Source organism: Mesorhizobium liriopis, assembly GCF_024053505.1.
Classification (GTDB): Bacteria; Pseudomonadota; Alphaproteobacteria; order Rhizobiales; family Rhizobiaceae; genus Mesorhizobium_B; species Mesorhizobium_B liriopis.
Map to the genome: position 1 here is coordinate 171,254 of NZ_JAMXQS010000010.1, position 43,568 is coordinate 214,821.

Here is a 43,568-nt window from a genome sequence, read left to right on the forward strand (position 1 = left end):
CGGCTCTGGCGCGACGTTCCCTTCGCCATTGTGGATGATGGCACGATCTACGGTCGCGAACTCGCGGAAAGTGTGCGTGCCGCCGCAGAGCAACGCGCGCTCCGTCCTGTCTTTGTGGATACCTACCGCCCGCAATTGGACAACCAGATCGGCTTGGTGGGTCGTTTGCGCCGCTCGGGCGCCTCGGCGGTATTCGTTGGCGGCGATGTCGAGGATGTCGCCATCATGGCGCGTGATGCCGCGCAGATCGGCGCGGACTTGATCTTCGGCGGTAGCGAAACGCTACGCCAGCCCTCTGAAGCTGCACCGCTGCTGGCCGGCACCATCATGATCGGCTTGCCTGATCCGGTCTCGCTCGCCCCACAAGCCACGCTCGACGCCCTGCGCGACAAGGGTGTGATCCCGGACGGCTACGTGCTGCCCGCCTATGCCGCGATGGAGATCGCGCTTCAGTCGCAGGGCGTGGTGGCCGCGATTGCCAATGGCCGCTTCGACACCGCGCAAGGCTCGATTGCGTTTGACCCCAAAGGCGATCTTGCCACATCGCCGTACCGGCTCTTTCGTTTCGACGGCACGAAGTTCGAAGAGATCGCGCTGCCATGAGCTTCCGGCCCGGCCCACGCAATCTCCTGACGGATGTCGCCGGCTTGCGTGTGGGGCAGGCAAAGGATGACGATCTGAAATCCGGCGTCACCGCCATCATTTGCGACGAGGCATCGGCGGCGGGCGTGCAGATCCTCGGCGGCGCGCCGGGAACACGCGAGACAGACCTGCTCGAGCCGCACAACACCGTGCCCGGTGTCAACGCCATCGTGCTCTCAGGCGGCTCGGCTTTTGGTCTCGACGCCGCGAGCGGCGTGCAGTCGGCTTTACGCGAGGATGGGGTCGGCTTCGCCGTTCGGGATTTTCGCGTCCCCATCGTGCCCGCCGCGATCCTCTTCGATCTCGCCAATGGCGGAAACAAAGACTGGGGGCGCCATTCCCCTTATCGCGAACTGGGCTATCAGGCGGCGCGCATCGCGTCTGCCGATTTCGCGCTTGGCAGCGAGGGTGCGGGTACCGGCGCGTTGGTTTGCGGTCTCAAGGGTGGCCTTGGTTCCGCTTCGGTCATGCTCGAATCCGGCATCACGGTAGCAGCCTTGGCGGCCGTCAACGCAGTCGGCAGCGTGACGGTCGGTGACAGCTCGCATTTCTGGGCCGCGCCGTTCGAAATCGATGGCGAGTTCGGCGGCCTTGGCTTGCCGCCACTCACGCCGGATGCGGTCACGCCTCGCACGAAGTTCCAGACGCAAACCTCTCCCCTCGCGAACACGACCATCGCTGTGATCGCGACCGATGCGGTGCTCGACAAAGCCGGCGCGAAGCGCTTGGCCATCGCCGCGCATGACGGCTTCGCCCGCGCCATCTGGCCTGCGCATACCGTGGCCGATGGCGATCTCGTCTTCGGCCTGGCCACGGGCAGCGCCGGCAAGGTGCCCGACTTCGCCCAAACCGTCGAACTTCACGCCGCAGCCGGGGCGGTCATGGCCCGCGCCATCGCACGCGGCGTGTTTATGGCTACGCCTGCGCCGAACGACCTTTTCCCCACATGGGGCGCAAGGCGTTGAGCCTTCTCGCCCCCTCTGTTACAGGCACCTCGATTTTCCAGTTCCAAAGAGTTCGCCCATGATCCCGCGCTACTCGCGCCCGGAAATGACCGCCATCTGGTCACCCGAAACCCGCTTCCGCATCTGGTTCGAGATCGAAGCCTACGCCGCTGACGCGATGGCCGAGCTTGGCACGATCCCCAAGGACGCGGCGGCAAAGATCTGGGAGAAGGGTCGGGACGCCGTGTTCGATGTCGATCGCATCGACGAGATCGAGCGCGAAACCAAGCACGATGTCATTGCCTTCCTGACGCATCTCGCCGAGATCGTCGGACCCGAGGCACGCTTCGTCCATCAGGGGATGACGTCATCGGACGTGCTCGACACCTGCCTGGCTGTACAACTCGCTCGCGCCAGCGACATCCTGCTTGCCGACATCGACGCCCTGCTCGCCGCTCTCAAGCGGCGCGCGCTGGAGCATAAGGACACGGTCACCATCGGCCGCTCGCACGGCATCCATGCCGAGCCCACAACCTTCGGCATCAAACTGGCGCTGGCCTATGCCGAGTTCACGCGCTGCCGCGAGCGTTTGGTTCATGCCCGCGAAGAGATCGCCACCTGCGCAATCTCGGGCGCGGTCGGCACCTTCGCCAACATCGATCCGCGCGTGGAAGAGTATGTCGCCGACAAGCTCGGCCTCAAGCCTGAGCCCGTCTCGACGCAGGTCATCCCGCGCGACCGCCACGCTATGTTCTTTGCGACGCTGGGCGTCATCGCCTCGTCCATCGAGCGGCTGGCGACCGAAATCCGCCACCTGCAGCGCACCGAGGTTCTGGAAGCGGAGGAGTACTTCTCGCCGGGCCAGAAGGGCTCGTCGGCTATGCCGCACAAGCGCAACCCCGTCTTGACCGAAAACCTCACCGGCCTCGCCCGCATGGTCCGGGCCTTCGCCCTCCCGGCTATGGAGAATGTGGCGCTTTGGCACGAGCGCGATATCTCGCACTCCTCGGTCGAACGCATGATCGGCCCGGATGCCACGGTGACGCTCGACTTCGCGCTTGCCCGCCTCACCGGCGTGATCGACAAGCTCGTCGTTTACCCGAAGAACATGGAAGCCAATCTCAACCGCTTCCGCGGCCTCGTTCATTCCCAGCGCGTGCTCCTCGCACTGACACAGGCCGGCGTGTCACGCGAGGATTCATATCGGCTCGTCCAGCGCAACGCGATGAAGGTGTGGGAACAGGGCGCGGACTTCTTGGAAGAGCTGCTCGCCGACAAGGATGTCCGAGCGGCCCTTTCCGAGGATGTCATCCGCGAGAAGTTCGATCTCGGCTACCACACGCGGCACGTCGATACGATCTTCTCGCGTGTCTTCGGCTAGTCCTTCGCCACTACCCTGACTTCCGTGCCCCATGGGTCGCGGAAGTCTTGCGGTTCCTTCGCCTCGCGCGAAGCCAGCTCGAACCAACTCAGCCCCGCGCGCTTCGGATCGCGCGGACCGGCACCTCGGCTCTGCCAGACATTGGCGCCGACATGGTGGTGATAGCCGCCGGTGGACATGAAGGCCGCCGCATCACCATAGCGCGCCACCGTGTCGAAGCCGAGATTGTCCTTCCACCAGCTTTCCGCCTGACGCGGATCACCGACGCGCAGATGGATGTGTCCGACCATTGCGTCATCCGGCACGCCCTGCCAGCCCGCATCCCCTTCCGGCAAAGACCTCAGCAGGTCTTCAACATTCAGCCGCACCGTCGCCATCTCGACCTGGCTGCCGTTCCACTTCCATTCGTCCGGCCTGCGGTCGCGGTAGATTTCGATGCCGTTGCCTTCCGGGTCGTCGAGATAGACGGCCTCGCTGACGAGATGATCCGACGCGCCGCCCACCGGCAGAAGTTTTTCGGCGGCATAGCGCAGCCAGCGTGCGAGATCGGCGCGTTCGGGCAGGAGGAAAGCCGTGTGGAACAGGCCCGCGCTACGCGGCGCGTCGGGTTCGGCAGACGGATCGCTTTCGATCCGAAGCAGTTCGCGATTTCCCGCTCCGAGACGGATCGCGCCGTTCTCGCGGCCGAGTTCGCGCATGCCCACGACCGTTTCATAGAATCGCGCGAGGTTGTCGGCATCACGCGCACGGAGCGCCACGCGCGAAACATGGATCGGCGTCGTGGCTGCGAAAGGCAGGCTGCTCATCAAGGAAGTCTCCGGCGAGGCGGCTGGTTCGTTTGCCCCGCGCTGTTGTTCCGAAAATCGTCCTTCCGCCGACACGGCACAAGCCGACGCCGAGCGAACACGCTGTTCACGCTCCGGATTGCCTCAAAGACGGTGCGTCTCTAAATCGGCGCCATGAAAGTCAAAGACACCGATATCCTGATCGTCCCGGGCTACACCAATTCCGGCCCCGACCACTGGCAGACCCGCTGGGAAGCCAAGCTCTCGACCGCGCGGCGCGTAGAGCAGGCCGAATGGTCGAAGCCCGTGCGCGAGGATTGGGTGGATGTTCTCGCCAAAGCCGTGAACGAGGCCGAAAAGCCGGTCGTGCTCGTGGCCCATTCGCTGGGTGTGGCGACCGTGGTGCAGGCCGTGCCGAAGTTCGAGAAGCCGGTCATCGGCGCATTCTTGGTGGCTCCGCCCGATGTCGCGAACCCGGAAATCCGCCCCAAGCACCTGATGACCTTCGGCCCCTATCCGCGCGATCCGCTGCCGTTTCCATCCATCGTAGTCGCGAGCCGCAACGACCCGTTCTCCTCATTCGAGGCAATGGAAGACATTGCCGGCGCCTGGGGGTCACTCTTCATCGATGCAGGCGAAGCCGGTCACATCAATTCCGAGGCCGGCTACGGCCCATGGCCCGAGGGCTCGATGACTTTCGCGCAGTTTATTTCACGATTGCAGGCCTAGATCGAACTTTTCGCTGCCTTCAAAAGTGCTTCGGCACCGAGCTTCATCAGGTTCTGCTCGTTGCCGAGCGCGAAAAAGCGGAAGCCCATCTGCACGAAACGGCCCATCATCGATGGCTCCATGATATAAATGCCAGCAAACTTGCCCGCCGCGCGGGCACGGGCCGCGACGTCACCGACCGCTGCCATCATGTCTTCGAGCGTCGGGTCGAGCTTGGCACCATCCGTCCAGGCAATGGAGAAATCCGACGGCCCGACGAAGACGGCATCGATGCCGGGCGTCGCCAGTATGCCGTCCAGACTCTCGAGCGCCGCCCGTGTCTCGATCATTGCGAACGAGACTGTCTCCGCATTGGCTTCAGGCAGGTAGCTCGCGGCCGTCATACGCAGGCGCGGCAATGCGAAGGTCGGCCCCCATGAGCGCTGGCCCAGCGGCGGATAATTCGTCGCGGCAGCAAAGCTTTGGGCATCGGCCACAGAGTTCACCATTGGCGCAATCACCGCCTCGGCGCCGAAGTCGAGCGCCCGGCTCGCCATGTCCCAGCGCCCCACCGGCACACGGACAACCGCATGACGCTCAGCTTGGCGGATCGCTGGGATCGAGCGGACGACACTGTCTTCGTGATGCCCGCCATGCTGCATGTCGAGTGTGATGGCGTCGTAGGCTTGCGCCGCCATCACCTCCACGGTGAGCGCATCGGGGATGCCCGACCAGCCGGTGATCACCACCTCGTCGCCACGCAGGCGCGTCGCCAGTGTCGGCATGGCCAGCCCTCCCCGTTTCGCTCAGGTCAGCTTCTAACTTGCTCGGCTGCGACCAGCAGAAGCTCTTCCATCGCCTTGCGCACGTCGGTCTCGGTTTCCTTGGCGCCGCCGAGCTGGAGGTCGCCATAGACTTTGCGGAACACATCCTCGTCGCCGGCTTCCTCGAAGTCGGCGCGCACGACGTCCTTGGCATAGGCCTCGGCTTCCTCGTCGGACTTGCCGAGCTTTTCTGCGGCCCAGAGGCCCAGCAGCTTGTTGCGCCGCGCGATCGCCTTGAAGCGGGTTTCCTCGTCCAGCGCGAACTTGCGCTCGAAGCCTTCCTGGCGGTCTCTCATATTGGACACAGGCACCAATCTCCTTTTCACGTTTCCTGGTGGGTTACAGACCAACAACGGTCAAGCCGGTCAAGCCGTTGCAGGCTTTGGACAAAGCAGTCCCAGCGGAAATGCGCATTGAGGCTGGAATGTGATTGCGTTAGACACGATCTTATGGGTGGAACGCGTGCTCCCAACGCGAAGCCCAGCGAACGCTTTTCGAATTCCCATGGATCGCCCCGGCATCCCAACCCGCGCTCGACGCGATCCGAACCAGAGATAGCTCGATGAAGACTCGCCGCCGCATTTATGAAGGCAAGGCCAAGATACTCTATGAGGGCCCCGAGCCCGGCACGCTCGTGCAGTTCTTCAAGGACGACGCCACCGCCTTCAACAACAAGAAACACGAAGTGGTGGACGGAAAGGGCGTGCTCAACAACCGCATCTCCGAGCACATCTTCACCCATCTCAACCGCATGGGCATCCCGACCCACTTCATCCGCCGCTTGAACATGCGCGAGCAGCTGATCAAGGAAGTCGAGATCGTGCCGCTCGAAGTGGTGGTGCGCAACGTGGCCGCCGGTTCGCTCGCCAAGCGCCTCGGGCTCGAGGAAGGCACAGTGCTGCCGCGCTCGATCATCGAATTCTATTACAAGGCCGACGCGCTCGACGATCCGATGGTGTCCGAAGAGCACATCACGGCCTTCGGCTGGGCGAGCCCTCAGGAGATCGACGACATCATGGCGCTCGCCATCCGCGTCAACGACTTCCTGTCCGGCCTTTTCCTCGGCGTCGGCATTCAACTCGTGGACTTCAAGATCGAGTGTGGCCGCCTCTGGGAAGGCGAAATGATGCGCATCGTGGTCGCCGACGAGATCTCGCCCGATAGCTGCCGCCTGTGGGACGTGAACACACAGGACAAGATGGACAAGGACCGCTTCCGCCGCGACATGGGCGGTCTGGTCGAGGCCTATCAGGAAGTCGCGCGCCGTCTCGGCATCATGAACGAGAACGAGCCCCCGCGCCCCACCGGCCCGGTGCTCGTCGCCGGTCGAGACACCAGCCGCGGCAAGCCGCACTGAATTTTCCGGAGTAGCAGCATGAAAGCGCGCGTTACCGTCACGCTGAAGAACGGCGTTCTCGATCCGCAGGGCAAGGCCATCGAAGGTGCCCTCGGTACCCTCGGCTTCGCCGGCGTGGGCTCTGTCCGTCAGGGCAAGGTCTTCGACGTCGAACTCAACGGCACCGACCAGGCCAAGGCCGAAGCAGACCTGAAAGCCATGTGCGAAAAGCTTCTCGCCAATACGGTGATCGAAAATTACTCGGTGGACTTCGCCTGAGGGCTTTCGCCCATCAGGCCAATTGCGAACAGAGCCATGAAATCAGCCGTTGTTCTCCTCCCCGGCCTCAATCGCGACCGCGACATGATCGCGGCTCTCACAAAGGTCTCGGGCCAAGCGCCCAAGACCGTATGGCAAACCGAAACGGAACTGCCTGATGTCGACTTGATCGTCATCCCCGGCGGGTTCTCCTTCGGCGATTACCTGCGCTGCGGCGCGATCGCCGCGCGTATGCCTGTGATGCGTGCGGTGGCGGATGCCGCCAAGCGCGGCGTAATGGTGATGGGCGTCTGCAACGGCTTCCAGATCCTGCTGGAGGCGGGCCTTTTGCCGGGCGCGCTGATGCGAAATTCGTCGCTGCAATTCGTCTGCCGCGAGGTGAAATTGCAGGTGGCGAATGCCAACACCGCCTTCACCCGCGCCTATGCGCCGAATGAGGTGATCCGCTGCCCTGTGGCTCATCACGACGGCAACTTCTTTGCAGACCCGGACACGCTCGCTCGCCTCGAGGGCGAAGGCCGCGTGGCGTTTCGCTATGCAGAAGACACGAACCCCAATGGCTCGCTCAACGATATTGCCGGCATTCTCAACGAAGACGGCAATGTGCTGGGCCTGATGCCCCACCCCGAAAACCTGATCGAGGCCGCCCATGGGGGCTCGGACGGGCGCGGCATTTTCGAAAGCGCATTGCGGGTCGCCGCGTGAAGCCCGCATCGTTCGTTGTGGCGCTCGCCGTTCTTGGCGCCGCCAGCCTTTCCACAGCTTGCCAGTCTTCGAAGCCGACACCTTCGGTTTCCGTAAACAGCGGCAAGAGCGCATCGCTGCGCATCATGGAGCAGGTTTCGACCGCCGCCTATCGCTGCTGGTTCTCCTCCAAGGACAAGGATTTCCGCGCCTACAGCTTCGCCAACGAGCTCGACTCGCATTCCGGCCAGCCGCGCTTCCTCCTGGTGCCGGCCAGGAACTTCGGCGGACGCCCGTTGCTGGTCGTACAGGCCAAAGGCAATTCGAGCCGGCTCGACGTGTTCGGCCCGCTGCTCGATGAGCCGCTCGGCAAGCGCGTGTCATCCGATATCTCGCGCTGGGCATCTGGCCCCACGAGTTGCGGCGCGAGCGCTTGATTCCATGCCGCGGGCAAGCTGGCTTGCCCGCGATTTCCGGTTCATTCCCTGAACGTGCTGCGCTAAGGGAAAGCCGATCCTTTCGCAGATTTCCCTGGTGCGCATGATCCGCAACGATTTCCCCATCACGCCCGAACTGGTCGCCTCGCACGGCCTCAAGCCCGACGAGTACGAGCGCATCCTGCGCATCACCGGTCGCGAGCCGAGCTTCACCGAACTCGGCATTTTCTCGGCCATGTGGAACGAGCACTGCTCCTACAAGTCGTCCAAGCGCTGGCTGCGGACGCTGCCGACCAAGGGCGAGCGCGTCATCCAGGGGCCAGGCGAGAATGCCGGCGTGGTCGATATCGGTGATGGTGACTGCGTGGTCTTCAAGATGGAGAGCCACAACCACCCCTCTTACATCGAGCCCTATCAAGGCGCGGCTACCGGCGTGGGTGGTATCCTGCGCGATGTGTTCACCATGGGCGCGCGACCGATCGCGGCAATGAACTCGCTCCGCTTCGGCGAGCCCGATCATCCCAAGACGCGCCATCTCGTGGCAGGCGTCGTCGCAGGCGTGGGCGGCTACGGCAACGCTTTCGGCGTGCCGACGGTCGGCGGCGAAGTGAATTTCGACGCGCGTTATAACGGCAACTGCCTCGTCAACGCCTTCGCCGCCGGCCTCGCCAAGACCGATGCGATCTTCCTGTCCGAAGCCAAGGGCGTCGGCCTGCCTGTCGTCTATCTCGGCGCGAAGACCGGGCGCGATGGCGTTGGCGGTGCCACCATGGCTTCCGCCGAATTCGATGACAAGATCGACGAGAAGCGCCCGACGGTTCAGGTGGGCGACCCCTTCACCGAAAAATGCCTGCTCGAAGCCTGCCTCGAACTGATGGCCTCGGGCGCCGTCATCGCCATTCAGGACATGGGTGCCGCCGGCCTCACCTGCTCGGCCGTCGAGATGGGCGCCAAGGGTAATCTTGGCATCGAACTCGATCTCGACCGCGTGCCGGTACGCGAAGACGCGATGTCGGCCTATGAGATGATGCTTTCGGAAAGCCAGGAGCGCATGCTGATGGTGCTCCGTCCCGAGAAGGAAGAGGAGGCGCAAGCCATCTTCCGCAAATGGGGTCTGGATTTCGCCATTGTCGGCAAGACCACCGACGACTTGCGCTTTCGTATCATCCATCAGGGTGTCGAGGTCGCCAATCTCCCGATCAAGGAACTGGGCGACGAGGCGCCAGAGTATGACCGCCCCCGCATCGAGCCGAAGAAGCCGGTGCCGCTCGCTGCCGACGACGTGCCGCAGGCGGATATCGCCGAAAGCATTCTAAAGCTTCTTGCCTCTCCGGATCAGGCTTCGCGCCGCTGGGTTTACGAGCAGTACGACACGATGATCGGCGGCAACTCACTCCAGCGTCCCGGCGGCGACGCCGGCGTAGTGCGCGTGGAGGGGCACCCGACCAAGGCGCTGGCTTTCTCCTCCGATGTCACCCCTCGTTATTGCGAGGCCGATCCGTTCGAAGGCGGCAAGCAGGCGGTGGCCGAATGCTGGCGCAACCTCACCGCGACCGGTGCCGAGCCACTTGCCGCGACCGACAATCTGAATTTCGGCAACCCCGAACGTCCCGAGATCATGGGGCAGTTCGCCGCCGCAATCCAAGGTATCGGCGAGGCGTGCCGCGAGTTGGGCTTTCCGATCGTCTCGGGCAATGTGTCGCTCTACAACGAAACCAACGGGCGCGGCATCCTGCCGACGCCCACCATCGGCGGTGTCGGGTTGATCCCCGACTGGTCGAAAATGGCGCGCATCGCCTTCGCGGCCGAAGGCCAGACGATCCTGCATTTCGGCGCGCCGGAAGGCGGTGCCAAGCATCTCGGCCAGTCGATCTATCTGCGCGACATCCATGGTCGCGCGGACGGCGCGCCGCCACCTGTCGATCTCGCGCATGAAAAGCGCGTCGGTGATTTCATGCGCACGCTCATCCGCGAGGGTGTTGCCACCGCCGTGCACGATATCTCCGACGGCGGCTTCGCGCTTGCGCTGGCGGAAATGGCGATGGCATCCGGCATCGGCGCAAAGGCAACGCTGCCGGATGGCGTCGATCCCATCCCCTACCTTTTCGGTGAGGATCAAGGCCGCTATCTCTTGACGGTCGTTAGCACCGACGCCGATCGCATCCTCGGTGAAGCCAAGGCTGCCGGCATCCTTGCCGAAAAGATCGGTGAAACCGGCGGTGACGTGCTCGTGCTGGGAGAAAGCGCTTCGGTTTCCGTGAAGGATTTGACTGCGGCTCACGAATCCTGGTTCCCTTCCTATATGAAGGGGTAAGAGACCAAGTGGAATTCATCGGCGGAGGGCCAGCAAAAAACCGCTGGACCGGCACGAGAACCGTTTCAAATCGTCTCATAGGAGAACCGCCATGCCCATGGACGCACGCGACATCGAAGCCATGATCCGGCAAGGTATCCCCGATGCCAAGGTCACGATCCGTGACCTTGCCGGCGACGGTGACCACTACGCAGCGGAAGTCGTGGCGGAGAGCTTTCGCGGCAAGAGCCGGGTCCAGCAACACCAGATGGTCTATCAGGCCTTGCAGGGTAACATGGGCGGTGTGCTTCATGCGCTCGCCCTCCAAACCAGCGTGCCGGAATAGAGACCATGTCGATCGTCTCCACCCTCTTCCGTTACGTGCTCAACGGGGCGCTGAGCGAAGTGCTTCGCCGTACGACCCGTTCGCGCAGCCGCACGCGTTCGACCGGCTTGTCGGAAACCGTCCTGCGCGAGGTGGTCAAGGCCGCGAAGCCGAGCAAACGGCAAGTGCGGCGCAAGCGCAGCACAGCATCATCTCGCCGCGACAAGGACTGAGCGCGGAAAGACCAACCTTGTAACGACCTGTTCCAAGGGCTAGTTGAAAGACGAAACCGTTTTCCGGCAAGGCCTTCGAGAGGATTGCACCATGACCGCCATCAACGACTACATCGACAGCGAAGTGAAGAGCCAGGACGTCGTGCTTTTCATGAAGGGTACGCCCGGCTTCCCGCAATGCGGCTTTTCCGGGCAGGTCGTGCAGATCCTCGACTATCTCGGCGTGGACTATAAGGGCGTGAACGTTCTGACTTCGGCCGAACTGCGTCAAGGCATCAAGGACTATTCGTCCTGGCCCACCATCCCGCAGCTTTACGTGAAGGGTGAGTTCGTCGGCGGCTGCGACATCATCCGCGAGATGTTCCAAGCAGGCGAATTGCAGTCCTTCTTTGAAGACAAGGGCATTGCGGCGAAGGCTGCCTGACCCTTCTTTACTGGGTTGATCTTGGCGGGTGCGAGGACTAGTTTCCCGCCCGCGGACGAAGCGCCGGCCTTTCCCGGCGCTTTTTCTTTTGTCGTCCCCGCCTCATCATTGCCGGAGCATGCCCATGGATCAGCAGGTTACCCCGCTGTCGACGGAACGCCCTTTGGGTATTCCCCGCTGGGAGTTCATCGCACTGGCAGCAGCCCTCATGGCGCTCAACGCCCTCGCCATCGACATCATGCTTCCCGGCCTTCAACAGATGGGCGAGAGCCTCGGTGTCATGGAGGAAAATCACCGGCAATATGTGATCAGCGCCTATTTCGGCGGGCTTGGCATCGCTTTGTTGTTTTACGGTCCGCTTTCCGATCGCTTCGGACGGCGCAAACCGTTGCTGACCGGTCTCGTGATTTATGTTGGTGCAGCCTTCTGCGCAGGCTTCGCACCTAATTTCGAAACGCTTCTCGCCTTGCGCTTCATTCAGGGCGTAGGTGCAGCTTCGACACGCGTGATTGCCGTTTCCGCCGTACGCGACCGCTTTGGCGGACGTCAGATGGCTGAGATCATGTCGCTCGTCTTCATGGTATTCATGGTCATTCCGGTGGTGGCACCTTCGATCGGTCAGCTGGTGATGATCTTTGCCGAATGGCACTGGATTTTTATCGTCATGGCGATGGGTGCGGCGTTGATCACACTATGGGCATTTCTGCGCCTGCCTGAGACGCTGGAACCCGAGCGCCGCCGCCCGATCTCGGTGAGGGCTATCGCGAGTGCCTTCGGCACGGTTCTCACCAACCGCATCTCGATCTTCTACACGCTCGCCTCGACCATCATCTTCGGCTCGCTGTTCGGCTTCATCAACTCGGCCCAGCAGGTCTATGTCGGCATCTATCAGCTCGGCACATGGTTTCCGGTCGTCTTCGCCCTGGTTGCCGCCTTCATGGCGCTGTCCTCGTTCCTGAACTCGCGCCTCGTGGTGAAGATCGGAATGCGCAGACTTTCGCATGGCGCCATCATCGGCTTCACGCTCGTCAGCCTGATCTGGCTGGCTTTATCCCTTCAGGGGGTCGTGCCGCTGCCGATCTTCCTCGCCCTCTTCGCGCTGGCCATGTTTCAATTCGGCTGGATCGGCTCGAACTTCAACTCTCTGTCGATGGAGCCGCTCGGTCATATCGCCGGCACAGCTTCTTCCGTCCAAGGCTTTATCCAGACGATCGGCGGGGGCATCATCGGTGCATTCGTCGGCCAATCTTTCGATGGAACGACGACGCCGCTCGCCATGGGCTATGCTGGCGTAGGCCTGCTTGGCATCGTGATGGTTCTGATCGCCGAACGCGGCAAACTCTTCGGCACGACCTCGGGCGCGGTCCCGGTCGAGCCCGGCGGGCACTAGGCGCTGGGCGTGAGGCCGGCGAAATCGAACAGCGCGCGGTCGAGCAGATGCGATGGCCGCGCGTTGGCAAGTGCACGCAGCATCGTGTCCTTGCGGCCCGGCATGCGCTTCTCGATATCGTCAAGCATCGCCTTGGTGAGGTTGCGCTGAAGCCCGTCCTGGCTGCCACAGAGATCGCACGGAATGATCGGAAAACGCATCGCTTCGGCAAAGCGCGCGAGATCGCTTTCCGCGCAAAGGCTGAGAGGCCGAAGCAGCGTTAAATCACCTTCGTCGTTCAAGAGCTTCGGTGGCATGGCGGCAAGCCGCCCACCGTGGAAGAGATTCATGAAGAAGGTCTCGAGAATATCCTCGCGGTGATGCCCGAGCACCAGCGCCTGACACCCCTCCTCACGCGCCACGCGATAAAGGTTGGCACGGCGCAGGCGTGAGCAGAGCGAGCAATAGGTCGCGCCTTCCGGTACCTTCTCCTTCACCACCGAATAGGTATCGCGATACTCGATCCGATGCGGCATGCCATGGCGCGTCAGCCAGTCTGGCAGCACGTGTTTCGGAAAGTTCGGCTGGCCCTGATCGAGATTGCAGGCGATCAGCTCGACAGGCAGCAGCCCGCGCCATTTGAGATCGAGCAACAGCGCCAGGAGCCCGTAAGAATCCTTGCCACCCGAAAGCGCCACCAGCCAGCGTTCGCCGGGGCGGACCATCGCATAGTCATCCAGCGCTTGGCGCAGGTTTCGATGAAGCCGCTTGCGCAGCTTGTTGAACTCGACGGAACGCGGCGCCTCCAGAAACATCGGATGGCAGGCGCTCGCATCGTCGTCGGGAACTGGCACGTGCTGGTTCATGATTATTCCATAGACCAAAAGAAAAGGCCGCGCACGGGGCGCGGCCTTATCCAATTCAGTGAGCTGAACCGATCAGCGCGAGTAGAACTCGACCACGAGGTTCGGTTCCATCTGGACCGCGAACGGCACGTCGGCCAGACCCGGAACGCGGTTATAGGTGGCGGTCAGCTTGTTGTGGTCCGCTTCGATATAGTCCGGAACGTCGCGCTCGGCGAGCTGAACGGCTTCGAGCACGATCACGAGCTGCTTCGACTTCTCGCGCACCTCGATCACGTCGCCCGGCTTGCAGCGGTACGAGCCGATATTGGTGCGGCGCCCGTTCACGTTCACATGGCCGTGGTTGATGAACTGGCGTGCGGCGAAGATGGTCGGCACGAACTTGGCGCGGTACACCACCGCATCCAGACGCGACTCGAGCAGGCCGATCAGGTTCTCCGAGGTGTCGCCCTTGCGGCGGTTGGCCTCGTCATAGGTCTTGCGGAACTGCTTTTCGGAGATGTCGCCATAGTGACCCTTAAGCTTCTGCTTGGCGCGCAGCTGCAGGCCGAAGTCGGACATCTTGCCCTTGCGGCGCTGGCCGTGCTGGCCGGGGCCGTATTCACGACGGTTGACCGGGGACTTCGGGCGGCCCCAGATGTTTTCGCCGAGACGGCGATCGATCTTGTATTTCGCGGATTCGCGCTTGCTCATCGCATTTCCTCAAATGATGAAGAGGCTTCGCGGACGGCGAAACCTCAAGGAAACGCGCCCTCCTCTGGCTCCCTTTTTCGGAGCCTGACAGGACCACCGCCAACGCTTGGAGGGGTAGTCCACGGGACACGTCAAATGAAACACCGGGCTTTGCGGCCCGGCGTTGGCGGGCTGGATAGTGGATTGATAAAGCGGTGTCAAGGAACGGTATCGAATTGAAGCAGTGGCAGCCAAAGTCATCATGCTGCCAGCCCGAACCCCTGCATCATCCGTCGCGTCACGTAGTTGATCTTGCCCGAAGTGAACACGGCCTGATCCACTCCGGACACGCCCTCGCCTTCCGCCAGCTCTGGCAGCAGCGAAACTGCCCGCCGCGCGATCGCTTCGGCCGGGTCCAGCCAATCCACCGGCCACGGCGCGGTCTTCCGCATGCGGTTCGCTAGAAACGGATAATGCGTGCAGGCAAGCACGACGATATCCGTCCGTCTCTCACCCTGCTCGATGAAGCACGGCTCGATCTCGGCGCGCACCGCCGCCTCGTCCACGAAGCCGTCGCGCATATAGGTTTCGGCAAGCCCCGCGAGCGCGACGCTGCCAACCAGCCGCACATGGCACTTCGAGGCCCATTTGCTGATCAGGTCGCGCGTATATTGCCGCTTCACGGTACCTGGCGTGGCGAGCACTGAAACGAGCCCCGACGCCGTGCGCTCTGCCGCCGGCTTGATGGCCGGCACCGTGCCGACGAAGGGATGACCCGGGAACCGCTCGCGCAAGGCGTCGATCACCAGCGTCGATGCCGTGTTGCAAGCGATCACAGACACGGCGGGCCGATAGGTCTCGAGAAGCGTCGCGAACAGATCGAGGATATGCGATTTCAACGCCGGCTCCTCCCAATTGCCATAGGGAAACGCCTTGTCATCCGCCACATACACGAAACGCCGTCCCGGCATCAGCACGCGGGCTTCGCGCAAGACCGTCAGCCCACCCACGCCGGAATCGAACATCAGAACCGGCGCATCACGCATTCTCATCGCTCTCCTGGCCGCGACCCGTGCCTGCCGCGCGATCGGCCTCGGCCTTTCGTTCAGGGTATCCCTGCCCACGCGGCTCCTTGGGCGAAAAGTAGTCGAGCGATGCGACGATGCCGCGCAAGACCTTGATCTCCGCTTCGGTGAAACTCGGACGGGTCAGCACGGCGCGCAGGTTGTCGACCATCTTGGGCTTCTTCGGGGCGGGTCGGAAATAGCCGCGCGTATCCAGCGCGCTTTCGAGATGGTCGAGCAGACCCTGAAGCTGGTGCTTCTCGGCTGGAATCATTTCCGGGCTCGAGAATGCCGTGTCGGTCTCCTTCGCGAGACCCGACTTCATCCATTCATAGGCCATCAAAAGCACAGCCTGCGCGATGTTGAGCGAGGCATAGTCTGGATTGACCGGGAAAGTGACGATGGCATCCGCCAGCCCGACCTCTTCGTTGTAAAGCCCGAACCGCTCGCGACCGAACATGATGCCAGTGCGCTGCCCTGCCCGCTCGCGCGCCCGCAAAATGCCCGCAGCTTCCACCGGTGCCAGCACGGGCTTGAAGTTGTCGCGCTGCCGTGCGGTCGTAGCGAGCACATGGGTAAGATCGGCGAGCGCGGACGGCAGGTCCGGGAACACTTTGGTCGCAGCGATCACATGGTCGGCACGGCTCGCAGCGGCCACCGCCTTTTCGTTCGGCCAGCCATCGCGTGGATTGACGAGGCGCAACTCATCCAGGCCGAAATTCGCCATGGCGCGCGCTACCATGCCGATGTTCTCGCCGAGCTGCGGCTCGACCAGCACGATCACCGGTCCTGCGGTCTTCTTTTCTTCGCTCATTCCAGCTCGCTGAACCGCCCACGCGGCTTTGCCTGTCACGATGCGGGTGTTATAGGGGCCGCGCTCCTATTTCCATATGGCCCAGTGCCGAACGCGCGAAGGTAGATTGATGGCGAAGATCAAGGTGGACAATCCGGTCGTCGAACTCGACGGCGATGAAATGACCCGGATCATCTGGCAGTTCATCAAGGACAAGTTGATCCACCCCTATCTCGACATCCCGCTCGAATATTACGACCTCTCCGTCGAAAACCGCGACGCCACCGAGGATCAGGTGACGGTCGATGCGGCCAACGCCATCAAGAAGCATGGCGTGGGCGTCAAATGCGCCACCATCACGCCTGACGAAGGCCGCGTGAAGGAATTCAACCTCAAGAAGATGTGGCGGTCGCCCAACGGCACGATCCGCAACATTCTGGGCGGCGTGATCTTCCGCGAGCCGATCATCATGCAGAATGTGCCGCGCCTCGTACCCGGCTGGACGCAGCCGATCATTGTCGGCCGTCACGCCTATGGCGACCAGTATCGCGCGACCGATTTCAAATTCCCCGGCAAGGGCAAGCTTACGATCAAGTTCGTCGGCGAAGACGGCCAGACTATCGAACATGAGGTTTTCGACGCGCCGAGCTCGGGTGTGGCGCTCGCCATGTACAATCTCGACGACTCGATCCGCGAGTTCGCCCGCGCCTCGTTCAACTACGGTCTGCAGCGCGGTTACCCCGTCTATCTCTCCACCAAGAACACGATCCTGAAGCAGTATGATGGCCGCTTCATGCAGCTCTTCCAGGAGATTTTCGACGCCGAGTTCGCCGACGCGTTCAAGGAAAAGAAGATCTGGTACGAGCACCGCCTGATCGATGACATGGTGGCCTCGGCGCTGAAGTGGTCGGGCGGCTATGTCTGGGCCTGCAAGAATTATGATGGCGACGTGCAGTCCGATATCGTCGCGCAGGGCTTCGGCTCGCTCGGCCTGATGACCTCCGTGCTGATGACGCCGGATGGCAAGACGGTTGAGGCCGAAGCCGCGCACGGCACGGTGACGCGTCACTATCGCCAGCATCAGAAGGGCGAGGAAACCTCGACCAACTCTATCGCCTCGATCTTCGCCTGGACACGCGGCCTGCTGCATCGCGCCAAGCTCGACGACAATGCGGAACTGAAGCGCTTCGCCGAAACGCTCGAGCGCGTCTGCATCGAGACCGTGGAATCGGGCCACATGACCAAAGACCTATCGCTGCTGATCGGTCCCGATCAGCCTTGGCTCTCGACCACGGGCTTCCTCGACAAGATTGATGAGAACCTTCAGAAGGCGATGGCGGCCTAAGCAAATCGGATCGGCCCCGGATGAAAATCCGGGGCCGATTTGCTTCAGGCATCAGGCGGCATCCTGTTTGCCTTTCAATCCCGGCGGCGGAAGATCGGCCTTGTCCGGGTCCACACCACGCCAGCGGTCGAAGGCGCGCATCAGCGGCGTGACGGTAACGCCGTGAAGAAGGATCGAGAACAGCACGATCACGGACACGATCGTCCAGAGCCGTCCGCCATCCACGAACTTGCCGTGGTTCAAGCCATAGGCGAGGTAGTAGAACGTGCCGACGCCGCGAATTCCGAAAAATGAGATCAGCCACTTGTCACGCATGGCAAGACTAGAGCGTGCAAGCCCGATGATGCCGGCAAGCGGCCGGATCACCAGCACGAGCACGCCAGCGAAGACCCATTCGTACCAGCCGATCCCGCTCAGGATGCCGCCCGCGAGCGCGCCACCGAAGATCAAGAGCAAGGCCATCATGGTCACTCGTTCGACCTGTTCGATGAAGGCATGCATTTCGTCGTGAAACCCGTGTTCGCGATGCGAATGGCGGAATGTCAGCGCTGTGATGAACACGGCGAGAAAGCCGTAGCAGTGCAGGATTTCGGTGACGCCATATGAGACGAAGGTTGCCGCCAGCGCGATGAAGCCGTCGCCTGTGCGCTCCAGCCGGCTGCTGATTGGCATATGGAACGTCACCCAGCCGAAGGCACGGCCGATGGCCCAGCCCGCCAGCACACCGAAACCGACTTCCCAGAGCACCCGATAAGTGAACCATTCCGCGACCCAGGCGCGGCCGGGCTCGTTCGCCACGGTGGAAAGGATGATCGCCAAGTGAACGAATGGAAACGCGAAGCCGTCATTGAGCCCGGCTTCCGAGGTAAGGCTGAAGCGAACCTCGTCCTCCTCCCCGGTGCGCGGCGGTCCGACCTGCACGTCGGATGCCAGAACCGGGTCGGTGGGCGCCAGTGCGCTTGCAAGAAGCAGCGCAGTCGACAATGGCAAACCGAGCCACGATTGGCCGAACAGCATCATCATCAGAATGCTGATCGGCATCGTGACGCCGAGCAGGAGGAACGTCACGCTCCAGTGCTTGACGTTGAAGATGCGGTCGATTTTCAGGCCCGCTCCCATCAACGCGATGATCACCACGAATTCCGTGACGCGCTCGGTAACCTCCGGGAAATCCAGCGGCAGCGGCGGCGTGGCGGTGAAGGGTAGCGCGAAGAGCGCCCAGCCTATGGCGATGAAAATGATAGGCACCGAGAGCGGCAGACGGGTGAGCACAAGCGGCAGCCACGCCACGAAAGCGATCAGGAAGCCAGCCGCCGTCAGCACGATGATGTAGGGATCGGGCGCTGTCATCGCCGGGCCAACTCTCCGATGGGCAAAGTGGCCACAGATTGAAACCTCTCGGCTCCGCAACCATTTCGCCAACGTCCACTCAACAACAGGAGTTGCACCTGATGACTTTTTCCCGACTGCTCGCTTCGGCCTTCCTTGCGGCAGCCATCACAACCCCGGCGCTCGCGCAGACGACCTGGGTCGAAATCGATGACGATGTCGCGCTTCAGCCGTGGGGCTCAACGGTCGATGCCGTCGAGGAGTTGGATGTGATTGGCACCAACGGCACGAAGATCGGCGAAGTCGAGGAAGTCGTGGGCACCGCGCCGGGCACCCCATCGGCCATTGTCGTGGATTTCTCCGACGACAGCCCATACGGCAACCGTCCCGATGCAGTCGTGCCGCTCGACCAGTTCACCTTCGACAACAACCGCCTGACGCTGACGGCGGACGCCGCGACGGTAAGCGGCTTTGAAGCCTACGACGATTGACACGTTAGTTCTAAAACAGAAAACGGCCGGTGTCTCCACCGGCCGCTTTTATTCGATCAGCCTGCGAGCGCCGCTCTGACGGCCGCAACCGCCTCCTGCGCCTTCGACCCATCCGGCCCACCGGCCTGGGCCATGTCAGGGCGACCGCCGCCGCCCTGCCCGCCAAGTGCGGCTGACGCCAGACGCACCAGATCGACGGCGCTGTAGCGATCCTTGAGATCATCGGTCACACCGACCACGACACTTCCCTTGCCGTCATCGCCCTGGCCCACGAAGACGACCACACCAGAGCCGAGCGACTGCTTGCCGGAGTCGGCCAGCGGCTTGAGGTCCTTCGGCGAAATGCCGGACACGACCTTGCCGAGGAAACCGACGCCGTTGACCTTTTCCGCCGCATCGCCGTCCGATTTCGTGCCACCGCCAAGCGCGAGTTGTCGGCGCGCCTCGCTCAATTCGCGCTCCAGCTTGCGACGTTCTTCGACCAACGCCTCGACACGCGCGGGCACATCGGCCGGGGCGACCTTGAGTGCAGAAGCGGTAGCCTTGAGGCGACGATCCTGCTCGTCGAGATAGCGCCTGGCAGCATCGCCCGTCAGCGCCTCGATGCGGCGCACGCCGGCCGAAACCGCGCTGTCGGACACGACACGGATCAGGCCGATATCGCCGGTCGCATTCACATGCGTGCCACCACAGAGCTCGATGGAATAGGCTTTGCCGGCCTTCTCGCCCTCGTTGGCGATGCCCATCGAAACGACACGCACCTCGTCGCCATACTTCTCGCCGAACAGCGCCATCGCACCTTCTGCGATGGCATCGTCGGGTGTCATCAGGCGTGTGGAGACAGGCGCATTCTGGATGACGATGGAATTTGCCAGCGCCTCGACCTGCTCCAGTTCGGAAGCGTCGATCGGCTTCTGGTGTGAAACGTCGAAGCGCAGGCGTTCCGGTGCGACAAGCGAGCCCTTCTGCGCCACATGCTTGCCCAGCACCTCGCGCAAAGCCTCATGCAGCAAGTGCGTCGCCGAATGGTTCGCTCGCAGGCGCGAACGCCGCGCGTGATCGACCTGAAGCTCGACCGCTGCGTTCTGGCGCACGGTGCCTTCCGAGACGGTGCCATAATGCATGAAGAGGCCGTCTGCCTTCTTCTGCGTGTCGGACACGGTAATCGTGAAGCCCTCGCCCTTGATCAAACCGGTATCGCCCTGCTGGCCGCCCGACTCGGCATAAAACGGCGTCTGGTTGACGACGATTGCGACATCCGTGCCGTGAACGACCTCCGCGACCTCCTTGCCGCCGACGACAAGCGCCTGGATCACGCCCTCGGCACCTTCTGTATCGTAGCCAAGGAATTCGGTTGCGCCGGTGCGTTCGCGGATCGGGAACCACACGGTTTCCGTCGCGGCCTCGCCCGAACCCGCCCAGTGGGCGCGAGCCTCGGCCTTCTGCCGCTCCATGGCCGTATCGAAACCTGCGAGATCGACCGAAATACCGCGCTGGCGCAAGGCATCCTGCGTGAGATCAAGTGGGAAGCCGTATGTGTCATAAAGGCGGAATGCCGTTTCGCCCGACAACTGCCCACCTTCGCTCAAACCTTCGGTCTCATCTGCAAGCAGCCCGAGGCCGCGTGACAGCGTCTTGCGAAAGCGCGTCTCTTCGAGCTTCAGCGTTTCCGCGATCAGCGGCTCCGCGCGCACCAGTTCGGGGTAGGCACGGCCCATTTCCGAGACTAGCGTCGGCAGCACGCGATACATCATCGGCTCACGTGCACCGAGCAACTGCAGATGGCGCATCGCGCGGCGCATGATGCGGCGAAGCACATAACCGCGGCCTTCGTTGGATGGCAGCACGCCGTCGGCAATCAGGAATGCGGAGGAGCGCAGATGGTCGGCGATCACCCGGAAGCTTGCAGCGCTGTCACCTTCTGCCTTGGCACCCACCACCTCTTCCGTGGTGCCAATCAGGGCGCGGAACAGATCGGTGTCGAAGACGCTCGGCACGCCCTGAAGGATCGAGGCCATGCGCTCCAGACCCATGCCGGTATCGATCGACGGACGCGGCAGCGGCACGCGCTCTCCCGGCGCCAGCTGATCGAACTGCATGAAGACAAGGTTCCAGAATTCGAGGAAACGGTCGCCATCCTCTTCCGCCGAACCGGGAGGGCCGCCCCAGATATGCTCGCCCCGATCGATGAAGATTTCCGAGCAGGGGCCACACGGGCCGGTATCGCCCATCTGCCAGAAATTGTCCGAGGTCGGGATGCGAATGATCTTGTCGTCCGAAAAGCCGGCGATCTTCTTCCACAACAGCGCCGCCTCGTCGTCTTCCGAATAAACGGTGACGAGCAGCTTGTCCTTGGGCAGGTCGAAACCCTTGGTGACAAGATTCCAGGCAAGTTCGATGGCGCCTTCCTTGAAATAGTCGCCGAATGAGAAATTGCCGAGCATCTCGAAAAAGGTCAGGTGGCGCGCGGTGTAGCCGACATTGTCGAGATCGTTGTGCTTGCCGCCGGCGCGCACCGACTTCTGTGCCGTGGTCGCGCGATTATAGGGACGCTTCTCGAGACCCGTGAAGACGTTCTTGAACTGCACCATCCCGGCATTGGTGAACATCAAGGTCGGGTCGTTACGCGGCACAAGCGGGCTCGAAGCCACGACCTCGTGTCCGTTTTTGCGGAAATAGTCGAGAAATGTCGACCTGATCTCGTTGACGCCGATCATGAAAGGATTCGCTCGTGATGCTGGGCGCGAACAGGAATTTCCCCCGCGCCGGAATTGAGAAGGTGCGGACTTTTATCCGCACGGCCTCTGCTCTGTCCAGAAAGGCGAGCATGGGTCAAAAGAAAAGCCGCCGATAATCACCGGCGGCTTCGATCTTTGGTTACGGAAAGCGACGCTTAAAGGTCGTCGCCGTCGCCACCTTCGCTGCGGTCGTTCTCCAAGAACTTCTCGGCGATCAGGCCAGCATTCTGGCGCAAGCCCTTCTCGATCTCGTTCGCCACGTCCGGATTGTCGCGCAGGAACAGCTTGGCGTTCTCGCGGCCCTGACCAAGGCGTTGGGAATTGTAGGAGAACCAGGCACCCGACTTCTCGACCACACCGGCTTTGACACCGAGGTCGATCAGTTCGCCCGTCTTCGACACGCCCTCGCCATACATGATGTCGAACTCGACCACCTTGAAGGGCGGCGCCATCTTGTTCTTCACCACCTTCACGCGGGTCGAGTTGCCGACCACTTCGTCGCGGTCCTTGACCGAGCCGATGCGACGGATGTCGAGACGCACCGAGGCATAGAACTTGAGCGCGTTGCCGCCCGTCGTGGTTTCGGGCGAGCCGAACATCACGCCGATCTTCATGCGGATCTGGTTGATGAAGATGACCATGCAGTTCGAGCGCGAGATCGAAGCGGTCAGCTTGCGCAGCGCCTGGCTCATCAGGCGGGCCTGAAGACCGGGCAGGGAATCGCCCATCTCGCCCTCGATTTCAGCGCGCGGCGTCAGTGCCGCGACCGAGTCGACCACGAGCACGTCGATGGCACCCGAGCGGACCAGCGTGTCGCAAATCTCCAGCGCCTGCTCGCCCGTGTCGGGCTGCGAGATCAGGAGGTTCTCGAGATCGACACCGAGCTTGCGGGCATAAACCGGATCGAGAGCATGCTCGGCGTCTACGAAGGCGCAGATGCCGCCCTTTTTCTGGGCTTCCGCCACCGTATGCAGCGCCATGGTCGTCTTGCCCGAGCTTTCCGGGCCATAGATCTCGATGATGCGGCCCTTGGGCAACCCACCAATGCCGAGCGCGATGTCGAGGCCGAGCGAACCGGTCGAAACGGTCGCGATCTCGGCCACCGGCTCATTGGCGCCGAGCCGCATGATGGAGCCCTTGCCGAAGGCGCGCTCGATCTGCGACAGGGCGGCGTCGAGCGCCTTGGTTCTATCCACCGATTTCTCCTCTACGAGCCGTAAATTGGCTTGAGACATGATATCACCCCTGTGACATGTTTGAAGGCCGGAGGCGACCCTCGTTGGATACTTCATGTACCTCTTTTGTTCTCATTTTGCAAGAGTGCGAAGTTATTCATTTTAAACAGGAAATCATTCCTGTTCGCATTTTGTTCACGCGCGCCCAAGCCGAGGTTTTCCAGAGACTTTTCTTGCCATCTGGACGATAAGTCGCTGCATCGGCTTCGCCTTTCGCTACCGCATGAATGTGTTCAACGCGGCTCGCGCTGAAGCCCCTTTTCAGTCAGCTCGGCAAGGTAGCCGTTCCACCGTGCCTCCCTCTCCCTGCCGAGCGTTGAAAGATAGCTCCAGGTAAAGATTCCGGTATCGTGCCCATCGTCGAAGGTGATGCGGATGGCATAATTGCCCGTTGGCTCGATGCGCGAAATCGTCACGTCGCGCTTGCCACCGACCGTCACGCGCTGCTCCGGCGAATGCCCCTGAACCTCGGCCGAAGGCGACAACACGCGAAGCATTTCTGCGGGCAGCGCAAAGCTTTCCGCCCCGAACGAGACCGTCAGGAGTTTACGATCCTTGCTCACACGGATTTCAGTCGGGGTCACCACGATCGGTCCTTTCAGGCGGAGAGATCCCGCTTAAAGCAGTTCGTACGATGCGCGAAGCCTTGAAGATTCGGTCTTTCCGGCCAACATTGAGCAGAATGTCCCGCATCGCAGTCCACCTTCCATGAGCATGATCGACCCATTCGGGCGCCGGATCGAATATCTGCGCGTTTCGGTCACCGACCGCTGCGACTTCCGCTGCACCTATTGCATGGCGGAAGACATGACTTTTCTTCCCAAGCGCGACCTGCTCTCGCTCGAAGAACTCGACCGCCTATGCACCGTCTTCATCGAAAAGGGCGTGCGCAAGCTCCGCCTGACGGGTGGCGAGCCTCTCGTGCGACGCAACATCATGGAACTCGTGCGGGGTATGTCGCGCCACCTGGAAAGCGGTGCGCTGCATGAATTGACACTGACCACCAACGGCTCCCAGCTCGCGCGTTTCGCTGGCGAACTCGCCTTGGCGGGCGTAAAACGCATCAACGTCTCGATCGACACGCTCGACCCGGATAAGTTCAAGGCGATCACCCGTCGCGGCGACCTCTCAATCGTGATGAAGGGCCTCGATGCGGCACAGGCGGCTGGCCTTCACGTCAAGCTCAATGCCGTTGCGCTGAAGAACTTCAACGACCGCGAAATCCCCTCGCTGATGCGTTGGGCTCATGGCCGCGGCATGGACCTGACCGTGATCGAGACGATGCCCATGGGCGAGATCGATCAGGATCGCACTGATATGTATATGCCACTCTCCGTTCTGCGCGAGCAGCTGGACGAAGAGTTCACCTTGACTGAACTGCCATTCCGAACCGGTGGGCCGGCCCGCTATGTTTCGGTCGCGGAGACTGGTGGCCGACTGGGCTTCATCACCCCCCTTACCCATAATTTCTGTGAAGGCTGCAACCGCGTCCGCGTCACCTGCACCGGCACGCTTTATATGTGTTTGGGCCAGGACGATGCCGCCGATCTGCGAACGCCGATGCGTGCCTCGGAGGGCAACGAGCTTCTGGCGAATGCCATCGATGAGGCGATCCTACGCAAACCCAAGGGGCATGATTTCGTGATCGACCGCCTGACGCGCAAGCCTACCGTCAGCCGCCACATGAGCGTGACAGGGGGCTGACGCTCTCCTTTGGTCTTGCTTGAAAGGGCCAAGCTGCTAGACGCCGAGGCAACAAACGGTTGCCTCCACCTTGCCTCTTTCCCCGAATGCCCGTGGCGCACTCTTCATGGTGCTCTCGACTGTCGGCTTCATCAGCAATGACAGCGTGACGAAATACATCTCGTCCTTCATGAATATCGGCCAGGTGATGCTGCTGCGCGGGATCATCGCCACTGCCCTCATCGCGCTTCTGGCATTTCATCGTCGCGAGCTGACCTTCGGCCGCGAAGCGCTGCACCCGCTGATGCTCCTGCGCTCACTGGCTGAAGTCGCGTCCACGATCTGCTTTCTGACCGCCCTCACCCACCTGCCGCTCGCCAACGCCTCGGCGCTGTTTCACTTCCTGCCGCTCGCAACGACGATGGCGGCGGCACTCTTTCTCCGCGAAACTGTGGGCTGGCGGCGCTGGCTCTCGATCTTGGCTGGCCTCATCGGGGTGCTCCTGATCGTTCAGCCGGGCGCCGACCAGTTCAATGCGTTCTCGCTGCTGGTGCTGGCCAGCGTCGGCTTTTCCACTCTCCGCGATCTGGCGACCGCACGTGCGCCCGCCACCGTCCCGCCGATCATGATGTCGGTCGTCACCTCGGCGCTCGTCACCCTTGCTGGCGGCTTTCTCGTTGTGCCGTTCGGCGGCTGGACGCCGGTCGAACCCTGGCACTTCATCTTTTTTACAATGGGGGCGATACTCGTGCTGACGGGCTATCAGGGGGTCATTCTCGCGATGCGAACCGGCGAACTCTCTTTCGTGGCGCCATTCCGCTATGTGGGCCTCGTCTACGCCTTTCTGCTCGGCTACCTCATCTTCGGCGAAGTACCGAACGCACTGATGTTCTTGGGCTCCGCCATCGTGCTCGGCTCGGGCATCTACATGCTTTATCGTGAACGCGTGCGAGGTGGGAAGCTGGCGGCGCAGGCAACCGCCTCGCCCGGCATGGCCCCGGACGGCCTGTGATGCGCATTGCGGGCGTGGTACTGGCGGGTGGGCGGTCGAGCCGCATGGGGTTCGACAAGGCTTTCGCAACGCTCCGAGGCGAACCGCTTCTCGCCCGCGCGGTGCGCCGTTTGCAGGTGCAAGTGGAAGCGGTAGCCGTGAATTCCAATGCCGATCACGATCGATTTCTGGCACTCGGCCTGCCGATCCTGCCCGACACGGTGCCCGACCATCCCGGACCGCTGGCCGGCATACTCGCGAGCCTGGAATGGGCTTCCTCGCGTGCGGATGCTGTCGTGACGGTTGCAGTCGACACACCCTTTTTCCCGGACGACCTCATTGCGAAGCTCGCGGAAGACGGCGTCGATCAGGCAGCGGTTGCTGCCACTAATCGACTTCATCCGACATTCGCACTTTGGCCGACGTATGTTCGCGAACGCCTCCCCTGCTTCCTGCGCGAAGACGAAAAGCGGCGCGTCACCGGATTCCTCGATCTGATCGGCTTTCGCACGGTGACATGGCCCGCCGTTCCAAACGATCCGTTCTTCAACATCAACACGCCGGACGATCTGAGGGCGGCGGAGGCCATGGCATGACGCAGCGCATTTTCGGCATCACCGGCTGGAAGAATTCCGGCAAGACCACGCTGACCGAGAAGCTGGTGCGCGAACTCACCGCGCGCGGCCATACGGTTTCGACCGTCAAGCATGCGCATCACAGCTTTGACATCGACAAGCCGGACACCGACAGCTTCCGCCACCGCGCGGCCGGCGCGAGCGAGGTTGCGATCGTGGGCGGCGAACGTTGGGCCATCATGCATGAGTTGCGTGGCGCGGATGAACCGAGCCTCGAAGAGGTCATCGCTCGTCTAAGCCCCTGTGACGTCGTTCTGGTCGAAGGCTACAAGCGCGAAGGTCATGCCAAGCTCGAAGCACGCCGGCTCGATGCGCGCGACACGCAGCCGATGAGCCGCTTCGACGAGACGATCGTTGCGATTGCCGCCGATCACCGACCCGAAAACGAGACGGTGCCGGTCTTCGGCCTCGATGACGCCTCAGCCATCGCCGATTTCATCGAGCTTCATGTCGGCTTGAAAAAGTGACGCAAAGCCCCGGGAAAGCGTGGCTTTCGGCATGCAGTGCGGTTGCAATCCTTTTGCCGGGGATGCCAGTATCACAACCAGCGGGCGCCATCGAGAAAGTCCGACGCCGGAAACAGAGGGTTCGGCGAAATCTGCAGGAAGGTCTGAAATGAAGCATAGTCTCCGCGCAGCTTTCGCTGCTACGGCTCTCTCGCTGGCGCTCGGAAGCGCGAGCGCACAGGATACGATCCGCATTGCCTCCGAAGGCGCCTATCCGCCCTTCAACTCGCTCAATGCCGCCGGCGAGCTCGAAGGGTTCGATATCGATATGGCGAAAGCTCTTTGCGAAGAGATGAAGGCGCAGTGCACCCTTGTGACGCAGGACTGGGATGGCATGATCCCCGGCTTGCAGGCGGGCAAGTTCGACGCAGTCATCGCCTCGATGTCCATCACGCCTGAACGCCTCGAAAAGGTGGATTTCTCCAAGAAATACTATAACACCCCGCCCGCGATCGTTGCTCCCAAGGATACCGACATCAAGGGCGTGACGAAGGAAGATCTCGCCGGAAAGACGATCGGCGTGCAGGGCTCGACCACCCATTTCAACTATGCTGAGAAAACCTACACCGACAGCGAAGTTAAGGCTTATCCGACCGCCGACGAATACAAGCTCGACCTTGCCAATGGCCGCCTCGACGCGGTGAGCGACGATATTGTCACTCTTTCCCAGTGGCTCGAAACCTCTGATGGTGCATGCTGCAAGCTCGTCGGGCAGATCACGCCGGTCGTTGAGATCCACGGTCCGGGCGCCGGTGTTGCGGTGAAGAAGGGCAATACGGCTCTCGCCGATAAGTTCACGGCAGCCATTGCGGCCATCCGTGCGAACGGCAAGTACAAGAAAATCAACGACAAATACTTCAAGTTTGACGCCTATGGCGGCTGAGTGGAAGCCATGTTGGTTTCAACAACCGACGGCGGGCTGATGCCCGCCGTTTGGCTGCAGGACGGCACCGAACGGTCCGATGGATAACTTTGCCACCCTTTTGAGTTTCGGGCCTGAGGGCTGGGGCGACGACATCGCTTGGGGCGTGCTCGTCACGGTCTCCCTTTCGCTCGCCACGCTTCCGATCGGTCTTGCAGCCGGGTTCGCCGTCGCGCTCGCGAAGCGCTCCAAAGAGCGCCCGCTCCGCCTTGCCGGCAATATCTACACGACCATCTTTCGCGGCTTGCCTGAACTTCTGACGCTGTTCCTCGTCTATTACGGCGCTCAGATCGGAATCCAGCAGGTGGTGACGTTCTTTTCGCCGGACGCTCGGATCGAGATCAACAGCTTCCTTGCCGGCATGGTCGCGCTCGGCGTCGTACTGTCGTCCTATGCGAGCGAAGTCTTCCTGTCCGCCTTTCGCGCCATTCCGCACGGCCAGTATGAGGGCGGTTACGCGCTGGGCCTGCGTCGGTCGGCGACCATGCGGCTCGTCATTATGCCGCAACTTTTCCGCATCGCGTTGCCCGCCCTCACCAATCTGTGGCTGAACCTCATCAAGGATACGGCCCTTGTTTCGGTCATCGGGCTCGCGGATATCCTGCGTCAGGTCGGCATCGCCGCAAGGGTGACCAAGCAGGCCTTCCTGTTCTACGGGGTCGCCTGCGCACTTTACCTTGTGCTTGCGATCCTGTCTTCGATCCTCCTGTCCGGCATCGAACGCTCCGTGGCGCGAAGGGCGCCCGCATGAGCGTCGCGAGCGAAACGGTCGAGCGCCCCGCCCCACCGCCGCGCGGCTGGCCGACTGCCCGCATCGTCGGAACAGCCCTGCTCGCACTCTGGGCGGCCCTCGGTCTCGGACTCCTTGTCTATCTTGTTTCGGCCTGGAACCCCGAACTTTTCAGTCGATACGCGCCCTATTACCTGTCTGGGCTCATCACCACAGTCGAGCTGGTCGCCGTCTCCATCGTCATCGGCGCAGTTTTGTCCATCCCCATCGCCTTCGGTCGCATGTCGTCCAAGCGGCGGTTTGCGTGGCCAGCCTACGCCTTCGTTTATTTCTTCCGCGGCACGCCGCTGCTCGCACAGACCTTTCTCATCTATTACGGCTTCGGCTCCTTCCGTCCTGAGCTTCAGGCAGCCGGACTCTGGTGGTTTTTCCGCGAGGCGTGGTACTGCGCCATCTTCGCCTTCTCTCTCAACACCGCCGCCTATCAGGCTGAAATCCTTCGCGGGGCGCTTGAAAGCGTGGGGCGCGGGCAGTGGGAGGCGGGCAAGGCGCTCGGCCTTTCGAAATGGCTGATCTTCCGCAAGATCATCCTGCCACAGGCGATGCTCGTGGCACTGCGCCCTTATGGCAACGAGATCATCCTGATGATCAAGGGCTCGGCCATCGTCGCGATCATCACGGTCTATGACCTGATGGGTGAGACGCGACGCGCCTATTCGCGCACCTTCGATTTCCAGACCTATCTTTGGGCGGCACTGATTTATCTCGCCATCGTCGAATTCCTGCGCAACATCATCGATTTCATCGAAAGGCGCCTGACGCGCCACCTTAAGCGATAACCAAGGAGGTCATGATGGCGAGAACCGCATTCATCGGGCTCGGAGTCATGGGCTACCCCATGGCCGCCCATCTCAAGCACAAAGGCGGGCATGAGGTGACGGTCTATAACCGCACCACCGCCAAAGCCGAGAAATGGGCCTCTGAGCACGGAGGCGATTTTGCCGAAACGCCAGCCAAGGCGGCGAAGGACGCCGATTTCGTTTTCGCCTGTGTCGGCAACGACGACGATCTGCGCTCGGTCACGACCGGCGAGAACGGTGCATTTTCAGGCATGAAGACGGGCGCAGTCTTCATCGACCACACGACGGCTTCGGCCGCCGTTGCGCGCGAATTGGACGAAGCGGCACGCACGGCTGGCTTCCATTTCCTCGATGCTCCAGTTTCGGGCGGTCAAGCCGGTGCGGAGAACGGTACGCTCACGGTCATGGTCGGCGGCGAGCAGGACGTCTTCGATCGCGCCAAGCCGGTGATCGACGCCTATGCCCGCATGGTCGGCCTGATGGGCCCTGCCGGAAACGGTCAGCTGACGAAGATGGTCAACCAGATTTGCATCGCCGGCCTCGTTCAGGGGCTTTCGGAGGGGGTTCACTTCGCCAAGAGCGCGGGGCTCGACGTCGAACAGGTGATCGACGTGATCGCCAAGGGCGCGGCCGGCTCGTGGCAGATGGAAAACCGCCACAAGACCATGAACCAGAGCAGGTACGATTTCGGCTTCGCAGTGGACTGGATGCGCAAGGATCTGGGCATCTGCCTCGCGGAAGCTGACAGCAACGGCGCGAAGCTGCCCGTCACGGCTCTCGTCGACCAATTCTACAAGGAAGTGCAGAGCATGGGCGGCAACCGCTGGGACACGTCCTCGCTGCTCGCCCGTCTGGAGCGGAAGTGACCCGACCCGTCAGGCGGCGTTCGCGGACGCCGCCTCCTTGTCGAGCACCATATAGTCGAGCGGCAGTTCCGTCGTGCTCTTGATCTGCTCCATGGCAAACGACGAAGACACATCACGGATCTCGATCTTGGCGATCAGCCGTTTGTAGAATGCGTCATAAGCCGCGATGTCCGGCACGACCACGCGCAGGAGATAATCCACATCGCCGCTCATGCGATAGAACTCGATGACCTCCGGAAACTCGGCGATCACCTCCGAGAAGCGCCGTAGCCATTCATGGCTGTGCGAGTTGGTGCGGATCGAGACAAAGACCGTAACCCGCACATTGACCTTCTGCGGGTCGAGCACCGCCACGCGGCGCTTGATGACGCCCTCTTCCTCCAGTTTCTGGATGCGGCGCCAGCAAGGCGTGGTGGACAGGCCCACTTTCTTGGCGATGTCTGCCACAGCGAGCGTGGCATCCTCCTGCAACAGGCGGAGGATTTTGCGGTCGAGTCGGTCCATCCGAGCCCCCATGCGAAAAATCTTTCGAAAGATGCCGTGCTCACGACGCCTTCACAAGAAAGAATTTCTCGCGTTCCGCGAATTTGCGGGCAGAGGTTTCGGAAATCGCTAGAAAATGCGTGCACGGATTTCACGTTGAAGCACCGGCAGCAATTCCTTCTCGAACCACGGATGCTTTTTCAGCCACCCCGTATTGCGCCAGGACGGATGCGGCAGAGGGATCATGCGCGCACCCTCATTGCGCCCGTAGATCGACCGCCAGCCCTCCACGGTTGCCGTCAGCGACATGCCTCCACGACGACCGAGATGCCAGTTTTGCGCATACTGTCCGATCAGCAGAACGAGATCGACTTGCGGCATCAGCGACAAGAGCGACTTGCGCCATGTCGGCGCACATTCGCGTCGGGGCGGAATGTCGCTGCCGGCTGCATCATAGCCCGGGAAGCACATCCCCATGGGTGCGATGATGAAGTTGTGTGGGTGATAAAACTCCTCGCGGGTCACGCCCAGCCATTCCCGCAACCTGACGCCGGACGGATCATCGAAGGGGATGCCGCTCTGATGCGCACGGTTGCCCGGCGCCTGGCTCGCAATCATCACCCGCGCGGACGATGATTCCCACAGGATAGGCCGCGGCTCGTGCGGCAGAGGCGCACCCAGCGGCGCATCCCGGCAGATCCGGCAATTGCGGATGGCAGCGGCAAGTTCGGCCAAAGCAGGGTCGATCACTCGCTTGAGCCCGTCTTGATGCCCAGCCTCTCACCCAGCCGCACGAACCATTCCACGATCGGTTCGAACTCGAGTTCGGCTGCGTCACCATGGCGCTGGCGCCATTTCTTCGGATTCTCGAAAGTGCCGGCCCACATGCCCAGCCGCGCCGCTCGGGCCTCCGCCTGCTCGGCCTCGAAACCCTTTCCATAGGGTATCGCCCACCCACTGCGGACCTGCTCGGCATTCAGGTCCACGCCGCCCGCCGAGCAATCGCCCAGAAGGCGGCGATAGCGATCACGCTTCGTCGCCTTGCACGACACAGCCCGCGAGCCGACCAGATCGATCAGCGCGTCGCGCGACGCCTCCCCGCACGGATAAGCCTCGCCGTTACGACGACAAACCTGACGCAGTTCGGGCGCATCGATGCCGATCAATCTGATCTTCTCGCCATTCAAGGTCAGCGTATCGCCGTCATGGATCGAGGTCGGCCGACCACCTTGCGCGACCTCTTCCGGCTGGTTCAGCCGATCGGCAACCATGGAAAGCGCCACGAGGATAGAAACCGCGAGCGCCACGTCGCGCCAGCCGGCCGTACGGCCGACGCCGCCGTGTCTTGCCACCCGGCTCATATGGCAAAGGGAGTCTTAAGCATTATCCGCTTAAAGTCGTCAGGCAGCATTTCACTCATTCAACCGAAGCCCCTCAATGGCGCTGAATCGCCCCGGTCCGGCGGACAAGATCATTGTGGACCGACGCAAGGCCCATCGCAACGCGGAGACGGCCCGGACGGTTCGACAAACCCGCGACCGCCTGTCCCAGCAAGGCGGCTCGGCGTCGCACGACCGTGAAATCCTGAAAATCCACGCGCGTGCCGTACTCGGTGCCGGTGCAGCCATGCCACTGCTGATCATGGTCATGCTCGGCATCATGCTCATGTTGGGCTTTTTCCACGAAGCGCTGGCATGGGCCGGCATCGCTCTTGCCTGCCATGGTGGCCTCGTCTTCATCGCCTATCGCGTTCACAAGACGGAGATCGCGGCACTCGATCCTTCCCGCGTGCGGCAGATACTTCTCGCTGCGCATTTCCTGAGCGGCCTCGGCTGGGCCTATCTCGGTGCGATGGAATGTGCGGTTTGCGAGACCTCTCAATTCCCGGTCATCAAAGCCGCGATGCTCCTCGCCGCGATGGCGGTGACGGCACTGACCGCTTCTGCGCTCAGCGGCACTTTGCTGGCCACCTTCGCGCTGCCTCTCGCCTTGTTCGCGCTACTCGGAGCCGATCTTGCAGCTGTCAGCGAATGGGTGATGCTGCTGCTGCTGCTGGCAGCTCTCCCCTTTCTTTCGGTAGTCGCTCGCCAGCTTCACGGCAACACGCTGATGCTGCTGTCTTTCAAAGGGGAGAAGGACGCGCTCATCGCGGAACTCGAAACCGCCAGCGCCATGTCCGAAGAAGCGCGCCGACGCGCCGAGGAAGCCAACCTCGCCAAATCGCGTTTCCTGGCCTCGATGAGCCACGAGTTGCGCACACCGCTGAACGCCATTCTCGGCTTTTCCGAGGTCATGTCGAGCGAGGTGCTCGGCCCGATGCAGAACGAGACTTACCGGCAGTATTCGCGTGACATCCACGATTCGGGGCAGCACCTGCTCGACCTCATCAACGAGATCCTCGACCTGTCGCGGGTCGAAGCCGGCCGCTACCAGCTCAACGAGGAGCCGGTTCACCTTCGCGACGTCGTGCAGGATTGCTGTCGCCTGATAGAGGTGAAAGCCGCCAATAAGAGCATCAAGCTCGTCCGCCAGTTCGAGCAGGCAATGCCGCGCCTTTTCGCCGACGAGCGCGCCGTGCGTCAGATCACGCTCAACCTTCTGTCCAACGCGTTGAAGTTTTCGCCCTCCGGCACCGAGGTCATCATCCGCGTCGGCTGGACCACCGGCGGCGGCCAATATCTCAGCGTCACCGACAACGGACCCGGCATTCCGCCCGAAGAGATTCCGGTTGTGCTTTCCGCCTTCGGCCAAGGCTCGATTGCCATCAAAAGTGCTGAGCAGGGCACAGGTCTGGGCCTGCCCATCGTGCAGGGCCTTCTCAGCGTTCATGGCGGTGAATTCGAACTGCATTCGCGGCTGCGCGAGGGCACGGAGGCGGTCGCCATCTTCCCGCCGAGCCGTGTCATGGAAGAACTGCCTGCGCTGCCGACAGCGGCGAATGCGGGGCGGAAACGCTAGGCGATTTTTGCGGCCGTCTTGACCAAACCGGCCGCAATCGCACCGGCCGATCCGTCTCCGGTGGTGAGCCCAAGATCGAGCAGCGGTGCAAGTCCGAGCTTTTGGGCCAAATCGTCCAACTGAACACTGCCAAGCCGGTGCGCCAGTACGCAATGCTCCAAGGCGTTGGGCGCGAGCCGATAAAGGATCGCAGCTGCCGCCAAGGCAGGAATTCTATCCAGAATCACCGGCACCTTCTCCGCGCGCGCCGCGAGGATTGCTCCGAGTAAAGCGGCGAATTCGCGCCCGCCCAGGCGGCAAAGCAGGTCGAGCGGATCGTCCAAGTGCCCCCGATGCCGAACCACCGCAGCCTGTGCAGCCTCGCCGGCCCGTCGCCTGACATGCTCAGGTCCAGCGTCCGGCAGCCATGATGCAGCGTCGCCCCCCTCCAGCACCGACAGGATCGCGGCAGCGGAAACTTCCGCACCGACGCCGACCGACCCGAGAACCAGCAGGTCCGCCCCGCCCGCCACGGCCTCCATGCCAAAGGCAATGGTCGCCGCACAGCCGCGCTCGTCCAAGGCGGGCATTTCGGTAATGTCGTCGGTCGGATGTTCAAGCGCGAGCTCGAAGACCTTCAGGCCGAGATCGGCTTCCGCGCACAACGCATTGAGTCGTCCTTGCCCCTGGCTCAGCGTCTGAACCAACTCAGCCGTCGAGCCTGCAGGCAGCGCGGAAACGCCATGCCGTGCAACGCCGTGAGCGCCGGCGAACACCACCACAGTCGGGCGATTGACTGCGAGCACGGGCCGGCCGCGCCAGCCGGCGAGCCAGACAGCCAATTCGCTCAACCGATCCGCTAGGCCGAGTTTGGCACGAACCATTTCGGCTGCAGCGGAATTGGATGACGGAAGAGCCAGCAGAAGCTGTCGCGTGTCGTCGAGCGGGGATGGCGTGCCGGGTGCTTGCATGACGCCGAGATATTGCCTGCCGCGGCGCATCGCAACCGGTTCGTCGGCCCTTGCGCGCGAAGCCCCGACGGGCCATGTCTCGAAATCAGGAGCCTTGCCGCCGTGACTGCTATCGAATCCCCCTGCATTCTTGTCTGCTCGATCGACATGAAGACCGGCTACTGCTTCGGTTGCGGGCGCACGCGCGACGAAATTTCCGCATGGCTGAAGATGACGGTCGAAGAGCGCCGCGCCGTGATGGGCGAACTTCCAGCCCGGCTCGAAACCGTGGAGCGCCGTCCGCGCCGCGAGACACGTCGTACCCGCATGGCACGCGAGCGGAGCGAGCTGTCGTGAACCGCATCTTCTGGGTTCTGATGGCCATCCTCGGCGGAGCGCTCGTTCTACTGCTCGTCAACAACGACGCAGGCACGACCTTCGGCATGGCGAATGACGACTTCGCCCAGGCCGCCACGCTCGGCGCCATTGCGGTTCTGATTGCAGCCGGGCTCGTCGGACGCCGCATTCCGATGGGCGAGTTTACCCGAAACGTCGCGCTCTGGCTGCTGGCCGCTTTGGTGCTGGTCGCTGGCTATCAGTATCGCTACGAGTTGCAGGATGTGGCAAGTCGCGTCACCGCCGGCCTCGTGCCGACCAGCCCGGTTGCCTCGTTCGACGCCGAGGGCCGCGCGACCGTAATGCTCGACCGCGCGCTCAGCGGCCATTTCGAGACCACCGTGCGCATCGACGGCAAACCCGTCGATGTCATGATCGACACCGGTGCCTCGGCAACCGTTCTCACGTCTGCCGATGCCCGCCATGTCGGCATCGACGTGGATGCTCTCAGCTTCACGGTGCCTGTTTCAACCGCCAATGGCACGGCTCAGGCCGCTCGCAGTGTGGCCGGCGAGATCACCATCGGCGACATCACACGGCACAACGTGCCGATGCTCGTCGCTCAGCAGGGTGCGCTTGGTCAGAGCCTGCTCGGGATGAATTTCATCGGCACGCTTTCCGGCTTCGACATGCGCGGCGGGCGACTAACGCTCCGCGACTGAGGCTAGGCTGCCATCGACGCGGGTTCGCGTACGGCCGCCAGTGCCTGGATCAGCACTTCCGGCCCTGCACCGGGCCGGTTACCGTCCTCTGACAAGATCTGCCGAAAACGCCGCGCACCGGGAAGTCCCGTGAAAAGCCCGACCATATGGCGCGTGACATGTGAAAGCCGCCCGCCACGCGCGATATGCTCACTCGCATAATCCGCCATCCGGCGGACAACCGCGTCGAGATCGACCACAGCATCTCCTTCGCCGAACAATGCGCGGTCCACATCCGCCAGAACGGCTGGCGCTTGATAGGCCGCGCGTCCCAGCATCACGCCATCCACATGCGTCAGATGCTCACGCGCGGCACTCAGCGAGCCGATGCCGCCATTGATCCCGATGAACCGACCGGGCATCCGCTGCCTCAACCGATAGACGCGGCCATAATCGAGCGGTGGGATCTCGCGGTTCTCTTTCGGGCTCAAGCCCTGCAACCAAGCCTTGCGGGCATGCACCCACAGCCCGTCAGCTCCTGCTGCGAATACGCCATCCGCAACAGCATCCAGCGCCGGTTCGATATCCTGATCGTCCACGCCGAGTCGGCACTTGACCGTCACTGGAATACGCACCGCTGTCTTCATCGCGGCGACGCAGTCAGCGACAACCTCCGGCACTCGCATCAAACAGGCGCCGAACGCGCCGGACTGAACGCGGTCGGACGGGCACCCGACATTCAGGTTGATCTCGCTATACCCGAAGCCTTCGGCGATACGCGACGCCTCCGCGAGCTTTCGCGGGTCGGACCCGCCTAATTGTAAGACCACCGGTTGTTCACCGGCATTGAAGCCTAACAGCCTCCCCCGAGGCCCATGGATGACAGCGTCGGCGACCACCATTTCCGTAAACAGCACCGCCCGCTTGCTGAGCTGGCGATGAAAGAACCGGCAGTGCCGGTCCGTCCAATCGATCATCGGTGCGACGGCGAAGACTGGAGACTTCAACGTCTCGGTTCTTGCCTCGCCCTGGTGCTGAACGGATGGATGCATCATGCGCCCCATATAGGAGAGATTGGAGAGCGGCGCGAGCTATCCCCGCGCACAGCATAGGAACGCGCATAAGCTCAGCCCCCAAAGGAACCTCATATGATCGTCGTGGTTGGACAAGCGAGACAACTAGGAGCGAAATCGATGCCAGATTCTGTATCCCCCGGCCCCGTGTCCAACGCCGCACACCCGGACGTCCGTACGCCGAACGCGGAGGGCCTGCCGAACCAGAAGCGGGACGAGCTGCTCAACGACGAGCGGGACGCTCCGAAGGCTCCAAAGATGAGCGGTGGGATCAGGCCTGATGCCAACCCTCTCAACGCACCGCCGGATTTGCGCGACGCCGGGGAACCTACCGAACCGCTCCGCCAGGACGATCCACGGACCGGTCGTTAAACCATTCGTCGATGGGAGCGTAGGCGCGTCGGTAAGCGGGTTTCTGATCACTTCCGATTGTTCTAAGCCGATAGGGTTATTTCGGAGTGTGCGGAAGCATGCTTCTCTGCCCGCGCGTGGGGCAACCCTGCTTCTCACGCGGAAGGAGGCCCGGCGCTTGTCCACCCCCGATCGGCGCCGGGCTGCGTTATACCGCCACGGCTTCGTCTCAGAACCAACGCGCTGCCTTGCCGTTACTCAGGCTGCAAAATCACCGGCTTGCCAGCATGTGGGAGCGCCTGATGTTTGAAGTCGTCTACGAGACGCGGAAACAGGGCCAGACGCCCGACGACCCAAGTGCTCCGCTGACCAGTCTCGTCTTGAATTCGACCTTCGATACGGAAGAGAAGGCGCAAGACGCCTGCCTGGGCTTCCAAGGTCCATTCGAGAGAAGATGGGAAGACGCCTCGCAACATCGCTACTTCGGCGAAACACCGAAGGAGCCGGGCAAGGTCTCGATATGGTATTATCGGCCGGCGGACTGATTGCCCCTTGCCTCATGGCTAAGCGGGAGCATTTTCAAACGGATACGGACTTGAGGACCACTCAATGCGTTTGGGCATCGTCTCTTTCATAAGTTTCGCAGCGGTCTGCATTGCGGCCGGATGCTCAAGCAGCGGTTCGAATACGGGATACTCGGCTGCAAGCACGGGACCGACCACAGCAGGTGGCGCGGCCAGTGTCGCTGCTACCGGAACGGATACTGCCGCAGTCGTCAACGCCACTGGTGATCCGACCGCCGGAACTACGACCTCTGCTGGAGGAACGGCTTCGACGGGCTATTAGGAAGACCCAACTTCGACACCTATGGAAACTAAGCCGGCGTCTGCCTAATTGGGGCAGATGACGCTCTCCGCTGACGCCTCGCTCGCCGTCGATATTCCCTCCCCGCCCTCCCGGCTTCTGCTCGCTCTCGAGCTTCGCGCGCTTCCGGAGTTGGCGGCATTCGGCATCTCCTATCCGCTTCTTCGCGTTGCCGCGCCGCGCGGTGATGGCCATCCCGTCCTTGTACTACCCGGACTTTCCACAAGCGACCGTTCGACCGCGCCCCTACGCGCCATTCTGAGGCGACGGAATTTCGCCGCTGTCGGCTGGGGTCTCGGCATCAATCGTGGCCCGCATCTGGGCACGCTCGAAGCGATGAGTGATCGTATCAAATCGCTTGCGGATGAAAGCGGTCGCACGATCAGCCTCGTCGGCTGGAGCTTGGGCGGGATCTATGCCCGGCAATTATCGAGGCTGTTGCCCGACCATGTAAGGAGCGTCGTCACCTTGGCAAGCCCATTTGCAGGGAGCCCTCGTGCCACCAATGTCTGGCGGCTCTATGAGCGCTATAGCGGCGAACGGATCGACCAGCCCCGCGACTACCCCGGCGGTCCCTTGAGCGACCCTTTGCCGGTGCCGAGTAGTGCAGTCTTCAGTCGCTCGGACGGCATCTGCTCATGGCAAATCTGCGTGGAAAAGACGGGCAATCAATCAGAAAGTATCGAAATCCGAAGCAGCCATTGCGGCATGGGCTTCAACCCGGCTGCCATCTTCGCGGTTGCCGACCGCCTCGCCCAATCGGAAGGCGAATGGCGCCCTTTCCATGCGCGCGGCTTGAGACGCCTGTTTTTCCCGGCCTCTAGTTTCTGAACACGAGCTGCTCGAGAACATACAGCAGAATACCGGCCATGCCGCCGATGACCATGCCGTTGAACCTGATGTATTGGAGGTCGCGACCAATATTGATCTCGATCAGTCGCGTCAGCTGGCCCAGATCCCAGCGCTTTACCTGATCGGCGATGAAGGTGGAAACACCGCTCTTCTGGCTTTCCACGAAAGCCGCGAGCGCGATCACGAAGCCTTGGTTCATGTCGGCGCGAACCTTCGCGTCGCGTGCCAAATTGCGCCCCACCTCGACAAACATGTTGGTCAGCTGCTCACGGATGGTCGAGCGCGGCGCGCGGATGTCGCTTTCGATGAAACTCGAGAGGCTCTTTATCATCTCACCGCCCATCTCACGCAGTTCGGGGCGGAGGAGGAAGTCCTGCTTCAGCCGCTCGACGCGCGCGGCATAGGCAGGCGAAGTGCGCAGCTTGGCAACGAAGCCTTCCACGAACTCGTCGAACTCGCGGCGAAGCGCATGGTCGGGATCCGCGCGCACCTCATCCATCAGCGTGCTGGCAGAATTGACGATCTTGCGCAGCAGATACGCATCGGCTTTGAAGACGCGGAACAGCGAAGGCAATTCGTCGCGGATTTTCTCGCGCACCGCTGCAAGCGCTTCCTCGTCGCGCAGGAAGCGGCCGAGCACCTTCATGAACTCGTCAAAAAGTTGCTGATGGCGCCGGTCCTCCGTGAAGGCTGAAAGCAAATCGGCCGCCAGCGGCGCGATCTTCACTTTTCCGACCTGCTCAATGATGCGATCGGTCACGAAACCGCGCAGGTCGGACTTTTCCATCGCCGCGAGCATCTGCGGCATCAGCTTCGTCGTGAAACGCGAAAGCCCCGCGGAGCGATCGGCATCCGCCAGCCAATCCGCGACCATCTGCGCGAAATCCACCTGCCGGAGCTTCTCGCGCACTGGACCGGGAGCGAGGAAATTGCCCTCAATGAAGCGTCCGAGATTGTCGGCAATGCGCGCTTGGTTGTTCGGGATGATCGCCGTATGCGGGATGGGAATGCCAAGCGGATGACGAAACAGCGCCACCACGGCATACCAATCCGCGATGCCACCAATTGCCGCCGCTCCAGCGAAGGCCGCGACAAAGGCCAACCAAGGCCACGTGCTTTCGAAATATCGCGCAAGCAGAAAGGTGACGATGCAGAAAACGAGCGCTGCAGTCGCAATAGCCTTCGTTCGTCGCAGGGCACGAAGCTTTTCAAGATCGGCGGGACTGAGCTGGATCGGCTTGGGCTGAAGCGGCATGTGCATCGAAATAGCGCGCTTCGTCGCGCCGCCCAAGATAAACCGCAGATGAGTGCTGGAATTACAGTCCTGAAAGGTCCATAATCGGACCAAGCCCACAGTTTGAAAGAATGTCCATGCGGCTTACCCGCCAAACGAATTACGCGATCCGCATCCTGATGTACTGCTCGGCGAACGAAGGCCGCCTGAGCCGCGTCACGGAGATCGCCGGCGCCTATGGCGTTTCCGAACTGTTCATGTTCAAGATCCTTCAGCCGCTCGTCGAGCATGGCATGATCGAGACCGTACGCGGCCGCAATGGCGGCATCCGCCTTGGCAAGCCCGCCGAACAGATCACGCTTCTGGATGTCGTGAAGGTCACCGAGGAAAACTTCTCGATGGCTGAATGCTTCGACACCGGCAGCGAGTGTCCGCTGGTCAACGACTGCAGCCTGAACGGCGCACTGCATGAAGCGCTCGACGCTTTCTTCGCTGTGCTCGGCCGCTATTCGATCAAGGAACTGGTCGAGACCAAGCCCAATATCCACAGCCTTCTAGGTATCCAGGCCATGCCGACGCCCGCGCTGGCGAACTGACGAGCAACGGCACGAATCGACACGGCGCCCGTTTCACGACGGGCGCCGTTTTCGTTTGGAGGCCCGCCGCCAGCAGGCTCGCATTGCCGCCGGCGGCCGTGGTGTCCATGCAAACCGCCCGCTCATGCGCGTAGGCGGCGGGATAGATCGTCTCGACAACAAGCGGAACGATCGGACCGCTGCGCTCCGCCAGCAGGCGGCGCACGCGCCGCAACGTTCCGGCATCCGCATTCAGCGCAACCAGATCGGCTTCGCGCAACAAGGCTTCGTCCGGTGCGCCGTCAACCGCCGCAAGCCGCATGTCCTTGCCAATCAGGGGACGAAGGGCCTCCCTGGCATTCGGCGCGACGGCGACGACACTGTTGCCGGCGGCCAAGGCCTGAAATCACCTGCGCCACCAACGTTTCCTCGTCAGTACCCAAGCAGAGCGCTTTGCCGCGCGGCGCATAAGCCAGCGTGTTCGCCTCACCTGTCGGTCCGGGCAGATCGCTCGCCCATCTCGCGTATGGCAGCGCCCACCGCGCGGCGTATGACTGGTTCGCCCAACCGCCGCACCATTCCCCACAAGGTCCGCTCGATCCCGCCCTCACCGTCGTCCAGCACGCGACCCGTCAGCATGAGCCCCCAAGTCGAGGCATTGACGAAAATGGAAGATGATGAACCCGAATGCGACGACCAGTCATGCGGCGCGATCTTGTCGCGGATCAGATCGTCCATCGTATCTGCATCAGGCACACGCAGGAGTGTCTCGGCCAGACACATCAGGGCGACACCTTCTTTGGTCGAAAGTCCATAGGCTGACAGAAATGCCTCCATCAGCCTGGGATCGGCTTCGGCCCTCACGGCACGCACCAAATTGGCGGCCTCTTGCGAGATCGCTTCCCGGTCTTGTCCGGACAGATCAGCGAGCGCAAGCAGGCGCTCCACCGCCTCGCCCTCATCGGGCATCAGATTGGCGCGGAGTTCGGAGCGGATGGCGTCAAGGATGTTGAAACCTGCAAGGGAGAGGTACCGAATATGAGAGCTTGCCGCGCACTTCCGCATTCTAAATTTCAGAGGTACACAGCATACAATGACCAGATTTCTGGCATTTATCAGACCGAACAGCCTGCAATGACCACGCAACCAGACTAATTGGACCGCATCGACCACAACATCATTGCCGCACTGATGGAGGACGGCAGGCCATCCATGGCCGAACTTAGCCAAGGCGTCGGTTTCTCCAAGACGCCCGTGCAGGCGCGTGTTCGTCGGCTTGAGCGAGACGGCTTCATTCGCGACTATGGTGCGTTGATCGATGGCGAGCGAATGGGCGACGCGCATCTGGCCTTCGTGCACGTCAAGCTGTCCGACACTCGCCTCGCAGCGCTCGACACTTTTAACCGCGCGGTGCTCGCCGCGCATGAGATCGAGCAGTGCCATATGATGGCGGCGAGCTTCGATTACCTATTGAAGGTCCGGACGCGAGACATAGGCGCCTATCGCAAGGTGTTGGGCGAAAAGATTTCCGCCCTGCCCCATGTGGCGCAAACCTCGACCTTCGTCGCCATGGAAACGGTCAAGGGATAGCGCCACTCAGCCGAGCCGGAAGCGATACTCGGTCAACTGGCGATAGATTTTGCCCGGCCGCAGAATGGCCTGCGGAAAGTAGGAACGGTTCGGTGAATCGGGCCATGTCTGCGGCTCGAGGCAGAAGCCCGCGTGAGGCCGGTAGGTCCGGCCGTCCAGCCCGGCGCCCTCGGCCACATCGAGGTATTCGCCCGTGTAGAACTGGATGCCTGGCTCGGTCGTCCACACTTCCATGGTTACACCGGACCGCTCACCGGTTGCGCTGACGACGCGCCGTAACGAGCAGCGCTCTGCGGAAAGGCAGAAATTGTGGTCGTAGAGTCCGTCATTCGCCACGTTGATCGCGCGTGTGGAACGGAAATCGAAGGCGCCACCTTCCACGGGCTCGACCCGGCCCCTCGGGATCATCTCTCCGTCGACGGGCAGATAGGCATCGGCTTCGATCTGGATTCTATGACCGCGCACATCGCTTTCGCCGCCATTATCCAGATTGAAATAACTATGCTGTGCCAGATTGCACAGCGTGGCGCGATCCGCTTGCGCCCGTAGTTCGACTTCCAGCGTGCCCCCGCCGCTGAGTCGATAAGTGACCGAAACGTCGAGTGCGCCGGGAAAACCTTCGCACCCGTCGGGATCGAGAAGTGCGAGCGTCACCGAATCATCGGCCGCCTCAGCGACCTGCCATTCACGCGCAGAATAGCCATTCGCCCCGCCATGCAGCGTATGCTTGCCGATGAAATTGGTGGGGCCTTGAAAGCGCTCGCCGTCGATCGTGAACTGGCCATTCTTGATCCGGTTCGCGTAGCGGCCCGCGATGGCACCAAGATAGTTCTTGTTCGAGCGGTAAGCCGTGGGATCCGCCAAGCCCAGGACAAGAGGCGCGCCGTGGCCTGCGAGCCTGAGATCCTGGATCGCCGCACCCCACGGCACGATGGTGGCGGAAAGCCCGCCGCCATCGATGCGCACCTGTGCCACGGTTTCGTCGCTCACGTCAGAGCCCTAACCCACCGATGCACACATATTTCGTGTCGAGATAATCCTCGATGCCCTGGTGCCCGCCCTCGCGGCCGAGACCCGATTCCTTGACGCCGCCGAACGGCGCCTCGACGGTTGTGATCAGCCCTTCATTGATGCCGACCATGCCGTATTTGAGACCCTCCGATACGCGGAAAGCGCGGCCGAGATCGCTCGTGTAGAAGTAGGCCGCCAGACCGAACTCGGTGTCGTTGGCGAGC

General features: G+C 62.1%; 50 protein-coding genes and 1 pseudogene (1 of these 51 cut by a window edge). 30 read left to right on the forward strand and 21 right to left on the reverse strand.

Annotated features, from left to right (window positions below; genetic code table 11):
* The 3 genes in view from NGM99_RS20240 to purB are tightly spaced (at most 58 nt apart) and all read left to right on the forward strand, a layout consistent with a single transcriptional unit that may run on beyond the window.
* Positions 1 to 603, forward strand: the 3' portion of a protein-coding gene (locus NGM99_RS20240) for a branched-chain amino acid ABC transporter substrate-binding protein (RefSeq protein WP_252822334.1). The gene continues 462 nt to the left of window position 1, outside the view; only the last 603 of its 1,065 coding nucleotides appear in the window; its start codon lies off the left edge, out of view; its stop codon occupies positions 601 to 603.
* The gene (locus NGM99_RS20245) at positions 600 to 1,607 is read left to right on the forward strand and encodes a P1 family peptidase (RefSeq protein WP_252822336.1); all 1,008 of its coding nucleotides are present in this window, start codon (positions 600 to 602) and stop codon (positions 1,605 to 1,607) included. The genes NGM99_RS20240 and NGM99_RS20245 overlap by 4 nt, the downstream gene beginning before the upstream one ends.
* A 58-nt stretch (positions 1,608 to 1,665) precedes the next feature.
* Positions 1,666 to 2,967 (forward strand): adenylosuccinate lyase, encoded by a 1,302-nt coding sequence (purB, locus tag NGM99_RS20250; RefSeq protein ID WP_252822338.1) that lies wholly within the window; start codon positions 1,666 to 1,668, stop codon positions 2,965 to 2,967.
* On the opposite strand, the gene NGM99_RS20255 is transcribed toward purB, so the two are convergent.
* Complete coding sequence (locus NGM99_RS20255) at positions 2,964 to 3,773, reverse strand: VOC family protein (protein ID WP_252822340.1); 810 nt, start codon at positions 3,771 to 3,773, stop codon at positions 2,964 to 2,966. The two genes, purB and NGM99_RS20255, sit on opposite strands and share 4 nt — an antisense overlap.
* A 153-nt stretch (positions 3,774 to 3,926) precedes the next feature.
* Between NGM99_RS20255 and NGM99_RS20260 the strand changes: the two genes are divergently transcribed.
* Positions 3,927 to 4,481 (forward strand): RBBP9/YdeN family alpha/beta hydrolase, encoded by a 555-nt coding sequence (locus NGM99_RS20260; protein ID WP_252822342.1) that lies wholly within the window; start codon positions 3,927 to 3,929, stop codon positions 4,479 to 4,481.
* Here NGM99_RS20260 and NGM99_RS20265 read toward each other — a convergent pair.
* Positions 4,478 to 5,245, reverse strand: a complete 768-nt coding sequence (locus tag NGM99_RS20265; RefSeq protein ID WP_252822344.1) for an HpcH/HpaI aldolase family protein — start codon at positions 5,243 to 5,245, stop codon at positions 4,478 to 4,480. The two genes, NGM99_RS20260 and NGM99_RS20265, sit on opposite strands and share 4 nt — an antisense overlap.
* 26 nt (positions 5,246 to 5,271) lie before the next feature.
* On the reverse strand, positions 5,272 to 5,589 hold the full coding sequence (locus tag NGM99_RS20270) for a DUF1476 domain-containing protein (RefSeq protein ID WP_252822346.1): 318 nt from the start codon (positions 5,587 to 5,589) through the stop codon (positions 5,272 to 5,274).
* Between the two features lie 257 nt (positions 5,590 to 5,846).
* Here NGM99_RS20270 and purC point away from each other — a divergent pair, with 257 nt between their 5' ends.
* The 9 genes from purC to NGM99_RS20315 all read left to right on the forward strand — a co-directional run bounded on the left by purC (position 5,847) and on the right by NGM99_RS20315 (position 12,685).
* Positions 5,847 to 6,641: a phosphoribosylaminoimidazolesuccinocarboxamide synthase gene (gene purC, locus NGM99_RS20275; RefSeq protein WP_252822348.1), complete on the forward strand. Its 795-nt coding sequence runs from the start codon at positions 5,847 to 5,849 to the stop codon at positions 6,639 to 6,641.
* 18 nt (positions 6,642 to 6,659) lie between these two features.
* Positions 6,660 to 6,899, forward strand: a complete 240-nt coding sequence (gene purS / locus NGM99_RS20280; protein ID WP_252822350.1) for a phosphoribosylformylglycinamidine synthase subunit PurS — start codon at positions 6,660 to 6,662, stop codon at positions 6,897 to 6,899.
* A gap of 36 nt (positions 6,900 to 6,935) precedes the next feature.
* A complete protein-coding gene (purQ, locus tag NGM99_RS20285; protein WP_252822352.1) occupies positions 6,936 to 7,604 on the forward strand; it encodes a phosphoribosylformylglycinamidine synthase subunit PurQ in 669 nt (222 codons plus the stop codon).
* Positions 7,601 to 8,020 carry a hypothetical protein gene (locus NGM99_RS20290; RefSeq protein ID WP_252822354.1) on the forward strand — a complete coding sequence of 140 codons (420 nt, stop codon included), beginning with the start codon at positions 7,601 to 7,603 and terminating at the stop codon, positions 8,018 to 8,020. Before purQ ends, NGM99_RS20290 begins: the two co-directional genes overlap by 4 nt.
* Positions 8,021 to 8,123: 103 nt before the next feature.
* Positions 8,124 to 10,334: a phosphoribosylformylglycinamidine synthase subunit PurL gene (gene purL, locus NGM99_RS20295; protein ID WP_252822428.1), complete on the forward strand. Its 2,211-nt coding sequence runs from the start codon at positions 8,124 to 8,126 to the stop codon at positions 10,332 to 10,334.
* A gap of 91 nt (positions 10,335 to 10,425) precedes the next feature.
* On the forward strand, positions 10,426 to 10,659 hold the full coding sequence (locus tag NGM99_RS20300; RefSeq protein WP_252822356.1) for a BolA/IbaG family iron-sulfur metabolism protein: 234 nt from the start codon (positions 10,426 to 10,428) through the stop codon (positions 10,657 to 10,659).
* 5 nt (positions 10,660 to 10,664) lie between these two features.
* On the forward strand, positions 10,665 to 10,871 hold the full coding sequence (locus NGM99_RS20305; protein ID WP_252822357.1) for a hypothetical protein: 207 nt from the start codon (positions 10,665 to 10,667) through the stop codon (positions 10,869 to 10,871).
* 91 nt (positions 10,872 to 10,962) lie between these two features.
* Positions 10,963 to 11,295 (forward strand): Grx4 family monothiol glutaredoxin, encoded by a 333-nt coding sequence (grxD, locus tag NGM99_RS20310; RefSeq protein WP_252822359.1) that lies wholly within the window; start codon positions 10,963 to 10,965, stop codon positions 11,293 to 11,295.
* 124 nt (positions 11,296 to 11,419) lie between these two features.
* On the forward strand, positions 11,420 to 12,685 hold the full coding sequence (locus NGM99_RS20315) for a multidrug effflux MFS transporter (RefSeq protein WP_252822361.1): 1,266 nt from the start codon (positions 11,420 to 11,422) through the stop codon (positions 12,683 to 12,685).
* Here the strand turns inward: NGM99_RS20315 and ttcA are convergent.
* From ttcA to NGM99_RS20335, 4 genes are all read right to left on the reverse strand, one after another.
* Positions 12,682 to 13,479 (reverse strand): tRNA 2-thiocytidine(32) synthetase TtcA, encoded by a 798-nt coding sequence (gene ttcA, locus NGM99_RS20320; RefSeq protein WP_435371468.1) that lies wholly within the window; start codon positions 13,477 to 13,479, stop codon positions 12,682 to 12,684. The two genes, NGM99_RS20315 and ttcA, sit on opposite strands and share 4 nt — an antisense overlap.
* Before the next feature lie 123 nt (positions 13,480 to 13,602).
* Complete coding sequence (rpsD, locus tag NGM99_RS20325; protein WP_252822365.1) at positions 13,603 to 14,220, reverse strand: 30S ribosomal protein S4; 618 nt, start codon at positions 14,218 to 14,220, stop codon at positions 13,603 to 13,605.
* 239 nt (positions 14,221 to 14,459) lie between these two features.
* Positions 14,460 to 15,245: a glutamate racemase gene (gene murI, locus NGM99_RS20330; protein ID WP_252822367.1), complete on the reverse strand. Its 786-nt coding sequence runs from the start codon at positions 15,243 to 15,245 to the stop codon at positions 14,460 to 14,462.
* Positions 15,238 to 16,077, reverse strand: coding sequence for an RNA methyltransferase (locus NGM99_RS20335; RefSeq protein WP_252822368.1), 840 nt, complete (start codon positions 16,075 to 16,077; stop codon positions 15,238 to 15,240). Before NGM99_RS20335 ends, murI begins: the two co-directional genes overlap by 8 nt.
* A gap of 109 nt (positions 16,078 to 16,186) precedes the next feature.
* On the opposite strand from NGM99_RS20335, the gene NGM99_RS20340 reads away from it, so the two are divergent.
* Complete coding sequence (locus NGM99_RS20340; RefSeq protein ID WP_252822370.1) at positions 16,187 to 17,401, forward strand: NADP-dependent isocitrate dehydrogenase; 1,215 nt, start codon at positions 16,187 to 16,189, stop codon at positions 17,399 to 17,401.
* 51 nt (positions 17,402 to 17,452) lie between these two features.
* Here the strand turns inward: NGM99_RS20340 and NGM99_RS20345 are convergent, their stop codons facing one another.
* The gene (locus NGM99_RS20345; RefSeq protein WP_252822371.1) at positions 17,453 to 18,751 is read right to left on the reverse strand and encodes a cation:proton antiporter; all 1,299 of its coding nucleotides are present in this window, start codon (positions 18,749 to 18,751) and stop codon (positions 17,453 to 17,455) included.
* A gap of 101 nt (positions 18,752 to 18,852) precedes the next feature.
* Here NGM99_RS20345 and NGM99_RS20350 point away from each other — a divergent pair, with 101 nt between their 5' ends.
* Positions 18,853 to 19,221 carry a PRC-barrel domain-containing protein gene (locus tag NGM99_RS20350; RefSeq protein WP_252822372.1) on the forward strand — a complete coding sequence of 123 codons (369 nt, stop codon included), beginning with the start codon at positions 18,853 to 18,855 and terminating at the stop codon, positions 19,219 to 19,221.
* Between the two features lie 56 nt (positions 19,222 to 19,277).
* Here NGM99_RS20350 and alaS read toward each other — a convergent pair whose 3' ends face one another.
* The 3 genes from alaS to NGM99_RS20365 form a co-directional block, all read right to left on the reverse strand.
* Positions 19,278 to 21,938, reverse strand: coding sequence for an alanine--tRNA ligase (gene alaS / locus NGM99_RS20355; protein WP_252822373.1), 2,661 nt, complete (start codon positions 21,936 to 21,938; stop codon positions 19,278 to 19,280).
* Between the two features lie 176 nt (positions 21,939 to 22,114).
* Positions 22,115 to 23,194, reverse strand: a complete 1,080-nt coding sequence (recA, locus tag NGM99_RS20360; RefSeq protein ID WP_252822374.1) for a recombinase RecA — start codon at positions 23,192 to 23,194, stop codon at positions 22,115 to 22,117.
* Positions 23,195 to 23,427: 233 nt separating this feature from the next.
* Positions 23,428 to 23,778, reverse strand: a complete 351-nt coding sequence (locus NGM99_RS20365; protein WP_435371465.1) for a gamma-butyrobetaine hydroxylase family protein — start codon at positions 23,776 to 23,778, stop codon at positions 23,428 to 23,430.
* A gap of 124 nt (positions 23,779 to 23,902) precedes the next feature.
* On the opposite strand from NGM99_RS20365, the gene moaA reads away from it, so the two are divergent.
* The 8 genes from moaA to NGM99_RS20405 all read left to right on the forward strand — a co-directional run bounded on the left by moaA (position 23,903) and on the right by NGM99_RS20405 (position 30,387).
* Positions 23,903 to 24,898 carry a GTP 3',8-cyclase MoaA gene (moaA, locus tag NGM99_RS20370; protein WP_252822376.1) on the forward strand — a complete coding sequence of 332 codons (996 nt, stop codon included), beginning with the start codon at positions 23,903 to 23,905 and terminating at the stop codon, positions 24,896 to 24,898.
* Between the two features lie 70 nt (positions 24,899 to 24,968).
* The gene (locus NGM99_RS20375; protein ID WP_252822377.1) at positions 24,969 to 25,889 is read left to right on the forward strand and encodes a DMT family transporter; all 921 of its coding nucleotides are present in this window, start codon (positions 24,969 to 24,971) and stop codon (positions 25,887 to 25,889) included.
* Positions 25,889 to 26,464, forward strand: a complete 576-nt coding sequence (gene mobA, locus NGM99_RS20380) for a molybdenum cofactor guanylyltransferase MobA (protein ID WP_252822378.1) — start codon at positions 25,889 to 25,891, stop codon at positions 26,462 to 26,464. The genes NGM99_RS20375 and mobA overlap by 1 nt, the downstream gene beginning before the upstream one ends.
* Complete coding sequence (mobB, locus tag NGM99_RS20385; RefSeq protein WP_252822380.1) at positions 26,461 to 26,970, forward strand: molybdopterin-guanine dinucleotide biosynthesis protein B; 510 nt, start codon at positions 26,461 to 26,463, stop codon at positions 26,968 to 26,970. Before mobA ends, mobB begins: the two co-directional genes overlap by 4 nt.
* 148 nt (positions 26,971 to 27,118) lie before the next feature.
* The gene (locus NGM99_RS20390; RefSeq protein ID WP_252822430.1) at positions 27,119 to 27,892 is read left to right on the forward strand and encodes an ABC transporter substrate-binding protein; all 774 of its coding nucleotides are present in this window, start codon (positions 27,119 to 27,121) and stop codon (positions 27,890 to 27,892) included.
* A 79-nt stretch (positions 27,893 to 27,971) separates the two neighbouring features.
* Entirely contained in the window at positions 27,972 to 28,682 is a 711-nt protein-coding gene (locus NGM99_RS20395; RefSeq protein ID WP_252822381.1) for an ABC transporter permease, read from the forward strand.
* Positions 28,679 to 29,500, forward strand: a complete 822-nt coding sequence (locus NGM99_RS20400) for an ABC transporter permease (protein WP_252822383.1) — start codon at positions 28,679 to 28,681, stop codon at positions 29,498 to 29,500. The genes NGM99_RS20395 and NGM99_RS20400 overlap by 4 nt, the downstream gene beginning before the upstream one ends.
* 14 nt (positions 29,501 to 29,514) lie before the next feature.
* Positions 29,515 to 30,387, forward strand: a complete 873-nt coding sequence (locus tag NGM99_RS20405) for an NAD(P)-dependent oxidoreductase (protein ID WP_252822385.1) — start codon at positions 29,515 to 29,517, stop codon at positions 30,385 to 30,387.
* Between the two features lie 9 nt (positions 30,388 to 30,396).
* Here the strand turns inward: NGM99_RS20405 and NGM99_RS20410 are convergent, their stop codons facing one another.
* The 3 genes from NGM99_RS20410 to NGM99_RS20420 all read right to left on the reverse strand — a co-directional run bounded on the left by NGM99_RS20410 (position 30,397) and on the right by NGM99_RS20420 (position 32,222).
* Entirely contained in the window at positions 30,397 to 30,891 is a 495-nt protein-coding gene (locus tag NGM99_RS20410) for an Lrp/AsnC family transcriptional regulator (protein ID WP_252822387.1), read from the reverse strand.
* A gap of 108 nt (positions 30,892 to 30,999) precedes the next feature.
* Positions 31,000 to 31,617: a uracil-DNA glycosylase family protein gene (locus tag NGM99_RS20415; protein ID WP_435371469.1), complete on the reverse strand. Its 618-nt coding sequence runs from the start codon at positions 31,615 to 31,617 to the stop codon at positions 31,000 to 31,002.
* A complete protein-coding gene (locus NGM99_RS20420) occupies positions 31,617 to 32,222 on the reverse strand; it encodes a thermonuclease family protein (protein WP_252822391.1) in 606 nt (201 codons plus the stop codon). Before NGM99_RS20420 ends, NGM99_RS20415 begins: the two co-directional genes overlap by 1 nt.
* 85 nt (positions 32,223 to 32,307) lie before the next feature.
* Between NGM99_RS20420 and NGM99_RS20425 the strand changes: the two genes are divergently transcribed.
* Positions 32,308 to 33,828, forward strand: a complete 1,521-nt coding sequence (locus NGM99_RS20425) for a sensor histidine kinase (protein WP_252822393.1) — start codon at positions 32,308 to 32,310, stop codon at positions 33,826 to 33,828.
* On the opposite strand, the gene NGM99_RS20430 is transcribed toward NGM99_RS20425, so the two are convergent.
* On the reverse strand, positions 33,825 to 34,778 hold the full coding sequence (locus tag NGM99_RS20430; RefSeq protein WP_252822432.1) for a nicotinate-nucleotide--dimethylbenzimidazole phosphoribosyltransferase: 954 nt from the start codon (positions 34,776 to 34,778) through the stop codon (positions 33,825 to 33,827). The genes NGM99_RS20425 and NGM99_RS20430 overlap by 4 nt on opposite strands.
* 102 nt (positions 34,779 to 34,880) lie before the next feature.
* Here NGM99_RS20430 and NGM99_RS20435 point away from each other — a divergent pair, with 102 nt between their 5' ends.
* A complete protein-coding gene (locus tag NGM99_RS20435) occupies positions 34,881 to 35,114 on the forward strand; it encodes a DUF1289 domain-containing protein (protein ID WP_252822395.1) in 234 nt (77 codons plus the stop codon).
* Positions 35,111 to 35,815, forward strand: a complete 705-nt coding sequence (locus NGM99_RS20440) for a retropepsin-like aspartic protease family protein (protein WP_252822397.1) — start codon at positions 35,111 to 35,113, stop codon at positions 35,813 to 35,815. Before NGM99_RS20435 ends, NGM99_RS20440 begins: the two co-directional genes overlap by 4 nt.
* A gap of 2 nt (positions 35,816 to 35,817) precedes the next feature.
* Here the strand turns inward: NGM99_RS20440 and dusA are convergent, their stop codons facing one another.
* Entirely contained in the window at positions 35,818 to 36,771 is a 954-nt protein-coding gene (dusA, locus tag NGM99_RS20445) for a tRNA dihydrouridine(20/20a) synthase DusA (RefSeq protein WP_252822434.1), read from the reverse strand.
* 749 nt (positions 36,772 to 37,520) lie between these two features.
* On the opposite strand from dusA, the gene NGM99_RS20450 reads away from it, so the two are divergent.
* Entirely contained in the window at positions 37,521 to 37,763 is a 243-nt protein-coding gene (locus tag NGM99_RS20450; RefSeq protein WP_252822399.1) for a hypothetical protein, read from the forward strand.
* Between the two features lie 358 nt (positions 37,764 to 38,121).
* Complete coding sequence (locus NGM99_RS20455) at positions 38,122 to 38,913, forward strand: esterase/lipase family protein (protein ID WP_252822401.1); 792 nt, start codon at positions 38,122 to 38,124, stop codon at positions 38,911 to 38,913.
* Here NGM99_RS20455 and NGM99_RS20460 read toward each other — a convergent pair.
* Complete coding sequence (locus NGM99_RS20460; protein ID WP_252822403.1) at positions 38,903 to 40,195, reverse strand: DUF445 domain-containing protein; 1,293 nt, start codon at positions 40,193 to 40,195, stop codon at positions 38,903 to 38,905. The genes NGM99_RS20455 and NGM99_RS20460 overlap by 11 nt on opposite strands.
* Before the next feature lie 110 nt (positions 40,196 to 40,305).
* Between NGM99_RS20460 and rirA the strand changes: the two genes are divergently transcribed.
* The gene (rirA, locus tag NGM99_RS20465; RefSeq protein ID WP_252822405.1) at positions 40,306 to 40,764 is read left to right on the forward strand and encodes an iron-responsive transcriptional regulator RirA; all 459 of its coding nucleotides are present in this window, start codon (positions 40,306 to 40,308) and stop codon (positions 40,762 to 40,764) included.
* Here the strand turns inward: rirA and NGM99_RS20470 are convergent.
* Together NGM99_RS20470 and NGM99_RS20475 are read right to left on the reverse strand one after the other, a co-directional pair.
* Positions 40,682 to 41,140 carry a hypothetical protein gene (locus NGM99_RS20470; protein ID WP_252822407.1) on the reverse strand — a complete coding sequence of 153 codons (459 nt, stop codon included), beginning with the start codon at positions 41,138 to 41,140 and terminating at the stop codon, positions 40,682 to 40,684. The two genes, rirA and NGM99_RS20470, sit on opposite strands and share 83 nt — an antisense overlap.
* A gap of 110 nt (positions 41,141 to 41,250) precedes the next feature.
* A pseudogene (locus tag NGM99_RS20475) lies at positions 41,251 to 41,808 on the reverse strand (bifunctional proline dehydrogenase/L-glutamate gamma-semialdehyde dehydrogenase); the annotation flags it as partial.
* Between the two features lie 147 nt (positions 41,809 to 41,955).
* Here NGM99_RS20475 and NGM99_RS20480 point away from each other — a divergent pair.
* Positions 41,956 to 42,333 (forward strand): Lrp/AsnC ligand binding domain-containing protein, encoded by a 378-nt coding sequence (locus NGM99_RS20480; RefSeq protein WP_435371466.1) that lies wholly within the window; start codon positions 41,956 to 41,958, stop codon positions 42,331 to 42,333.
* A gap of 6 nt (positions 42,334 to 42,339) precedes the next feature.
* Here NGM99_RS20480 and NGM99_RS20485 read toward each other — a convergent pair whose 3' ends face one another.
* Together NGM99_RS20485 and NGM99_RS20490 are read right to left on the reverse strand one after the other, a co-directional pair.
* Positions 42,340 to 43,323, reverse strand: a complete 984-nt coding sequence (locus NGM99_RS20485) for an aldose epimerase family protein (protein ID WP_252822408.1) — start codon at positions 43,321 to 43,323, stop codon at positions 42,340 to 42,342.
* A 1-nt stretch (position 43,324) separates the two neighbouring features.
* Positions 43,325 to 43,568: aldehyde dehydrogenase family protein (locus tag NGM99_RS20490; RefSeq protein WP_252819178.1), on the reverse strand; the 244-nt coding region annotated here is incomplete at its 5' end.

Coding starts and splice junctions, on each gene's coding strand:
- NGM99_RS20245 (WP_252822336.1), top strand. CDS start 600: ATGAGCTTCCGGCCCGGCCCACGCAATCTCCTGACGGATGTCGCCGGC.
- purB (WP_252822338.1), top strand. CDS start 1,666: ATGATCCCGCGCTACTCGCGCCCGGAAATGACCGCCATCTGGTCACCC.
- NGM99_RS20255 (WP_252822340.1), bottom strand. CDS start 3,773: ATGAGCAGCCTGCCTTTCGCAGCCACGACGCCGATCCATGTTTCGCGC.
- NGM99_RS20260 (WP_252822342.1), top strand. CDS start 3,927: ATGAAAGTCAAAGACACCGATATCCTGATCGTCCCGGGCTACACCAAT.
- NGM99_RS20265 (WP_252822344.1), bottom strand. CDS start 5,245: ATGCCGACACTGGCGACGCGCCTGCGTGGCGACGAGGTGGTGATCACC.
- purC (WP_252822348.1), top strand. CDS start 5,847: ATGAAGACTCGCCGCCGCATTTATGAAGGCAAGGCCAAGATACTCTAT.
- purS (WP_252822350.1), top strand. CDS start 6,660: ATGAAAGCGCGCGTTACCGTCACGCTGAAGAACGGCGTTCTCGATCCG.
- purQ (WP_252822352.1), top strand. CDS start 6,936: ATGAAATCAGCCGTTGTTCTCCTCCCCGGCCTCAATCGCGACCGCGAC.
- purL (WP_252822428.1), top strand. CDS start 8,124: ATGATCCGCAACGATTTCCCCATCACGCCCGAACTGGTCGCCTCGCAC.
- NGM99_RS20300 (WP_252822356.1), top strand. CDS start 10,426: ATGCCCATGGACGCACGCGACATCGAAGCCATGATCCGGCAAGGTATC.
- NGM99_RS20305 (WP_252822357.1), top strand. CDS start 10,665: ATGTCGATCGTCTCCACCCTCTTCCGTTACGTGCTCAACGGGGCGCTG.
- grxD (WP_252822359.1), top strand. CDS start 10,963: ATGACCGCCATCAACGACTACATCGACAGCGAAGTGAAGAGCCAGGAC.
- NGM99_RS20315 (WP_252822361.1), top strand. CDS start 11,420: ATGGATCAGCAGGTTACCCCGCTGTCGACGGAACGCCCTTTGGGTATT.
- ttcA (WP_435371468.1), bottom strand. CDS start 13,479: ATGTTTCTGGAGGCGCCGCGTTCCGTCGAGTTCAACAAGCTGCGCAAG.
- rpsD (WP_252822365.1), bottom strand. CDS start 14,220: ATGAGCAAGCGCGAATCCGCGAAATACAAGATCGATCGCCGTCTCGGC.
- murI (WP_252822367.1), bottom strand. CDS start 15,245: ATGCGTGATGCGCCGGTTCTGATGTTCGATTCCGGCGTGGGTGGGCTG.
- NGM99_RS20335 (WP_252822368.1), bottom strand. CDS start 16,077: ATGAGCGAAGAAAAGAAGACCGCAGGACCGGTGATCGTGCTGGTCGAG.
- NGM99_RS20340 (WP_252822370.1), top strand. CDS start 16,187: ATGGCGAAGATCAAGGTGGACAATCCGGTCGTCGAACTCGACGGCGAT.
- NGM99_RS20345 (WP_252822371.1), bottom strand. CDS start 18,751: ATGACAGCGCCCGATCCCTACATCATCGTGCTGACGGCGGCTGGCTTC.
- NGM99_RS20350 (WP_252822372.1), top strand. CDS start 18,853: ATGACTTTTTCCCGACTGCTCGCTTCGGCCTTCCTTGCGGCAGCCATC.
- alaS (WP_252822373.1), bottom strand. CDS start 21,938: ATGATCGGCGTCAACGAGATCAGGTCGACATTTCTCGACTATTTCCGC.
- recA (WP_252822374.1), bottom strand. CDS start 23,194: ATGTCTCAAGCCAATTTACGGCTCGTAGAGGAGAAATCGGTGGATAGA.
- moaA (WP_252822376.1), top strand. CDS start 23,903: ATGAGCATGATCGACCCATTCGGGCGCCGGATCGAATATCTGCGCGTT.
- mobA (WP_252822378.1), top strand. CDS start 25,889: ATGCGCATTGCGGGCGTGGTACTGGCGGGTGGGCGGTCGAGCCGCATG.
- mobB (WP_252822380.1), top strand. CDS start 26,461: ATGACGCAGCGCATTTTCGGCATCACCGGCTGGAAGAATTCCGGCAAG.
- NGM99_RS20390 (WP_252822430.1), top strand. CDS start 27,119: ATGAAGCATAGTCTCCGCGCAGCTTTCGCTGCTACGGCTCTCTCGCTG.
- NGM99_RS20395 (WP_252822381.1), top strand. CDS start 27,972: ATGGATAACTTTGCCACCCTTTTGAGTTTCGGGCCTGAGGGCTGGGGC.
- NGM99_RS20400 (WP_252822383.1), top strand. CDS start 28,679: ATGAGCGTCGCGAGCGAAACGGTCGAGCGCCCCGCCCCACCGCCGCGC.
- NGM99_RS20405 (WP_252822385.1), top strand. CDS start 29,515: ATGGCGAGAACCGCATTCATCGGGCTCGGAGTCATGGGCTACCCCATG.
- NGM99_RS20410 (WP_252822387.1), bottom strand. CDS start 30,891: ATGGACCGACTCGACCGCAAAATCCTCCGCCTGTTGCAGGAGGATGCC.
- NGM99_RS20425 (WP_252822393.1), top strand. CDS start 32,308: ATGGCGCTGAATCGCCCCGGTCCGGCGGACAAGATCATTGTGGACCGA.
- NGM99_RS20430 (WP_252822432.1), bottom strand. CDS start 34,778: ATGCAAGCACCCGGCACGCCATCCCCGCTCGACGACACGCGACAGCTT.
- dusA (WP_252822434.1), bottom strand. CDS start 36,771: ATGATCGATTGGACGGACCGGCACTGCCGGTTCTTTCATCGCCAGCTC.
- NGM99_RS20450 (WP_252822399.1), top strand. CDS start 37,521: ATGTTTGAAGTCGTCTACGAGACGCGGAAACAGGGCCAGACGCCCGAC.
- NGM99_RS20455 (WP_252822401.1), top strand. CDS start 38,122: ATGACGCTCTCCGCTGACGCCTCGCTCGCCGTCGATATTCCCTCCCCG.
- NGM99_RS20460 (WP_252822403.1), bottom strand. CDS start 40,195: ATGCACATGCCGCTTCAGCCCAAGCCGATCCAGCTCAGTCCCGCCGAT.
- rirA (WP_252822405.1), top strand. CDS start 40,306: ATGCGGCTTACCCGCCAAACGAATTACGCGATCCGCATCCTGATGTAC.
- NGM99_RS20480 (WP_435371466.1), top strand. CDS start 41,956: ATGGCCGAACTTAGCCAAGGCGTCGGTTTCTCCAAGACGCCCGTGCAG.